Annotated in this window: 48 protein-coding genes; 7 read left to right on the forward strand and 41 right to left on the reverse strand. The window is 68.3% G+C overall.

The features are described from left to right. The coding region (locus tag ROZ37_RS17265) for a transposase (protein ID WP_312661204.1) at nucleotides 1-522 on the reverse strand (522 nt) is incomplete at its 3' end. A gap of 262 nt (nucleotides 523-784) precedes the next feature. Here ROZ37_RS17265 and ROZ37_RS17270 point away from each other — a divergent pair. Beyond that, nucleotides 785-1354 carry a lipocalin family protein gene (locus ROZ37_RS17270; protein ID WP_312661205.1) on the forward strand — a complete coding sequence of 190 codons (570 nt, stop codon included), beginning with the start codon at nucleotides 785-787 and terminating at the stop codon, nucleotides 1352-1354. Nucleotides 1355-1620: 266 nt separating this feature from the next. Here ROZ37_RS17270 and ROZ37_RS17275 read toward each other — a convergent pair whose 3' ends face one another. After that, nucleotides 1621-3324, reverse strand: coding sequence for an APC family permease (locus ROZ37_RS17275; protein ID WP_312661207.1), 1704 nt, complete (start codon nucleotides 3322-3324; stop codon nucleotides 1621-1623). A gap of 870 nt (nucleotides 3325-4194) precedes the next feature. Then, complete coding sequence (locus ROZ37_RS17280; protein ID WP_312661208.1) at nucleotides 4195-5601, reverse strand: PAS domain-containing protein; 1407 nt, start codon at nucleotides 5599-5601, stop codon at nucleotides 4195-4197. Between the two features lie 4 nt (nucleotides 5602-5605). On the opposite strand from ROZ37_RS17280, the gene ROZ37_RS17285 reads away from it, so the two are divergent. Both ROZ37_RS17285 and narL (ROZ37_RS17290) read left to right on the forward strand, forming a co-directional pair. Next, on the forward strand, nucleotides 5606-7207 hold the full coding sequence (locus ROZ37_RS17285) for an ATP-binding protein (protein ID WP_312661209.1): 1602 nt from the start codon (nucleotides 5606-5608) through the stop codon (nucleotides 7205-7207). Continuing rightward, nucleotides 7204-7848 carry a two-component system response regulator NarL gene (narL, locus tag ROZ37_RS17290; protein WP_312661211.1) on the forward strand — a complete coding sequence of 215 codons (645 nt, stop codon included), beginning with the start codon at nucleotides 7204-7206 and terminating at the stop codon, nucleotides 7846-7848. Before ROZ37_RS17285 ends, narL (ROZ37_RS17290) begins: the two co-directional genes overlap by 4 nt. 253 nt (nucleotides 7849-8101) lie before the next feature. Here narL (ROZ37_RS17290) and ROZ37_RS17295 read toward each other — a convergent pair whose 3' ends face one another. The 4 genes from ROZ37_RS17295 to ROZ37_RS17310 all read right to left on the reverse strand — a co-directional run bounded on the left by ROZ37_RS17295 (nucleotide 8102) and on the right by ROZ37_RS17310 (nucleotide 12254). Next, nucleotides 8102-8377, reverse strand: a complete 276-nt coding sequence (locus ROZ37_RS17295; RefSeq protein ID WP_312661215.1) for a hypothetical protein — start codon at nucleotides 8375-8377, stop codon at nucleotides 8102-8104. Nucleotides 8378-8412: 35 nt separating this feature from the next. After that, a complete protein-coding gene (locus tag ROZ37_RS17300; RefSeq protein ID WP_312661217.1) occupies nucleotides 8413-9459 on the reverse strand; it encodes a DMT family transporter in 1047 nt (348 codons plus the stop codon). 325 nt (nucleotides 9460-9784) lie between these two features. Next, nucleotides 9785-10444 (reverse strand): two-component system response regulator NarL, encoded by a 660-nt coding sequence (narL, locus tag ROZ37_RS17305; protein WP_312661219.1) that lies wholly within the window; start codon nucleotides 10442-10444, stop codon nucleotides 9785-9787. A gap of 166 nt (nucleotides 10445-10610) precedes the next feature. Next, complete coding sequence (locus tag ROZ37_RS17310; protein ID WP_312661220.1) at nucleotides 10611-12254, reverse strand: histidine kinase; 1644 nt, start codon at nucleotides 12252-12254, stop codon at nucleotides 10611-10613. Between the two features lie 88 nt (nucleotides 12255-12342). Here ROZ37_RS17310 and ROZ37_RS17315 point away from each other — a divergent pair, with 88 nt between their 5' ends. After that, nucleotides 12343-14586: a PAS domain-containing protein gene (locus ROZ37_RS17315; RefSeq protein ID WP_312661222.1), complete on the forward strand. Its 2244-nt coding sequence runs from the start codon at nucleotides 12343-12345 to the stop codon at nucleotides 14584-14586. A gap of 20 nt (nucleotides 14587-14606) precedes the next feature. Here ROZ37_RS17315 and ROZ37_RS17320 read toward each other — a convergent pair whose 3' ends face one another. The 18 genes from ROZ37_RS17320 to ROZ37_RS17405 all read right to left on the reverse strand — a co-directional run bounded on the left by ROZ37_RS17320 (nucleotide 14607) and on the right by ROZ37_RS17405 (nucleotide 38160). Next, a complete protein-coding gene (locus tag ROZ37_RS17320; RefSeq protein ID WP_312661223.1) occupies nucleotides 14607-15389 on the reverse strand; it encodes a TorF family putative porin in 783 nt (260 codons plus the stop codon). Nucleotides 15390-15435: 46 nt separating this feature from the next. Further along, a complete protein-coding gene (locus ROZ37_RS17325; protein WP_312661225.1) occupies nucleotides 15436-16395 on the reverse strand; it encodes an electron transfer flavoprotein subunit alpha/FixB family protein in 960 nt (319 codons plus the stop codon). After that, the gene (locus tag ROZ37_RS17330; protein WP_312661227.1) at nucleotides 16395-17195 is read right to left on the reverse strand and encodes an electron transfer flavoprotein subunit beta/FixA family protein; all 801 of its coding nucleotides are present in this window, start codon (nucleotides 17193-17195) and stop codon (nucleotides 16395-16397) included. Before ROZ37_RS17330 ends, ROZ37_RS17325 begins: the two co-directional genes overlap by 1 nt. Further along, on the reverse strand, nucleotides 17192-18670 hold the full coding sequence (locus ROZ37_RS17335; protein ID WP_312661229.1) for a hypothetical protein: 1479 nt from the start codon (nucleotides 18668-18670) through the stop codon (nucleotides 17192-17194). Before ROZ37_RS17335 ends, ROZ37_RS17330 begins: the two co-directional genes overlap by 4 nt. Further along, on the reverse strand, nucleotides 18648-20813 hold the full coding sequence (locus ROZ37_RS17340) for a heterodisulfide reductase-related iron-sulfur binding cluster (RefSeq protein ID WP_312661230.1): 2166 nt from the start codon (nucleotides 20811-20813) through the stop codon (nucleotides 18648-18650). Before ROZ37_RS17340 ends, ROZ37_RS17335 begins: the two co-directional genes overlap by 23 nt. Before the next feature lie 78 nt (nucleotides 20814-20891). Further along, nucleotides 20892-23084 (reverse strand): FAD-dependent oxidoreductase, encoded by a 2193-nt coding sequence (locus ROZ37_RS17345; RefSeq protein ID WP_312661232.1) that lies wholly within the window; start codon nucleotides 23082-23084, stop codon nucleotides 20892-20894. Nucleotides 23085-23294: 210 nt separating this feature from the next. Continuing rightward, nucleotides 23295-24110, reverse strand: a complete 816-nt coding sequence (locus ROZ37_RS17350) for a ferredoxin reductase (protein ID WP_312661233.1) — start codon at nucleotides 24108-24110, stop codon at nucleotides 23295-23297. A gap of 146 nt (nucleotides 24111-24256) precedes the next feature. Next, nucleotides 24257-25375 (reverse strand): aminomethyltransferase family protein, encoded by a 1119-nt coding sequence (locus tag ROZ37_RS17355; protein ID WP_312661234.1) that lies wholly within the window; start codon nucleotides 25373-25375, stop codon nucleotides 24257-24259. A 567-nt stretch (nucleotides 25376-25942) separates the two neighbouring features. Then, nucleotides 25943-26980 (reverse strand): NAD(P)-dependent alcohol dehydrogenase, encoded by a 1038-nt coding sequence (locus tag ROZ37_RS17360; RefSeq protein ID WP_312661235.1) that lies wholly within the window; start codon nucleotides 26978-26980, stop codon nucleotides 25943-25945. A gap of 324 nt (nucleotides 26981-27304) precedes the next feature. Beyond that, complete coding sequence (gene fba, locus ROZ37_RS17365) at nucleotides 27305-28345, reverse strand: class II fructose-bisphosphate aldolase (RefSeq protein ID WP_312661236.1); 1041 nt, start codon at nucleotides 28343-28345, stop codon at nucleotides 27305-27307. A gap of 49 nt (nucleotides 28346-28394) precedes the next feature. Then, nucleotides 28395-29639 carry a phosphoglycerate kinase gene (locus ROZ37_RS17370; RefSeq protein ID WP_312661237.1) on the reverse strand — a complete coding sequence of 415 codons (1245 nt, stop codon included), beginning with the start codon at nucleotides 29637-29639 and terminating at the stop codon, nucleotides 28395-28397. A gap of 1 nt (nucleotide 29640) precedes the next feature. Then, complete coding sequence (gap, locus tag ROZ37_RS17375) at nucleotides 29641-30651, reverse strand: type I glyceraldehyde-3-phosphate dehydrogenase (protein ID WP_312661238.1); 1011 nt, start codon at nucleotides 30649-30651, stop codon at nucleotides 29641-29643. A 185-nt stretch (nucleotides 30652-30836) separates the two neighbouring features. Beyond that, nucleotides 30837-32882, reverse strand: coding sequence for a transketolase (tkt, locus tag ROZ37_RS17380; RefSeq protein WP_312661342.1), 2046 nt, complete (start codon nucleotides 32880-32882; stop codon nucleotides 30837-30839). 25 nt (nucleotides 32883-32907) lie between these two features. Then, complete coding sequence (locus tag ROZ37_RS17385) at nucleotides 32908-33783, reverse strand: phosphoribulokinase (RefSeq protein WP_312661239.1); 876 nt, start codon at nucleotides 33781-33783, stop codon at nucleotides 32908-32910. 25 nt (nucleotides 33784-33808) lie between these two features. Continuing rightward, nucleotides 33809-34888 carry a class 1 fructose-bisphosphatase gene (locus tag ROZ37_RS17390; RefSeq protein ID WP_312661240.1) on the reverse strand — a complete coding sequence of 360 codons (1080 nt, stop codon included), beginning with the start codon at nucleotides 34886-34888 and terminating at the stop codon, nucleotides 33809-33811. 72 nt (nucleotides 34889-34960) lie between these two features. Then, nucleotides 34961-36061 carry a CbbX protein gene (gene cbbX / locus ROZ37_RS17395; RefSeq protein WP_312661241.1) on the reverse strand — a complete coding sequence of 367 codons (1101 nt, stop codon included), beginning with the start codon at nucleotides 36059-36061 and terminating at the stop codon, nucleotides 34961-34963. 72 nt (nucleotides 36062-36133) lie between these two features. Beyond that, a complete protein-coding gene (locus ROZ37_RS17400) occupies nucleotides 36134-36559 on the reverse strand; it encodes a ribulose bisphosphate carboxylase small subunit (protein ID WP_312661242.1) in 426 nt (141 codons plus the stop codon). Nucleotides 36560-36693: 134 nt separating this feature from the next. After that, nucleotides 36694-38160 (reverse strand): form I ribulose bisphosphate carboxylase large subunit, encoded by a 1467-nt coding sequence (locus tag ROZ37_RS17405; RefSeq protein WP_312661243.1) that lies wholly within the window; start codon nucleotides 38158-38160, stop codon nucleotides 36694-36696. A 111-nt stretch (nucleotides 38161-38271) separates the two neighbouring features. Here ROZ37_RS17405 and ROZ37_RS17410 point away from each other — a divergent pair, with 111 nt between their 5' ends. After that, nucleotides 38272-39192: a LysR family transcriptional regulator gene (locus ROZ37_RS17410; RefSeq protein WP_312661244.1), complete on the forward strand. Its 921-nt coding sequence runs from the start codon at nucleotides 38272-38274 to the stop codon at nucleotides 39190-39192. 67 nt (nucleotides 39193-39259) lie between these two features. Here ROZ37_RS17410 and folE read toward each other — a convergent pair whose 3' ends face one another. The 9 genes from folE to ROZ37_RS17455 all read right to left on the reverse strand — a co-directional run bounded on the left by folE (nucleotide 39260) and on the right by ROZ37_RS17455 (nucleotide 48974). After that, on the reverse strand, nucleotides 39260-39997 hold the full coding sequence (gene folE, locus ROZ37_RS17415; RefSeq protein ID WP_312661245.1) for a GTP cyclohydrolase I FolE: 738 nt from the start codon (nucleotides 39995-39997) through the stop codon (nucleotides 39260-39262). Continuing rightward, complete coding sequence (locus tag ROZ37_RS17420) at nucleotides 39990-41279, reverse strand: alanine racemase (RefSeq protein WP_312661246.1); 1290 nt, start codon at nucleotides 41277-41279, stop codon at nucleotides 39990-39992. Before ROZ37_RS17420 ends, folE begins: the two co-directional genes overlap by 8 nt. Before the next feature lie 15 nt (nucleotides 41280-41294). Next, nucleotides 41295-41972, reverse strand: a complete 678-nt coding sequence (locus ROZ37_RS17425) for an HAD family phosphatase (RefSeq protein WP_312661248.1) — start codon at nucleotides 41970-41972, stop codon at nucleotides 41295-41297. Further along, entirely contained in the window at nucleotides 41969-43306 is a 1338-nt protein-coding gene (pabB, locus tag ROZ37_RS17430) for an aminodeoxychorismate synthase component I (protein ID WP_312661250.1), read from the reverse strand. Before pabB ends, ROZ37_RS17425 begins: the two co-directional genes overlap by 4 nt. Before the next feature lie 174 nt (nucleotides 43307-43480). Next, complete coding sequence (gene fae / locus ROZ37_RS17435) at nucleotides 43481-44014, reverse strand: formaldehyde-activating enzyme (RefSeq protein ID WP_312661251.1); 534 nt, start codon at nucleotides 44012-44014, stop codon at nucleotides 43481-43483. A 62-nt stretch (nucleotides 44015-44076) separates the two neighbouring features. Then, the gene (locus tag ROZ37_RS17440; RefSeq protein ID WP_312661252.1) at nucleotides 44077-44919 is read right to left on the reverse strand and encodes a formylmethanofuran dehydrogenase subunit C; all 843 of its coding nucleotides are present in this window, start codon (nucleotides 44917-44919) and stop codon (nucleotides 44077-44079) included. Next, the gene (gene fhcD / locus ROZ37_RS17445; protein WP_312661254.1) at nucleotides 44916-45851 is read right to left on the reverse strand and encodes a formylmethanofuran--tetrahydromethanopterin N-formyltransferase; all 936 of its coding nucleotides are present in this window, start codon (nucleotides 45849-45851) and stop codon (nucleotides 44916-44918) included. Before fhcD ends, ROZ37_RS17440 begins: the two co-directional genes overlap by 4 nt. 154 nt (nucleotides 45852-46005) lie before the next feature. Next, nucleotides 46006-47682 (reverse strand): formylmethanofuran dehydrogenase subunit A, encoded by a 1677-nt coding sequence (locus ROZ37_RS17450; protein ID WP_312661255.1) that lies wholly within the window; start codon nucleotides 47680-47682, stop codon nucleotides 46006-46008. Then, on the reverse strand, nucleotides 47679-48974 hold the full coding sequence (locus tag ROZ37_RS17455; protein ID WP_312661256.1) for a formylmethanofuran dehydrogenase: 1296 nt from the start codon (nucleotides 48972-48974) through the stop codon (nucleotides 47679-47681). Before ROZ37_RS17455 ends, ROZ37_RS17450 begins: the two co-directional genes overlap by 4 nt. 676 nt (nucleotides 48975-49650) lie before the next feature. On the opposite strand from ROZ37_RS17455, the gene ROZ37_RS17460 reads away from it, so the two are divergent. Together ROZ37_RS17460 and ROZ37_RS17465 are read left to right on the forward strand one after the other, a co-directional pair. Then, nucleotides 49651-51672, forward strand: coding sequence for a protein kinase domain-containing protein (locus ROZ37_RS17460; RefSeq protein ID WP_312661257.1), 2022 nt, complete (start codon nucleotides 49651-49653; stop codon nucleotides 51670-51672). 270 nt (nucleotides 51673-51942) lie between these two features. Then, a complete protein-coding gene (locus tag ROZ37_RS17465; protein ID WP_312661258.1) occupies nucleotides 51943-52224 on the forward strand; it encodes a hypothetical protein in 282 nt (93 codons plus the stop codon). Between the two features lie 86 nt (nucleotides 52225-52310). On the opposite strand, the gene ROZ37_RS17470 is transcribed toward ROZ37_RS17465, so the two are convergent. The 7 genes from ROZ37_RS17470 to ROZ37_RS17500 all read right to left on the reverse strand — a co-directional run bounded on the left by ROZ37_RS17470 (nucleotide 52311) and on the right by ROZ37_RS17500 (nucleotide 57571). Further along, complete coding sequence (locus ROZ37_RS17470; RefSeq protein WP_312661260.1) at nucleotides 52311-53282, reverse strand: MBL fold metallo-hydrolase; 972 nt, start codon at nucleotides 53280-53282, stop codon at nucleotides 52311-52313. After that, nucleotides 53283-54107 (reverse strand): quinoprotein dehydrogenase-associated SoxYZ-like carrier, encoded by an 825-nt coding sequence (locus ROZ37_RS17475; RefSeq protein WP_312661262.1) that lies wholly within the window; start codon nucleotides 54105-54107, stop codon nucleotides 53283-53285. A 5-nt stretch (nucleotides 54108-54112) separates the two neighbouring features. After that, complete coding sequence (locus tag ROZ37_RS17480) at nucleotides 54113-55078, reverse strand: quinoprotein relay system zinc metallohydrolase 2 (RefSeq protein WP_312661263.1); 966 nt, start codon at nucleotides 55076-55078, stop codon at nucleotides 54113-54115. Further along, on the reverse strand, nucleotides 55075-55428 hold the full coding sequence (locus tag ROZ37_RS17485) for a hypothetical protein (RefSeq protein WP_312661265.1): 354 nt from the start codon (nucleotides 55426-55428) through the stop codon (nucleotides 55075-55077). The genes ROZ37_RS17480 and ROZ37_RS17485 overlap by 4 nt, the downstream gene beginning before the upstream one ends. Nucleotides 55429-55431: 3 nt before the next feature. Next, nucleotides 55432-56166, reverse strand: coding sequence for a hypothetical protein (locus ROZ37_RS17490; RefSeq protein WP_312661266.1), 735 nt, complete (start codon nucleotides 56164-56166; stop codon nucleotides 55432-55434). Between the two features lie 69 nt (nucleotides 56167-56235). Next, a complete protein-coding gene (locus ROZ37_RS17495) occupies nucleotides 56236-57156 on the reverse strand; it encodes a quinoprotein dehydrogenase-associated putative ABC transporter substrate-binding protein (protein WP_312661268.1) in 921 nt (306 codons plus the stop codon). A gap of 4 nt (nucleotides 57157-57160) precedes the next feature. Continuing rightward, nucleotides 57161-57571 carry a cytochrome c gene (locus ROZ37_RS17500; protein WP_312661270.1) on the reverse strand — a complete coding sequence of 137 codons (411 nt, stop codon included), beginning with the start codon at nucleotides 57569-57571 and terminating at the stop codon, nucleotides 57161-57163. Between the last annotated feature and the right edge of the window lie 100 nt (nucleotides 57572-57671).

The following is a 57671-nucleotide window of genomic DNA, read 5'->3' on the forward strand; positions in this document are numbered from 1 at the left end:
GTACATCGGCTCCAACGGGCGCGACTGCCAGGCGGTGACCTCACCCATCACCGCCTCGGTGACCGAGCTGATGAACTCGGGCGAGACCTCGGTGCCGTACTGCTCGGCCAAGAAACCCTGGATCTCGCGGATCGTCATTCCCCGCGCGTACATGGCGACGATCTTGTCGTCGAAGCCGGTAAAGCGCCGCTCGTGCTTCGGGATGAGCACCGGCTCGAAACTGCCGGCGCGGTCGCGTGGCACGTGGATCCGCAACGGCCCGTCTTCGGTCAGCACCGTCTTGCCGGTGGCGCCGTTGGGGTGATTGCTGCTCTCGGCGGGCTTGTCAGCGCCGGGCGGGTAACCCAGGTGGTGGCTGAGCTCGGCGCCGAGCGCGCGTTCGATCAGCGCCTTCTTGAACGCCATCGCGGCGGCATTGACCGCATCGGCGCTCATCGGACCGCTCACGAACTGGTCAATGAGTTCTTTCGGGATGCTGGGCAGCGCCGCTGCCGGCTGCTTCTTGCTCGTCTTGCTTGGCATACATGCTCCTTGCCGACATGTTATGCCTCACACACAAAATTTCTGACAGGCTCGCTTCGCCTTCAGTCCATGTCGCCACCGTCGTTCGCGTCCGCGCGGTGAGTTCGAACTGAGCCGGCCGCTGCGTCTTCCTCTGGACAACCGCGGTACGGGAAAGCACCGTGGGCGACGTCACGAAGGCGCAGGGCGGCGCGTTTACCGGTGAAAATATCCCGTACCTCGCCGAGCCAGCGCAACAACCTGTCTATCGAGAGGCCAAGTCATGAAAAACATTCTGCTTGCAACCCTGCTGGGCCTCAGCGCTCCGGGCGCCTTGGCGAACGACAGCCTTGCAGGAAATGAACCGCCCACCTCGAGTAATGCGTTGAGAACGATTCCTTCCCTGGATGTCCCCCGTTACATGGGTACCTGGTACGAGATCGCCAAATACCCCAACTGGTTTCAGAAAAAATGTATCGGGGGCGCGACGGCGCATTACAGCCTCATGAGTGATGGCCGGGTAAAGGTCATTAACCGTTGCCATATCGCGGGGGGCGCCATGAGTGAGGCGATTGGAGTGGCCAGACAGGTTGGCACCAGCACCTCACCTAAGCTGGAAGTCCGATTCGCACCCGCCTGGCTGTCATTCCTGCCGTTCGTGTGGGGCGACTATTGGGTCATAGAACTCGAGGACAACTACGGGTTGGTCGCGGTAAGCGAACCAAAAAGGGAATACCTCTGGATTCTCTCCCGGACGCCTAAAGTCGACCCCGTCAGCTACAACACGCTCTTGAGCAGGTTGCGGCAGAAGGAATTCGACCTGCATAAACTGGAAGTTACGCAGCAGGACTGACGGATCCGCGGGTTGCCTCGCTTGTGACTTCGCGGCCCCCGTCGAACAGCCTGTCGCGGAGGGGTTCGATCGAATGCCCCTGGGCTCGCCGTGTCAGCCGGCCCTCGGTGCGCTGAGGCTGTAACGAAGCCTCATCCCGCGTTTTCTGTAACGGCGCGATGAACCAAAAAAACCGGCGCGCCACGGAGCGCCCGCGTCTGCAGGCTCCGGGACGTGCCGGACAAGGACAACAACGGGCCCGGCGAAAGGACGCCGGGGTCGAACTTTCAATACACGGCGAGGCTGTGCGCGACGAACACCACGACGACCGCCGCCGCGAGCGTCACGTAGGGCAGGACGCCGGCGCGGTGCCCGCCGCCGGGGAGCTGGTCGTCAAGGTGCATGTCCTGGGTCATGGAGTCCGGGAAACGTCCCTTGTCCTGAACATAGTGGCGATACACGAACACCGGGATGATCAGCGATGCGAACACGAGGCCGGCGGTGAGCGTGCCGGCGCCGTAGATGTCCGCGCCCAGTCCCATCAGCGCGAGGTTGACGAAGCCGAGGACCACGCCGATGCCGAGCACCACGTTGGGGGCGCGGAACGGACGTTGCCAGTTGGGACGGTCGATGCGATGGATCCAACCGGAGTTCAGGTTGAGGAAGTTGAAGATGACGTAGCCGACGTTCGAACACGCGAGCACGAACACGTAGTCCGACATCAGCAGGAGGAGAAGATTGAACCCGAGGTCGGTCCACATCGCGCGGGTCGGCGCACCGTGCTCGTTGACGTGCGAGAGGTAGCGCGGCAGCCAGCCGTCGACCGACGCCTGGTACAGCGTGCGCGACGAGCCGGCCATCGAGGTCATGATCGACAGCAGCACCGCGAGGACGAGCATCACGACCAGTACGTTGGCGACGACCTCGCCGCCGCCGACCATGTGCGACATCGCATTCGCGACGCCCATGCCGCTGTAGATCTCGGGCGCGAGCATGCCGCTATAGACCGCCGGCGCCGTCACGTTGCCTTCGGCGTCGATGACCGGGGGCGTCACGACCTCGCCCAAGCCAAGGTAACCCTGGAAAGCGAGCGGGACCAGCGTGAATACGACGAGGCACAGCAGGCCGGAATACAGAATGGCCTTGAAGGTGTCGCTTTTGGGATCCTTGAATTCGCGCGTGTAGCAGACCGCCGTCTCGAAGCCGTAGGTCGACCACGCGGCGATGAACAGGCCGCCGGCCATCAGCGTGATGCCGGCCATGTTCCACATCCCGTCGACGACGAGCCCCTGGTCGTCATGCGCAAGCGGCACCAGCGGCGAAAAATGCTCGGACGGCAAGCCACCGCCCAGCAGCGGCACCAGCGCGATCAGCGTCAGCGGGATCAGCGCGGTGACGCCGAGCACCATCGTCGTGCGCGCCGATCGCAGAATTCCCCCGTGCTGGACGCCGAAGACCGCCAGCAGAAGGACGGCTCCGACCATGAAAGTGGCGTTGATGCGCAGTTCCAGGCCCGACCGGATCATGCCCAGATCGAGCAGCGTGATCTGCCAGGTGTTGATGGCCGCGTCGGCCGGGAACAGCGCGCCGAGAATGTAGCCCGCCGCAAGCCCCGAGCCGATCGCGAGCACCGGCGACCACGCGAACCAGTTACACCACACGGAGATCGGCGCGATCATCTTGCCGTAGCGCACCCACGCGACCGCCCCATAGACCGAGGCGCCGCCCGATTTGTGCGGAAACAGGCCGGCGATCTCCGCGTAGGTGAACGCCTGCAGGAAGCCGAAGGTGATCGAGACGGCCCACACCATCCAGGACGGCTTGCCGACGGTCGCGGCGATCGCGCCTATCGAGAACAACACCAGCGCGGGAACCCCGCTCGCGACCCAGAACGCGCCGGTCCAGCTGATCGTGCGCTGCAAGGAACCGCTTTCCGCACGGCCGGCGGGAAGTGGCATACCGGGTGCAACAAGTACATCTGCTTCGCTCATTTCAAGTCCCCTCCTTTGTGCGGGCAGACCGCCGAGCCGGCCGCCCGAAATCGTTAGTACTGATTGATTCAAACCAGCTTTTTTGCCTGCGTCGGTGGCCCGGGCGGCGCGACCTTCATCCCTGCCGGCGGGCCGGCAGCCGAAGTCGCCGGGTGCGCGCCGACGGCTGCGGTGTCATTGCGATGTTTCGGGACACGGGCGGACGCCCGGCCTCGGTGGGGCGCGACCGCGTCGTGACCGGTGGATGACGCCGATGGGCGCGACGAGGCCGGACCGCGAAGTCACGGAGAGCCGGGACTTCAGGGACGGTGGTCGCGCGGCGAGGAGCTAGAGGTGCTTCATCCGGGCCAGGTGCAGCACCGGACCGGCGACCGCCACCGCCAGAAACCGGCGGCGACGGCAAGCGGAGCTCGCCCGGAACTTTCGCGGGATATTTCTTGCCCGCTGGGGAGCGGCTCGAAGGGTAGGTCGTACTTCGGATCGCGTGCCATCAGCTCCTCCGGTACGTCCGGGTTGTCCGGATGCGCAGGGGCAGCATCGCTTCGACTAATCCGGACAGCGCGCGCCCATGCTCTAAGCTCACACCGGGTCGCGAAGCACGCGTGGCCCGGCGCAAGAGTGGGACGGATTATCGAAATGGGGGGAAACGGCAGCAATGCGCAGGAGGCATTACTACGTAGGGAGTAGCGGCAGCGGGCGTGTCATCTCGCCGTAATGACGGGCAAATGGTCGCTCGGCCGAATCGCGCGCCGATCAACACTGCCCGTCGATGTGGCGCGTTGACGTGACTGCGGCGAAACCGGGGCAAAAACACCGGCTCGGCGCGCCCTACCCTCTAAGGCGTAACCACCCCGCGTGCGTGCGACCGGGTTACGGGTGCACATTTCGATTGTCACTCTCGGCGAGCATCCCGTGATCCGGTGTGGGGCCGGCCGGACGACCGGTGGCGGTTTCTCCGGCCTCTCCCCATTTGGCGTGCTTGCTCACGTCGGTCGCAAATCCCTCCAGCGCGAGCAATTCGCCATTCGACGAAAACACCCCGCGCCCGTGCTCCCACACCCACCGCTCCCGCCCGGCCGCGTCGATGATGCGATACGAGATCTGGTAAGGGCTGCGCTGCCTGAGACGGGATTGCACGTGCCTCCACACGCTTTCCCGATCGTCCGGGTGGATGAGATGGCCGAACGACACGCGACGGTTATCGACGAGCTCATAGGGCTCGTAGCCGGTCAGTTCGATGCAGCCGTCGCTGACGAACTCCATCGTCCAGTCGGGGTCGTTGCGCCCGCGATAGACCATGCCGGGGACATTGGCGAGCAGCGTGTCGAGATAAAGTCGGGTCGAATTCGGCTCGCCCAGCCGCTTGCGCCGCGTGAGCTCGGACATCGTGCCGACCACGCCCACAAGATCGCCGTCGGGCAACGTACAGGACTGCGCGCGCAGCAGCACCGATACCGCATTGCCCGCGGTGGTGGTCAGCCGCACTTCCATGCTCGCGTGATCGACCTGCCCGCCCGCCACCGCGCGCAAGGTCTTCTCGGTCGCCTCCCGCTCCTCGGGGTGAATCGCGGCCCATAGCAAGCGGCCGAGACTGTCGGCGACGGGTCGGCCGCTCACGCGCTCCCAGGCCCGATTGACATAGGCGATGCGCCCTTTCGCATCGGTCCTGAACAGGACCAACTCGATCTGATCGAGTACCGCCGACAGCGACTCGGCCGAGACCTCGCGCAGCGGCGCGCCGGACTCGTGCGGGCTGAACTGGATGAGGAGGCTTCCGGGCACCGCCGGCAGCGGCGAGATGCTGGCATGGACCGTCACTGTCGCACCGGCCGCGCGCAGCAGCCGGAGCACGCCTTCCGCATCCGACGCGTCCTCGCTGCCGGCGATCGCGAGCAGCGCCGCAAGGCGCCCGTGATCGACGGGATGCAGCAGGGAGGTGAACGGCAGGCCGACGACCTCGTCGTCCCGTCCGCGATAGTCGAGCAACGCGAGGAAGGCCTGGTTGGCGAAGCTGACGACCTGGCCCTGCACGGTGATCGAGGGCGAAGAGATACTGTGGCAGAGTTGTCCCGACCACACGACTTGCTCGGGACCCGCGCCCCGCGCCGCCCCGGGTCCGCTGCGCCAAGGTGCATGTCGCAGCAGCAAAAGGACGAGCAAACCGGTCAAAATCACCGCCACGGTGAGCCTTAACATGGCATCGTTGCCATGCCAGGAACCCACTACGGCAGCGAACAGCAGTGCGAGCGTCCATGCGGAAAAAACATAAAGTGACATAGCCGTGCTCTCCCCCTTCGTCGGCCCGCGCCGCCGCTATCCCTTGTTTGTCGGACTTCTGGCCATCCTGAGCGGCGGTGTCGTCGCGGCTGCACTGAGTTTGTGGGGCAGCCTGGAGATTCAGCGGCAGTTCGATGGCGTCTTCACCGAACTCATCGCTCAGTGCGCCGGCTCGCCACCCGCGGCCGCCGAGCCGATCTGCGCAACGCTCTCCCGGATCGACCGTACCCTTCTGCAGCGCGTCGCCGTCATGCTGATGCTGCAGGGCTTCTGCTTTGCGCTCATCCTCGCCGGCGCCGCCCTGCTCGCCCGCCGCGCTTACGTGCTGCTGGTGCGGCGGACCGATGCAGCGCTCGGTCTGACCGCCGACAACGAGGACGTGCGCGGGCGCGACGAGATCGGTCGCCTGATCGAGAGCCTCGCCGAGCTGAGCGCGCGCCAAGCCGCGCTGGATACGGAAGAACGCTGGCAGCGACGCACGAGCAGCGACCAGCTGAGGCGCAAGAGCCAGGCGCTGCAGGCGCTGCACGAGGCGGGCAGCATGTTCTGCGCGGACGGCGTGTCCGAGTTCAGCCTGGTCCGGGGGCTTGCGCTTTTCGAGACGGCACTGGGCGCGCGCACCGTGGCGCTGGGCCTGAGTGATGCGGGACGGGAGGCTCTGGGTGCCTCGGCGGTGCTGTCGACCCGCGGCGAACCCGCCATCCTGCACGCACTTGCCCACGACGCCGGGGCGCGGGAAACCGCGGTGCGCATCGTCCCGCCGTCCGCAATCTGCGACCGCCCGTCCCTGGTGGTGCCGGTATGCTGCGGCGATGCATTCGTCGGCACGCTGGTGGCGGAATTTTCCGAAACGGCGCGAGTGGAGGATCCGCAGGTCGATCTGGCCCAGAGCTTTTCGCATCTCGTCGCGTTGGCGATTTCGAGCGCCAGCCGCAGCCGCGAGGAAAAGCGCGTCGCGCTGATGGAAGAGCGCGGCGCGATCGCGGCGGAACTGCACGACTCGCTGGCGCAGGCGATCGGCTTCATGAAAATCCAGGTGGCGCGGCTGCAACGCCGGCTCGAAGGCGAGAACGCCCCGCCCGGCGCCGCGCAGATGGCGATCGAGCTCCGCGAGGGACTGTCGGTCGCCTACCGCGACGTGCGCGAGCTGATCACCGCGTTTCGTGCGCGCATGGACACACGCGGCCTGCTCGCCACCCTGGAGGAAGCGATCGAAGAGTTCGGCCAGCGGAGTTGCCTCGACATCGGTCTCGTGCATGACCTGGGCGCCTGTCATCTCCAGGTGAACGAGGAATTCCACGTCATGCAGATCGTGCGCGAGGCCCTGTCGAACGCGGTGCGCCACGCACACGCCAGCCGCATCCGCGTGAACGTCGGGTACGGGCCGGATCACCTCTTCACCCTGACGGTGGATGACGACGGACGCGGCGTCGGCGAACCCGGTGCCGACTTCGATCATTACGGCCTGAGCATCATGCGCGAACGCGCTCATTCGCTCGGCGGACAACTCGAAGTGGCCCAAAGGCCCGGCGGCGGCACGCGCATCGAACTCAGCTTCGCTCCGGAGCGCTTGCCGATCGACACTCTGGAGGAGACATCCCGATGACGATACGGATATTGCTGATCGACGATCACCCCCTGTTCCGCAAGGGCGTAGCGCAGCTCGTGCGCGACGACGAGGAACTCGAACTGGCCGGAGAAGCCAGCGACGGCGAAACCGCGGTTGCGATGGCCGACGCGGTCGACGCCGATCTCATCCTGATCGACCTTCACATGCGGGCGATGAACGGCATCGAAACGCTGCGGGCGCTGAAGGCGCTCGGGGTGCGGGGGCGCTGCGTCATGCTCACGATGTCCGATAACGAGCTCGACGTCCTCGAGGCGATGCGCGCCGGGGCGGACGGCTATCTGCTCAAGCAGCTGGAGCCGGAGGAGCTGTGTCAGCGGATCAAGCAGTCGGTGCGCGGCGCCGTGGTGCTGGAGGACAAGGTCGCGGGACTCCTGGCGCACGCCCTCAATGCCCCGCCCGCGATCCAGCACGCCGGTTTCACCGAGCGCGAGCGGGAGATCCTGTGCGTGCTCGCCGACGGCCACAGCAACAAGCAGATCGCGCGACTCCTCGGCATTTCGGATGCGACCGTCAAGGTGCACATCAAGCATCTGCTGCGCAAACTCAATGTGAGCAGCCGGCTGGAAGCGGCGGTGTGGGCGCTGCAGAACCCGCGTTTCCGGCAAACGCAGTCCTGACCGACGAGCTGTCATTTCGAAAAGACGAGGCACGCCCACCGGCGGCGCGATGAATCGCAAAAAGGCCGACCCGGGGGTCGGCCTTTTTCGTTCCGTGCCCCGCGCGGCGGCTAGATCTTGGTGACGAAGGTTCGCGCGTTGTACAGCGCGAACAGGCTGAGAGCCGAAATCATGATCAGCGCGAGAACGTCCGCCCCCGGATAGCCCCAGAAATCCGACATGGTGATCCTCCTTCAGTTTGTGGAGAAGAAGCTCAGAGCAGGCCGGTGTCGGCCATCCGCTGGCGTCCGAAGTCGCTCAGCCCGAAACGGAATCGCATCTTGTCGCCGTAGGCGTCGAATCGTTCCTCGAGACTCGTGATCAGTCCGCCCGAATACAGGTCGCTCAGCGTCACGCGCACCGCGCCCTGCCAGTAAGGTCCGGGCCTGCCGTATTCCTCGCACACCGACGCGGCGATCTCGTTCTCCCACATGCCGTCGGTCTGCGCGATGAGTTGCAGGATGAAGCCCTTGATGTGGATCTTTGCCATTTCCCCTCTCCTTGATTTCGCAACGGCACGGCCGGTCACAGCGCGCGCACGACCTCGAGCACGTCGCTCTTTTCCGTGTACATGAGGAACGCGCCGCCGACGACCAGCGCAAGACCGACCACGAAGTTCCACGCCGGGAACTGCAGCGTGAAGGCCGCGAGGAAGACCACGGCGAAGGCGCCGTAGAGCGCGGCGATCGCCTGCCCGCGGCCGACGCCGATCAGCGGGAAGGATTTGTACCAGGAGACGTAGCAGAAGCCGAAAGTGATGCCTGCGAGCAGCAGCAAGGTGATTGCCTTGAAATTCAGGGCATCGAGCAGCAAGTGGATGACGTCGATGTCGCCGAACAGCGCGAGTGCCGGCATGACGAGGCACAGCCAGTAGATGACCTCGGCGGTGAAGCGCACCGTGATGCCGCAGTCGGGGTCGGTGACGTCGAGCGCACGCCCGGCGAGCGCACCCTCGACCCCCCAGCCGAGCGCGGCCATCGCGCCCCCGAGATAGCCGATCCACGAAGACTGGCTCGCGGAAGCGCTAGACAATTCGCCGAGAATTCCCGGCGCGTAGATCGCGACGCCGCCACCGATGATCACGAGAATCCCGAGGGCCGCCCGCATCGTGATCTTCTCGTTGTACCAGAGGCGTGCGATCGTCGCGCCGACGATCGGATACAGCAACCCGGCGATCGCCGCGAACACCGCGCCGACGTAGCCCATCGCGAGAAACGAGCCGAAGATAGCCATCGGTCCGCCGAAAATCGCGGCGGCGAAATACCATTTCGAAATTCGCCGCAACTGAACCACCGTCCGGCCGAAGTCGCGGAATTTCTCCAGCACGATCAGCCACAGGAACAGGAACAGCAATACCGAAAATGCATTGAGCGTCGTGATCACGGCCGCGGCGGTCAGGAACTGGCGCGGATCGTCCATGTTCATCGCGACGAAGGGTTGCTCCTGCCAGATCGCGGCGCCCGGGACATACCACGCGCCCCACAGCACTGCACACCAGAGCGCCCAGATGAAGCCCCAACGGATACTGCGGGCACGAAACGCTGCTTTCGCCTGCATTGCGGTTGTCATCATTCCTCCTGTTTTTGTGCGTGCCATCGCGTGGCGTCGCTGTCTCCATCCTCGCCCGTCCCTGCCAGCTAGGGCACAACGGGTGAATGGATTATTGGAGCCGTCGGAGGACGCGACAATATTCCAGAGGAACATACCCACAAGGGGGCACGGCCGAAGCGTTCTTGTGGTGGAAAACGGTGCGCCGCAAGTCGCCGGCATCCGTGCGTCGTCCTGTGGACGGGCGTGGGATCGCGCGCGACGACGCTCGCGCCGCCGACGGCACGATCAGGGGCGGGGGAAGCTGCGGTGCGGGCGTGACGTCGGCCGCGCCGCCGTCACGATACGCTCAGGAAGGCGTGCGTTCCGCGGCCGTTTCGCGCTGGTGGTGCCACACGACGGCTTCCAGGCGGGAGTGGAGGTTGAGCTTGTGGAGGACGTGCTTGACGTGGACCTTGACGGTGCCGACGCTGATGCCGAGTTCGCGAGCGATGGTCTTGTTGCACATGCCTTCGGCGATGTAGTTGAGCACTTCCGACTCTCGCGCGGTGAGGCTGCTTTCGACTGCGGGGACGTGCTGGTTGGTCGCGACGGCCTGGATCAGGGTGCCAGTGATCGCCTCGCTCAGCACCGAGACGCCCTTCATCGCCCTCTTCAGGTTCTCCCACAGGTCTTCGGGCTCCATGTCCTTCAGCAGGTAGCCGTGGGCGCCGGACCGCAGTGCGGTGACGACGTCGCGCTGGTTGTCGGACACGGTGAGGACGATCAGGCGCGCGCCGACATTGCGCTCGCGCAGCAGGGTCAGCGTCTCGATGCCGTTCATGCTGGGCATGTTGAGGTCGAGAAGAATGAGGTCGGGCTGCAGGCGTTCGGCCATCTCCACCCCTGCGGGTCCGGATGCCGCTTCGCCGACCACGCGGAAATCCGTGTCCATGTCGATCAACTGGACCATGCCTCTGCGAAAGAGCGCGTGATCGTCGATGATCAGTACGGTATGGTGTGTCTCCACCTTGCGTTGTCTCCGTCTTGTTTTATGACGAACGTCCGATCCTGCAAGCGTCCGTCGGGATCGTCGCCTGTGCCGGCGACTTCGCGTTACCAATCGTGATGCTACACGCCTTCGCCCCGCGCGACCCGCAACAACATCTTGCTACACTTCCGCGCGCTTTCCCGTCCTACTCCTCCGCTGCGGTCGATTTGAAGCTGGCGGTGACACGGCATCCGCCCTGCGGTCGGCGCTCGATCGACAAGGCGCCGCCGAGGCTCAATGCACGCTCGCGCATGATCGTCGCACCGTGGTGGTTCCAATGGTCGGGCGCCGGATCGAATCCCTGCCCATTGTCCTCGATCGTCACCGCCGTCCAGCCGTCCTCCCGCAGCGACAGCCTGACGGTCGCGTGGCTCGCGCCCGCGTGACGCACGACGTTGGAGAGTGCTTCGCGCACGATCTGTACGACGTGAAACTCCTCGTTGGCGCTGAGCTGGCAGCTGCCCAGGCGGTTGTCGAGCGTCATCGCGACGCTGCTGCGGTCGCCGTACTCTTCCAGCGCCTCGTCCAGCGCCGCCGCCAACCCGCCGGCATTGATCTGCGTGCGGAACGTGTTCAGCAGTTCGCGCAGCTTGCGGTAGGCGCCGTTCAGCCCGTCCCGCAGCTCCTCCGCCGCGGCCGCGACCTCTTCGTGCGGACGGCCGCGTTGCAGCAGGGTCTGCACGCGGGCCACCTGGATCTTCATGAAGGACAGCGACTGCGCCAGCGAGTCGTGGAGTTCGCGCGCCATCGACGTGCGCTCTTCGATCAGCGCCAGACGCCGGCCTTCGCGGGTCCGCCGCGAATGGCCGATCGCCATCGCCACGTGCTTGCTCACGAGCTCCATGATCTGGATGCGGGTCGTCGGCTGCTCGCTGCACCCCTGCCCCACCGCGAACAGGTGCCCGTACCACGTGCTGCCGTCGCTGACCGGTACCGCCACCCCGTGCCACGCCTCGTCGTCGCGCCCGCTCGACGAGGCGAGTTCGAAGGCCTGGTATCGTCCCGCGACCGACAGCAGGCGCAGTTGTTCGACCTGTGCCCATCCGAGTTCGCCCGCGTGGATGACGGGCGGCAGCTGCATCGAGTCCCGGATGTCCTCGCTCAGGCAGATACCACAGACGCGCGCATCGAGCGCTTCGCCGAGCCGCTCCGAAAGTTTCTTCAGCGCCTGGCGGCCGGGTGCCGGTCCTGCCAGCTCGGCGATCACGCGGTCGAGCAGGTCGAGCCAGCGGTCCGGCGGAGGCGCGATCGCGACCTCGTGCGCGGCCGATTCGCGCGCGAGCCGCTCGGCGTCGCGTCGCAGATGGAAGCCGATCCACGCGCCGCCCGCGGCGACGAGCAACAATGCGATCCTGACCGCGATATCGACTCGCAGGTGCCGCTGCAGCGCTTCGGCCACCGCCAGCGTTCCCGTCTCGAGCACCGGCATCGCCGTATCCAACGACTCGAAGGTCTCGGGTGGCGCCGCCGACGGAAGCTCGATCCGGAACGGCAACGCGCCGAGCAGGACGCGGGCCTCGTCTAGCCATTCGCGCGTCGCCGCGGCGGGTTCGGCTTCACGGCCGAGCGCGATCGCCCGCTCCTGCAGTTGCGCGGCGCGCGCAATGAACCGCACCGCATCGCTGGTCCATGCCGCGGTGAGGATCGGCTGCGCCAGCAGCACGACCGCGGCGCACGCCGCCACGGCCACGACCACGAGCCACGGGCGGTCCCGCAGCCGTTGTCCCGCCCTCGAAAGCCAGTATGATGGCCGGGCTCCGCCGGTAGTCGTCGTTCGATTGGAAGTCATATCTTCATCTGCGGCTTTCCGCGTTCGGCCGGCCGACGTATCGTCCCCTGCTCGCCCACTGCCGTCCATCAATCGTGGAGGGAAAGATGTGCTGACGGTATATCTCTTTCTGATCGGCGCCGCCACGGCAGGCGTGTACGCGATAGGCGCCGGCCTCGGATGGATGCCTGCAACGCCCGTCGTCGCCGTCGCCTGCCTCGGCGTCGCCTCGTTGTTCCTCGTCTCCGCTCAATTTTCCGCCCGCCGCGGCCGCCTGCAACCCGCCGCCCACCCGCCCCCGTCGATACCGCACGAGACTCCCGTCGGGCATGACGACCACACGCTGGTCGATGGCATTTGCGACATCGTATTCCAGGCCGACCGCGACGCCACCCTGACTTTTCTCAATCGCGCCTGGAAGACGGTCACCGCGCTCGATGCGCGCGACTGCGTGGGCACCTCGTTTTTCCAGTACGTGCATCCGGACGACCAGGCACAAAACCGCGAGCGCTTCCTGCAGATCCTGCAGCCCGGCAACGACGCCATCCGCTTCGAAACCCGGCTGATCTGCCGGGACAGCCGCCAGTGCTGGGTGGAAGTCCGGCTGACGCGGCGGCTCGGACGGCATGGGCAGATCAACGGCGCCACCGGTGTGATGACTGACATCAACTCGCGCAAACGCGCCGAGGACGCGTTGCGGGCGCGCGATCGCAGTCTCTCGACGCTGCTGGATCACCTCCCGGGGATGGCCTTTCGCGGCCGCAACGACCGGCACTGGACGATGGAATTCGTCAGCGAAGGCTGCTTCGAGCTGACCGGGTACGAAGCGGTCGACCTGCTCGACCAGCCGTCTTACGTTCAGCTGATCCACCCCGACGACCGTGATTACGTGTGGGACTACGTGCAGACCCAGTTGGCGCAGCAAAAGGCCTTTCATCTGCGCTATCGCATCCGCACGCGCGAAGGCCAGGAGAAATGGGTCGAGGAGCGCAGCGGCGGCGTTTTCGCCGTTGACGGCGCGCTGCTCGCGATCGAAGGCTTCATCTCCGATGTCAGCGGGCAGAAGCGGGACGAAGAGCGGATCGTCGGCGAATCGCTGCGGGACACGCTGACCGGCCTGAAAAGCCCCGCGCTGCTCCTCGATCGCCTGACGGCTGCGATCAAGGACGATGCCGTGACGCCTCGGCCGTTTGCACTCCTGCGGCTGGACATCGACAACCTCAAGCGTGTCAACGAACGGCACGGCCGCGCGACCGGCGACGCCTTGCTCGCGCAGTTCGGCCAGCGCCTCGGCGCGCTCTCGCGCGCCGGGGTCGCGGTGGGGAGGCACGGCAGCGACGAGTTCGACATCCTCGTTCATTACGACACCGCGCTGCCCGACGGGCAGTTGCCGCAGTTGGCCGATCTGGCGCGCCTCGCCGGCGCCGCGGTCGGCGACGACGACACGGCGGCGGTCGTCTGCACCGCCGCGTGGCTGGACGTGATCGCCGGCCTGCTCGAGGCGCCCTTCGAGATCGACGGCGTCGCGATATCGATCAGCGTCCGCATCGGCATTGCGCTGAGCGCGGATCCCCATTCCGACGCCCGGTCGATGGTGCGCGATGCGGTGCAGGCCAGCTGTTCGCCACAGTGCCAACGTGCCGGCAGCGCGGTGCGGTTCGCCTTCGCGAGCCGGCGCGCGCAGCAATCCGCGTCGAGATGGCGCCATGCGGCGGGCGAATTCGAACGCGCGTTCAGTGCCGACGGCCTCTCGGTCCGCCTCCTTCCGAACGCGGATGGGGAGGCCGGGGCCGGAGTGATCGAGGGCTCCGCTTTCTGGCACAGCCCGCGGATGGGCAACATGCCGCCGGCGCAGATGTTCCTGCACGCTTACCAGCGGGGCATCCTCGATGCAGTGCTTGCGAGATATGTCGAGGTCGTTTGCGCACAAGGACTCCCGTCGCTGAGGCGCGAGCAGCGCCTCGCGATCCGCCTCGATGGCCTCCCGCCGACCGCTTCGCTGCTCGTTACCGCCGCAGGCGTATTGAAGTCGCTCCCGCGTGATGCCGCGCGCCGCGTCGATCTCCTGCTCGCACTGCCCGCGGTGCGCCCGAATGCGCCGCGGCTGCGCGCGCTGCAATCCTTGCGCGAGGCGGGCGTCCGCATCGGTTTCGACGTCACGGGCATGGCACGCGACGAGGACGCCGAGTTGTCGGGCTGGCTGCTGTTCACCGATTTCTGGCGCATCGACCTCGACGCCGCCGACTCGGCGTCCGACAGTCGGCTTTCCCGGTTTGGCGAGCTTGCTGCCCGCCGGGGCATCGCGATCGTCGCGGCCGCGGGATCCACGACGACGGCGATCGCGAAAGAATAGCTGCCGCCCCGGCAGGGATTTCAGAAGGATCGCGTGAGGCTCGCGATCCAGTGTCCTTCCCCGAGCTTCTCGTCGTCCGCGACCCACAGGTCGTCGTCGGCGTTGGTGTCGGTATACGCGATTGCCACCGTCCAGCCCGCCCCGAAGGCCTTGCTCAACGCGACCCGCCAGTCCGTGTAGTCGAAGTCGCCGTAGTTGTGCACCCGCTGCCGTCCGACGTGCAGTCCCAGCGTAAAGTCGGCGCCGACCGGCACCTTCGCGTTCAGTTCGAGATAGCCGCTGCCTTTCGAATCGCCGCGCCCGGCGCCCATCGAGTCGCTGCTGAAGCCGAAGAAATCGGTCAGCGTGTGCGAATACTTCAGCGTCAGCATCTGCCAGCCGACCGACGCGTAGGCTTCCAGCGTGTCGTACTTTTCCCGCGTTCCGGGAAGCTTCGGGCGTTCGGGATAATAGAACTGCAGCAGTCCGACGTCGTAGCTCCAGTCACCGACTGCCCCGGCATAACCGCCGTAAAAATCGATCTCCAGACTAGCGTCGTGGATCGCCTCGTTGCTGACGTTCGTGCCCCACACGCCTGCATACAACCCGCTCGCGTGCGCATAATCGAAGCCGCCCTGCAGCGCAGGCCGGTTCTGCGTGTAGGTCATGCCGCGAAACACGTAGTTGCTGAAGAAGCCGACGTTGCTGGTGACCGAATGGGGGCTGGCCGCCTCCTGTGCCAGGACGCCGCCGCTCAACGCGAAGCCCGCGCTGCCGGCGGCGATGCAGGCGAGCGCATGCATTCCGCAATGCCGTGATGACATTTTCGATCTCTCCCTGCGAAAAGGGGGCCTGCGGCCCCCGGGGATGTCAGAGATGGTTGCGCAGTTCCTGGCCGATTTCGAAGATGTCGCCGACGACGCCGTAACGGGCGATCGTGAAGATCGACGCCTCCGGGTCGGTATTGACCGCGACGATCGTATCGACGTGCTTCATCCCGGCCATGTGCTGCACCGAGCCCGAAATGCCCATCGCGATGTAGAGCTTGCAGCTCGCCGCCGTCTTGCCGGACTGGCCGACCTGCCGCGCCTTCGGCAGCCAGCCCGAGTCGGCGATCGGGCGCGAGCAACCGAGCGTCGCTCCGGCCGCGTCCGCCAACTCCTTGAACTGCTCGACATTGTCCTCTTCGCCGACGCCGCGGCCGATCGAAAGGATGAACTCCGAGCCCGGGATGTCGACGTCGTCGCTGCCGGCCGGCTCCTCGAAGCCGAGGTGCTGGCTGCGCGGCGTGACGGTCGGGGCCGCAATCGCGGCAACGCTCGGCGCGCCGGCATTCTCGACCGGCTTGTAGGCGCCGGGACGGACCGTCAGGACGACCGTTTCGCGACCCGGGAAGTCCACCTCGACGTTGACTTTCTGCCCATACCCGGCACGCGTCGCGACCCAGCCGTCGGCGTCGCGGGCGATGCCGAACACGTCGGTCGCAAACCCGTGCCCGTCGCCGGCGACGAGCGGCGCGGCATACCCGAGCGTGTCGATCGTGTGCGGCAGCAGCACCAGCGACGGCTCGCGCGCGGCGATCAGCGCCCGCACCGACGCTTCGTAGATTTCCGGGTCGAATGCGTCGACGACGGCCTGCACGGTGAGGATCTCATCGACCCCTTCGAGCTTCAGCGCCTCCGCGTAGCGCTCCGGCGCCTCGCCGATCACCGCGACGCGCACCGGCTCGCCGGTCGCGGCCTTCAGCGCCACCGCGGCCCCGATCAATTCGCCGGTGACCGGCCGCAGTTCGCCCTTGCGATGTTCGCCGACTACGAGAATTCCGCTCATTACGCTTCCCCCCTGAATTCCTTGATGATTTGCGCCAGCCGCGCGGCCTGTTCGGCGGGAGTTCCCGCGATCATCTGCGCGCGGCCCTTCTCCGGCACGTACATCCGTCGCACGCGCGACAGCGATCCCGCCGCGCCGATCTCGTCGGACGGCATTCCGAGCGACGCCGGATCGAGCAACTCGATCGGCCGTTGCGCCGCCTGCTTGATGCCGCGCAGTGACGCGTAGCGCGGCGTATTGATGCCGAGCTGCAGCGTCAGCACCGCGGGGCAGTCGATGCGCACCGACGCATAGGTACCGCCTTCGAGCTCGCGCCGCACCATCGCAGTCTTGCCGCCCGGCTCGTACTCGAGCGCCGCGACGACCGCCGCATGCGGTAGCCCGAGCAAGCCCGCCATCGCCATGCCGGTCGCGCCGAAGGCGTGGTCCGACGCCTGCACGCCGGCGAAGATGAGATCCGGCGCCTCCTTGCGCGCGAGCGCGGCGAGCACTCGCGAAACGCCGATCGCGTCGCACTCCTCGAGCTCGTCGCTCCACACGCGGATCGCGCGGTCCGCGCCTTTCGCTAGGCACTTGCGCAGCTCCTCGTCGGTGCTGTCGGGACCGACCGTCGCGACGACGACCTCGATGCCGTCGCCTCCCGGGCCCTCCTTCAACCGCATCGCCTCCTCGAGGCTGTAGTTGTCCCACTCGTTGAGGTCGTGGAGGAGGAAGTCGGGATCGACGTCGCGACCGTCCTCGCGGATCTCGAAGTCCTCGTCGAGTGAGGACACCTGCTTGATCGTCACCAGTATTTTCATATCGTCTCCATCTTCTCCTGGGCTGGGTGCGGGTGATGCTCGTGCTGCATGGCGTCGGCGGGGACCGGGTCCGCGGCCGCTCCGAGTCGCCACGCGAAATGGTGGAAGACGCGATACCGGACCTGGACATCCGGGTCTTCGCGCATGCGCCAGCGGTCGGCGTCGGTGAGATTCGGATGGTCGACCGCGAGCGCCCGGTGCAGCGGATACGGGTCCTGGCGCAGGACTCGCAGGATCGCGCGCGGCGTCTGCCGGTTCAGGATCACGGCGCGGCGCACGTCGGCACATTCGTGCACCGCGAGGCGCGCGAGCCGCGACGTCGACGTCATCGGGTTGCGGCCGACGCCGGCGAGGACGTCGACGTCGGTGCTGCGCGCGAGCCGCCGCAGGACCACAAGCGGAAGGTCGTCGCGGTAGGCGACGGCGGCTTGCACCCAGGTCGCCGCGTCGCGACTGAGGCGATCGAGCAGCGACGCCGGACACGCGGGATGGCGCGCAACCGAGCGGCGCACCTCGAGCACGGGGTCCGCGGACGCGCGTTCGAGCAGATAGGTCGGACACGCAGGGTTGCGCGCCAAGACGCGGCGCACCCAGTCGTCGACATCGTCCGCGAGGCACGCGGCGAGCGTCACGGACAGATCGCGCCGGGCGGCGACGGTGCGTCGCACCGCTTCGTCGGTATCGAAGCAGCTCGCGACGACCGCGGCGATCGGCGTCGCGGGGTTGGCGGTCGCCGCTCGCCGCACCGCGACGTCCGCGTCGCCCGCGAGCCGGGCGAGGAGCGCGGCCGGCGTGCGAGCGTGCCGCGCGAGGCAGCGCCGTTCGAGCGGCGACGCCGGCAGCGTCTGCAGCAGCGTGTCGGGGCAGTGATCGTGCAGCAGGATCTGCGCGCGCACAGCTTCCTCGTCGGTGGCCCGCCATAGCGCCATCAGCGTCGCGCCATCCGTCGCGAGGTTCACGGCGAGCAGGCGCTGGAGCACCGGGATGCGTCGCTGCTCGACCGTCGCGAGGACGTCGGAGCTGCTGCCGGTGTTCTCGCACAGCGCGCATAGCGTATCGAGGTCGGCGGCGGCTTCGCCGAGTTCGGCGAGGATCGCCCGCGGCGTGTTCGGGTGGCGGGCGAGCAGCGGCGCCAGGCTCGTCCGCGCGCCGTCGCACCACAACCGGGTCAGCGCCTCGGCGGGCGCCGCCGGGTTGCGGGCGATGCGTGTGCGCTGCGTCGCATCGTCGACGAGGCACGCGAGCCGCTCCAGCACCGCAGGCGCGACGAACGCGGCCGACGCGAGGAGCAGGCGATCGCGGCGCGCACCGAAGAGCCGCGGTTCGAGACAGCGCCGCTGCTGCTCGCTGGCGTGCGGATACAGCGCGGCGGCGCTGAACGGCTCGTCGCTCGCTCGCGCGCGCCGCAGCAACTCCAGCCAGTGCCGCTGCGACGCTGCCACCGAGCGCGGGCTAGACGACGGCGACCGCGTCACGGCTGGCCTCCTCGACATCGGTCGCGGGCTTCGGATCGCCGAGCGCTTCGGTGATCAGCTCGATCAACTCGCGCACGACGAAGCGCCCTTCGAAGCCGCAGGTCTTGCGCGCATCCTCGAACATCGTGAGGTCCTTCGGACAGCACACGACGAACACTTCCAGCCCTTCGATCTCGCCGGCTTCGCGCATGCGGAGTTGCGACGGTTTCTCGGTGCCGACCGCATCCGGAATCCAGATGCGCCCCCCGCCAGCACCGCAGCAGAAGGAGTTGTCGCCGTGGCGCGGCATTTCGACGAGTTCGCAGCCGAGCGCCCGCAGCAGCGCGCGCGGCGCGCCGTACCCCTTGTTGTAGCGGCCGAGATGGCAGGGGTCGTGCAGCGTGACGCGGTAGCCGAGCGGGCGCTTGAATCGCAGCCGTCCCTCCTCGACCATGCGCTGCACGTAGCTCGTGTAGTGCTCGATCTCGTAGCGCCCGCCGAAGTCGGGGTACTCGTTGCGGATCGTGTTGTACGAATGCGGATCGGTCGTGACGATGCGCTTGAAGCTCGCACCGTTGAGCGTCGCGATGTTGTTCTCCGCGAGCAGCTCGTACAGCCCCTCCTCGCCGACGCGGCGCACGTCGTTGCCGGCGTTCGATTCGCCCTCGAAGAGCAGGCCGAAGTCGATGTCGTTGTCGTGCAGCAGGGTCGCGAAAGCCTGGCTGACCTTCTGGTTGCGCGGATCGAAGGACGCGTAGTCGCCGACGAACCACAGCACCTCGACCTCTTCCTTGCGCGCATCCTTGACCGGGAACGGCAGCGATTTCGTCCAGGCGGCGCGCTTCCTCTTCGACTCGCCGAACGAGTTGCCGGTCTTGTGGATGGTCTGCAGCGTCTTTTGCAGCAGGGGCTCCATCGCGCCGTCCTCGACGAGCTTGCGCCGCATCTGCACGATGATCGGCACGTGCTCGACCGCGACCGGACAGATCTCGACGCAGGCCATGCAGGTGCGGCACGACCACAGCGTCTCCATGAACACCTGGCCGACGTCCTTGCCGTGCACGTCGAGCTTCACCTCGTCGGGCAGCGTGTTCTTCTGCAACGCCTCGTTCGCGAACTCGCGCAGCGACAGGATCACGTCGCGCGGCGACAGCGGCGCGCCGGACGCCCGCGCGGGACAGGCCTCGTGGCAGCGGCCGCACTTGGTGCAGGCGTCGAGGTTGAGGAGATGCTTCCACGTGAAGTCGGTGATCGTCGAATAGCCGACGCGCTCGCTGTCGGCCGGCTGGCGTGGCAGGCGCTGCGCCGCGAGCGGGTTGCGCATCATCAGCGAGCCCGACGCGGTGAAGATGTGCTTCACCTTCGTGAAGGGGATCAGCGCGATCAGCGTCAGCGCGAGCACGCCGTGGAACCACCACAATCCGGAGCGCAGCGCGCCCGCCCCGGCCGCGCCGAGCCCGGCCGCGCTCATCACCTCGGCGACCAGCGCACCGAACGGCGACCACCAGCGCAGCTCCCACACCTCCGGCCGCTCCGCGAGCCACACCAGACGCGAGGCCTCGAGCACGTAGCCGGTAATGCCGATCACGATCAGCGTCCACAGGAAGGCCCAGTCCTCGCGGCGGTAGGCGCTGCGGTCGTAGTCCGGGTCGCCGGGCTGGCGGTCGGGACGGGCGTAGTCGAGCTTCGGCGGCTTGATCCAGCCGCGCCGAGCCATCATGTAGATCAGGCCCGAAATCAGGCAGACGCCGGCGACGTCGAGCACGAGCGAGAACCACAGGTAGAAGTCGCCGTGCCAGAAGCGCAGGCCCGTGAGCGGCTCGAGAACGTCGTATTCGAGCGTGATCGTCGCGGTGCCGAAGAAGAGCAGCACGAAGCCGAAGAAAATCAGCCGGTGCGCGCGGCCGGCCGCGGGGTCGCGGCGCACGATCGCGCGATGGCTGAGCACGGTGCGAACCATGTCGAGGAAGCGCGGGCCGAGCGCGAGCGCGGACTCCAGCGGGCGGCCGCGGCGGTACTTGCGAATCTGCACCCAGGTGCCGTAGCCGAAGACCCCGATGGCGCCGAAGCCGAGCAGGTAGAACAGGACAATCGCGGGGGACGAGAATCCCTCGAACAGGACGCGCGTGACCTGCAGCGGATCGAATGTGTCTGTCGCGAGCATGGAGGCTTTCCGTCTGGTTTTCAGGGGAAGCGGCGGGTGCGGCGCAGGACGCGTCGCACCCGCAGCGCGGAGGGCGCCTTACACCTTGTACTGGATCTCGAAGCTGCCACCCGGCATGTGCGGCGTGCCCCACACCGCAACTTCACGGCGATACGGCAACGGCAGCTGCGGGTTCTTCTCCTCGATCTCGCGCCCAACGCGGTGGCCGCTGAAGGTCGCGTCGGCGATCAGCCGCGGAGCCTCCGCGTCGCCGATCAGGTAGATGCCCTTGATGCCGTTGCTTTCCCACTGATCCTCGGCCGCCTTCAGCTCGCGGAACAGGCCGTCGTTCGAGCGGCGCCCGGTGACGAGCACCAGCGAATCGAACTCGATCCAGCGGTGGGTCGTGTTGGCGTCGCGCGGCAACTCGCCGGCGCCGCGGTAGGTGCGGCGCGAACCGTCGCCCCATATGTTGTACACCTCGATCGCCCCCGGGCGGATCTGGCTCGCGAAGTGGTCACCCATCTCCTTGATGCCAAGCTCGTGCAGCCGCCGCATCATGTTCGGGTACTCGAGCGTGAAGTGCATGTAGTTCGCCAGATGCACGCCGCTGACGATCGTCACCTCGTGGCCCGCGACTGCCAGCTTCTCGGCGAGGCTCGGCGCCATGAAGTAGGTGTCCGAGTTGAGGATCACGACGCGCTTGCCGATCGGCTTCTTGCCGTCGATGACCTGCTCGGGCGTGAGCTGGTCGTCGCGCGACGCGTCGGCGCCGGGGATCGGATCGTGCGTGAGGCAGTTCGTGCCGTCGCCGACCCAGTGCGCGCCCGTCGCGATGACGACCTTCTCGGCGCCGTACGACAGGATGTCGGCGGCGGTCATCGCCTTCTGGCCGAGCGCGAGCTGGTTCTGCTTGTTCTTCTTCAGCAGCTTCGTGATCTGCGTCTCGCGGTAGTCGCGGTGATAGCCCCACTCGCCGAGGCCCGGCAGCGTGACGATCCGGTTCAGGTGGCCACCGATCTTCTCGGCCTGGTCCACCAGGTGCACCGTGTGGCCGCGCTCCATCAGCACCCGCGCGCACTCCGCGCCCGACGGACCGGCGCCGACGACGAGCACCGCATCATCCGATTTGGCCTTGGCGAATTTCTCCGGGTGCCAGCCGCGGCGGTATTCCTCGCCGGCGGTCGCGTTCTGCGTGCAGATCATCGGCGGCCCGCCGATCTCCCAGCGCGAGATGCAGACGTTGCAGCCGATGCACACGCGGATGTCGTCGATGCGCCCTTCCTCGACCTTCTTCGGCAGGAAGGGGTCGGCGATCGACGGGCGCGCGGCGCCGATGATGTCCGCGATGCCCTTGGTGACGATCTCGGTCATCTTCTCCGGATCGGTGAAACGGCCGACGCCGAGCACGGGCTTTCTCGATACCTGCTTGATGAAGCGCGTCCAGGGCACCTGGTGCCCCTGCAGATTGAAGCGCGACGGGCCCGCGTCTTCGCCCCACTCGGCGATGTCGCCGACATGGACGTCCCACAGATCCACCAGCGAGTCGGCCATCTCGACGAAGGCCATGCCGTCGCGCTCGACCTCGATTCCGCCCTTGCCATACAGCGAATCGATCGCGAAACGGGTCGCGATCGCGCAGTCGTCGCCGACCGCGCGGCGCACCTTTTCGAGCGTCTCGAGCCAGAAGCGGGCGCGGTTCTGCACCGAGCCGCCGTACTTGTCGGTGCGCTTGTTGTAGTACGGCGACAGGAACTGCAGCGGCAGGTAGGAGTGCGCGCCGTACACATAGACGATGTCGAAGCCGGCGTCGCGGGCGCGCAGCGCGGCCTCGACGTAGTACTGCTGCACCTGGGCGATGTCGTCGAGATCCATCTCCTTGCAGTAGGTCAGGGTCTCGAATTCCGATGCGATCTGGCTCGGGCCGCGCGGCGTCGCCCGGCTTTCCATGCAAGGCGCGTGGGCGCCGCCGTACCACATCTCGATGCCGGCGAGCGCGCCGTACTTGTGCACTTCGTCGGTCATCGCGCGCAGGTTGCGCACGTCGCCTTCGTCCCAGATGCGCGCCGACAGCCGGTGCGTGTCATCGGACTCCGGGTGGATCGAACAGTATTCGGTGTTCATCGCGGCCCAGCCGCCTTCGGCCTTCATCGAGCGATGCGCGGCCTGGAAACCCGGCAGCGTCGAGCCGGCGCCGATGCAGTGCGGCACCTGGTAGAAGCGGTTGCGCAAGGTTTTCGGGCCGATCTGGATCGGTTCGAAAAGAATGTCGTAACGAGGATCGCGAGCCATCTTGTTGTCTCCAGCCGGGTTGTGGGATTGCGCCCTGTGCGCGTCAGTCGTCAGGGCGTGGGCTTGCAGCGCGGCACCGGCCGACATCCGGCGCCGCACGGGGTCATTCGGGCGAGGTGCCCGAGGGAAACGGGAACAGCGCGGGCGCGATGGCGTCTGCGCGCCTGATGTTGTTGTCGTGAAACTTCTGGCGACTTCCAGCGGCGGGTTTCATGTCGCCTCCTGGACGGCGAGTTCGCCACGACGGTCGCGCGGCAGGCGCGCAGTGCCGCCCTCGCCCGCTTCGCACAGGTCGCCCGCGCTGGAAACGTTTTCCGTGGAGAGGACTTCCGGCGGCACGCCTGCGGGAGACGCGAACTGCTCCGCGTGCACCCTGCCCTCGTGCCAGCCGGCGGCGCGGGCCGCGGCGATGGTCGCGGCGACCATCCGCTCGGGACCGCAGACGTACACCTCGGTGCCCTGCGGCTGCCTAGCCAGCAAGGCGTCGAAGTCGATCGACTGCCCGTCGTCCGAGACATACAGGTGCAGGTCGTCGCCGATCATCAGCCGCAGCTCGTCGACGAAGCCCGCATGTTCGGCGTTGCGCACCGCGTAATGCAGCTCGTGCGGAAGCCCCATCGCGCGCAGCTCCGCGAGGTGCGCGAAGAATGGCGTCACGCCCACCCCGCCGGCGATCAGCACATGCTTGCCGCGCGTGCGGATCAGCGGAAACAGATTGACCGGCTCGGAGATGCGCAGCATCGAACCGAGGCGGACCTTTTCATGCATGTAGCGCGAACCGCCGCGGGCGTTCTCGCTGCGTCGCACGGCGATCCGGTAAGGGCCGGTCTCCCAGGGCGAACCCATCAGCGAGTAAGGACTGCGATGAACCGAGTCGTCGTCCGTCATCTCGACGACGATGTGGCTCCCGGCGCCGAATGTGGGGAGCGCGTCCCCGTCCGCGGCTTCAAGCGTGAAGCGCTTGATGAGCGGAGTCAGCTGCTCGATCTCGGTCACACGCACGTCGATGAGACGATCCATGCTCATGAGGGCCTCCGGTGAAATCGGATCGGATGCTTCGGCCTTTGCCGACTCGCCAGGGCAGGCGGTGGCAATCGGCAGACGACGATCACGGGCGGCGAACAGCGGGTCCGCCCGGCGATGCCCGTCGCCCGCTTCGCGGACTGCGCTCGTCAGCCCGCCCCTACGCGGCCGCGCAGCCGCTGCGGATCGTAGAAGGGGGTTCGGACGACGACGCCGGCGTGGGTGCCGCGGCTGTCCCGGATCTCGACGCGCGTGCCGAGCGCCTTGTATTCGGGCTTCAGGTGCACCAGCGCCAGCGACTGCATCAGGTAGCGGCTGAAGGTGGCGCTCGTCACGACGCCCGCTTCCTTGCCATCGACGAGGATGCGTGCGCCCCCCTCGACCGCGACCTCGTCGCGCACCGCGACGCCGGCCTGGACGACCCGCTCCTTTCCGCGCGCCGCGAGCAGCGCCGCCTTGCCGATGTAGTCGCCGGCCTTGTCCGCGTCCACCGCCCAGCCGAGGTTCACCTCCCACGGCGTCGTGTCGCCTTCAGGCATGTCGAACGGGAAGAACAGCAGGCCCGCTTCGATGCGCGCGACATCGAGCGAGTCCCAGGAGCACGGGATCAGGCCGAGGGGTTTTCCGACCTCGAGCAGCGCGTCCCACAGCGCCACCGCGTCTGCCGACGCGCATGCGAGCTCGAAGCCCTCCTCGCCCGAATACCCGCCGCGCGACACCGTCACCTTCAGTCCGCACAGCGTCGTTTCGCGATGTTCGAAGTACGGCAGCGACGCGAGGTCGATGCCGATGTGCGGCGCGAGGATCGACGCGGCGCGGGGCCCCTGCAGCGACAGCATATGCACGTCGAAATCCTGCTCCCAGCTCACGTCGCGGCCGGCGCAAAGCGCCGCCAGTTGCTGCTGCGTCGCGCCGCTGCCATGCGACAGGCGGAACGCGTTCTCGCCGTCGCGGATCACCATCAGATCGTCGCTGATCGCGCCGTTCTCGTTGACCAGCGCGGCCAGTCGCGCCGTGCCCGGGCGCAAGCGCCGGACGTCGATCGGAACCAGGCGGTCGATCACGTCCGCCGCATCCTTTCCGCTGACGCGGACGATGTTCAGCGCGCTGATGTCGTAGAGACCGGCGGCGGTGCGGACCGAGACCACCTCGTCCTGCGAATCGCGTCCGTAGTGCCAGGGAATCTGCATTCCGTTCCAGGTGTCGCCGTCGAGCTTGGAGCCGAGTTCGCGGTGCCGTACGTTGAGAACCGATTGCCGTGATGTCATCGAAATGTCTCCGTGTGCGTCGTTGTTCTGGCGCCCAGTATCGGCAGATCGACAAAGCGCTGAAATTTCCCGTTGGCACTACCCCGCGGGTAGTAGCGGGCGCTACCGCGGCGGGCCAAACGGACTGCCACCGGGGGCGGTCGACCGCAAGCGAGGCAGGCCATTTATTGAGTTGGACTTGCGATTGGAATAAGACGGGGGGGGAATGTCGGGTCGGGGTATCGGGTCGGGGTATCGGGTCGGGGTATCGGCCGGGGTATCGACCCGGGGTATCGGGTCGGGGGAGCGACCCGGGGTGTTGCGCCAGGCGTGAGGTCAGGCGTCGGCGCGGGTATCCCCGCAGGTACCGCGCTGCGCGCGCGGTCCGGGGATCGATGCGGCTATCCGGTCGCGGATCAGGCCGACGATGGCGACGACAAGAGGTCCGGTTTCAAGCGTCTAGTGACCGACGCCGACCATGAGCATGATCGGCGCCCTGACCCGCAGCGCTTCGGCGCCCTCGGAACGGTCCTGACGATCCGCGCGGTGTCGCCCGGTCCGCCCCCCGTGCCGCGGGCGCCGGATTCGTCAGGCTGCCTTTCCCGACGCCATCGAATAGTCGATGCCGATCTTGCCGAAATGCCCACCCGCCTGTTGCAGGCGGAAGGCGTCGGCGAGGTCGTCCAACGCGAAGCTGCGGTCGATGACCGGGCGCAGGCCGGTGGTTTCGACAGCGCGCACCAGGTCGAGCTGGTGCTCGCGGCTGCCCACGCCGATGCCGGTGACGCGCTGCTGGCGCAGCATCAGCTCGGCGGTCGGCACCATATCGGCGAAGCCCGTGAGCGCGCCGATCAGCGCGATATGCCCGCCCACTCGCGCCGAGCGCATCGACTGTGGGAGCGTGCCAGGGCCACCGACCTCGACGACGTGATCGACGCCGCGCCCGCCGGTAAGCGCCAGCACCTCTTTCGACCATTCGGGATGCTGGCGGTAGTTGATGCCGTGATCGGCGCCCAGCGCGGCGGCGCGGGCGAGCTTGTCATCGGAAGACGAGGTTGCGATCACCGTCGCGCCGGCCGCCTTGGCCAGTTGCAGCGCGAAGACCGACACCCCGCCGGTGCCCAGCGTCAGCACGGTATCGCCGGTCTTCAGGCCGCCAGCGACCACGAGCGCGCGCCAGGCGGTCAGGCCGGCAGTGGTCAGCGTGGCCGCCTCCAGGTGGCTCCAACCGCGCGGCGCATGGGTGAAAGCGGTGGCCGGGCGCACGGCTACTTCGCAGGCATAACCGTCGATACCGTCGCCGGGGGTGGTGGCAAAGCCGGCCGCAAGCGGCCCCGGGCCGCCCGCGAGCCATCTCGGGAAGAAGGTGGAGACGACGTGGTCGCCGACCGCGAATTCCTGCACGCCCGCGCCCACGGCCTCGACAACGCCCGCGCCGTCGGACAGCGGGATGCGGTTGTCCTCGACCGGCAGTTGCCCCAGCACCACGGCCAGGTCATGGGCGTTGAGCGAGCTTGCGTGCAGGCGCACACGGATCTCGCCGGCACCGGGCGCGCCCGGATCGGCGATGTCGACGTGCTCGAAACGCTCCTGTCCGAAGGGCCGGCGCAAGCGGATGGCTTTCATGGTGATCACTCCTGTTTACAGCGCCGCCAGCAACGGCGCATGAATCGACGAAAGACAGAACGGGAACATAGTGCGGTTCATCCTCTCCGGGAAGTACGCGCTACTGATGGCACCGTTGTCTCCCGATCTCCCACGACAACCGACTGCTGCGCACCGTCGCGGCGGAATATGGTGAACTCGCATAAGCGATGATAGTCCGACTCTATCGACATTGGCCTCGTCCAATGAATTGCGATACTCGAGTTATCGTGAAACAAAAAGGCCGCCTTGCGGGCGGCCTGGGCGATTCCTGGCGTCCGCTGGCGGACGCCGGATTCGTACGCGTCAGCGCGAGTAACGCTTCTCCATCGCCGACAGCGGGATCGGCGTGATGCGGCTCGCCTTTCCGGCCGTGCCGAAGGCTTCGAAACGGGCGGCGCAAATGCCCGCGGCAGCGTCCTTCGCGACCTTGAAGAACTTGCGCGGATCGAACTCGCCCGGCGCCTGCACCGCGAGGCGGCGGATCGCGCCGCTCATCGCCAGGCGCAGGTCGGTGTCGATATTGACCTTGCGCACACCGTTGCGGATGCCTTCGACGATCGCCTCGACCGGCACGCCGTAGGTCTCGCCGATCTCGCCGCCGAACTCGCGGATGATCGCGAGCCATTCCTGCGGCACGCTCGACGACCCGTGCATCACGAGATGGGTATCGGGGACGCGGCGGTGAATCTCGGCGATGCGCTCGATCGCGAGGATGTCGCCGGTCGGCGGGCGGGTGAACTTGTAGGCGCCGTGGCTGGTGCCTATCGCGACTGCGAGTGCATCCACGCCGGTCGCGGCGACGAACTCGGCCGCCTCGGCCGGGTCAGTCAGCATCTGCGCGTGGTCGAGCGTGCCCTCGGCGCCGACGCCGTCTTCCTCGCCGGCCTGCCCGGTTTCGAGCGACCCGAGGCAGCCGAGTTCCCCTTCGACCGACACGCCGACCGCGTGCGCGATCTCGACAACGCGGCGCGTGACCTCGACGTTGTACTCGTAGCTCGCCGGCGTCTTCATGTCCTCGCGCAAGGAGCCATCCATCATCACGCTCGTGAAGCCGGAGCGGATCGACTGCACGCAGACCGCGGCGCTCGCGCCGTGGTCCTGATGCATGCAGATCGGAATGTCGGGCCACTGCTCCACCGCGGCCTCGACCATCTTGCGCAGGAAGGCTTCGCCCGCGTAGCCGCGCGCGCCGGCCGACGCCTGCAGGATCACCGGACTGTCGGTCCGTTCGGCCGCGGCCATGATGGCCTGGATCTGTTCCATGTTGTTGATGTTGAAAGCGGGCACGCCGTAGCCGTGTTCGGCGGCGTGGTCGAGAAGTTGACGCAGCGAGATCATTGCCATTGCTTGCTCTCCTGGAATGAGTCGGGTTCTGGTGAGTTCGGCGGGCGCATCAGCCCGGCTCCGGCTCGTGCTCGTATTCGCGCACCGGCGCGACCCGGCGGCTGTAGAGCTGTCTGCGGATCCGCAGCGCCGCGACCGCCGGCAGCTCGCGCCCTTCGAGGAACTCGAGGAAGGCACCGCCCCCGGTGGAGATGTAGTCGATGCGCTCGCCGACACCGAACGCGGCGATTGCCGCGAGCGTGTCGCCACCGCCGGCGATCGAGTACGCGCGACTGCCCGCGATCGCGTCGGCGAGCGCACGCGTGCCGGCCGCGAACGGCGCGAACTCGAACACGCCGACCGGCCCGTTCCACACGATCGTGCCGGCGCGCGCGAGCTCGGCCGCGAGGCTCGCCTGCGCACGCGGCCCGATGTCGAGGATCATCTCGTCGGGCTGGACATCCGCTGCCCCACGCACCGTGGCCCGCGCGTCGGATGCGAAGCGGTCCGCAACGACGACGTCCTCGGGCAGCCACAGCCGCGCGCCGCGCGCCGCGAGCCGGCGTTCGACCAGACGGGCGGCGTCGAGCAGGTCGGGTTCGAACAGCGACTTCCCGACCGCGTGGCCGCGCGCGGCGAGAAAGGTGTTCGCGATGCCGCCGCCGACGACGAGCGCGTCGACCTTGTCGGCGAGACTCTGGAGGATCGTCAGCTTCGTCGACACTTTCGATCCGCCGACGATCGCGACCAGCGGGCGCGCCGGCTGCGCCAGCGCGCGACCGAGCGCGTCGAGCTCGGCGGCGAGCAGCGGTCCGGCGCAGGCGACCGGGGCGGCGAGCGCGAGCGCATGCAAGGTGCATTCCCTGCGGTGCGCGGTGCCGAACGCTTCGTTCACATAGACGTCGATCCAGCCCGCGATGCGCGCCGCGAGCTCGGGCGCGTCGGCCTTCTCGCCGCGGTTGCCGCGGCAGTTCTCGAGCAGGACGAGCTCGCCGGCGCGGACGGCGAAACGCCCGTTGACCCAGTCGGCGATGAGCGGCACCGGGCGGCCGAGGAGCCGCGCGAGGCAGTCGGCGACGGGCGCGAGCGAGTCGGCGCGGCCGAGCGCCCCTTCCTTCGGCCGCCCCAGATGCGAGGTCACGACAACCGCGGCCCCGGCGTCGAGGCAGCGGCGAATGCCGGGCAGCGTCGCGCAGATCCGGCTGTCGTCGGCGACCTGTCCGTCGTCGGTCAACGGGACGTTGAAGTCTGCGCGGATGAACACACGACGGCCGGCGAGCGGCACATCGTCGAGACGCAAGAATCGATCGGACATGTCAGTCGGCCTCCATCATCGCGACGACGGTATCGAGCATGCGGTTCGAAAACCCCCATTCGTTGTCGTACCACGCCGTCACCGTGACGAGCTCGTGGTCGGCCCGCGTGAGCGTCGCGTCGAAGATGCTCGAATGCGGGTTGTGGCGAAAATCGCACGACACCAGCGGCAGGTCGTTCACCGTCAGGACGCCCTTCAGCGCGCCGTGCGCCGCTTCGCGGACGATGTCGTTCACCTCGTCCTTCGTCGTCACCCGCGAGGCGATGAACGTGAAGTCCGTGAAGGACACGTTCGGCGTCGGCACGCGGATCGCGTAGCCGTCGAGCCGGCCGGCGAGCTCGGGCAGCACGAGACCGACCGCGGCGGCGGCTCCGGTCTTCGTCGGGATCATCGACTGCGTCGCGCTGCGCGCGCGGCGCGGATCCTCGTGGAAGACGTCGAGCAGCACCTGGTCGTTGGTGTAGGAATGCACCGTCGTCATCTTTCCGCGCACGATGCCTAGCGGCCGGTGCAGCGCTGCGACGACGGGCGCGAGGCAGTTCGTCGTGCAGCTCGCGTTCGACACGACGCGATGATCTCGGCGCAGCGAACGGTGATTGACGCCGTAGACGATCGTCGCGTCGACGTCCTTGCCGGGCGCCGAGATCAGCACCTTGCCGGCGCCAGCGTCGAGGTGCGGCGCCGCGCCCTCCTTCGACCGGAAACGGCCGGTGCATTCGAGCACGACGTCGACGCCGAGCTCGCGCCACGGCAGCCGGAACGGATCGCGCTCGGACACGACCCGGATGCGGTCGTCGCCGATGATCCAGTCGCCGCCGTCCACGTCGATCGAATGCGGGAACGTTCCCTGGATGCTGTCGTAGCGCGTCAGGTGCGCGTTGGCCTCGACGCTGCCGCGCGGGGCGTTGACCGCGACGATGCTGATCGGATTCCGCCGCCCCCCTTCGTAATGGGCGCGCAGCACATTGCGCCCGATGCGGCCGTAGCCGTTGATTGCAACTCGGATGGTCACTGGAGTCTCCTCGATGGTGTTGCGAATTCATGGGTGGGACGCACGAGGCAGGCTTTCCCAGGGCGGAAGTTGAAGTCGCAGCAGCACCCTCGCGCGGACGAGCCGAAGGCCTTATCCGCCGCGTGGTCCGGCGGATAACGCGAGGGTCGGCGGAAGGCGCTTCGCTTTTTCCGCCCTGCGCCGATTCACCCCCTGATCAGGCGTCGTGCGGCGTCTGCGACCCGCTCGGGCGTCAGGCCGAAGAAGGCCGCGAGTTCGCCCGCGGGGGCCGACTCGCCGAAGCGGTCGATGCCGACGACGTCGCCGCGCGTGCCGTCCGGCCCGCTGACGTATTTCCACCAGCCGTCCGAGCGCGCGGCTTCGACCGCGACGCGCGGAACCCCGGGCGGCAGGACGGCCGCGCGCCAGCTCCTGTCCTGCGCGTCGAAGCGGCTCGTGCAGGGCATCGACACGACGCGTGCGCCGATCCCGTCGGCAGCGAGCCGTTCGCGCGCGGCCATCGCGAGCGGGACTTCGGAACCGGTCGCGATCAGCACGACCGCCGGCCTGCCGACCGCAGCCTCCGCGAGCACGTAGCCGCCGCGCGCGATCGCCGCGAGCTGCTCCGCGCTGCGCGCCTGGTTAGGCAGGTTCTGGCGCGACAGCGCGAGCAGGCTCGGCCCGTCCGCGCGCATCACCGCGGCATTCCACGCGGCCTGCGTCTCCGTCGCATCGCACGGACGCCAGACGTCGAGGTCCGGGATCAGGCGCAGCGACGGGACATGCTCGATCGGCTGGTGCGTCGGGCCGTCCTCGCCCAGCCCGATCGAGTCGTGCGTCATCACGTGGATCACGCGCTGCTTCATCAGCGCGCTCATCCGGATCGCGTTGCGGGCGTAGTCCGAGAACACCAGGAAGGTGGCGCCGAACGGCACGAAACCGCCGTGCAGCGCGATGCCGTTGAGCGCCGCCGTCATGCCGAATTCGCGCACGCCCCAGTTGATGTGGCGCCCGCCCGCATCCGCGCGCACCGCGCCGCAGTCCGGCCAGTCGGTCAGGTTGGAGTGCGTGAGGTCCGCCGAGCCGCCGAGGAGTTCCGGCAGCGCGCGCGCGAGGCGGCCGATCGCCTGCTGGCTCGCCTTGCGCGTCGCAACCTCCGGGCCTTCGGTCTGCACACCCTGCAGCATCGCCTCCGCGAGTGCGGCGAAACCGGCCGGCAGTTCGCCTCCGACGCGTCGCGCGAACTCCGCCGCAGCCTCCGGCCACTGTGCTCGGTACGCGGCAAGCCGCTCGTTCCAATTCGCACGCGTCGCAGCACCCGTCCCGCGCGCGTCGAACGCGGCGCGCACGTCGGCCGCCACTTCGAACGGCGGATGCGGCCAGTCGAGCGCGGCGCGCGTCGCGGCGATCTCGTCCTTGCCGAGCGGAGCGCCGTGCGCCGCCGCGGTGCCCGCGCGCGCCGGGCTGCCGCGGCCGATCGTCGTGCGGCAGCAGATCAGCGTCGGGCCGACGTCGTTGTCGGCGTTCGCGAGCGCCTCGCGGATCGCGCGATCCACCGCCTCGACGTCGTGGCCGTCGACGCGCTCGATGACGTTCCAGCCGTACGCGTGAAAGCGGGCCGGCGTGTCGTCGCCGAACCAGCCGCCGACGTCGCCGTCGATCGAGATGCGGTTGTCGTCCCAGAACGCGACGAGCTTCGACAGCCGCTGCACACCCGCGAAGGACGCCGCCTCGTGGCTGACGCCCTCCATCAGGCAGCCGTCGCCGAGGAACACCCAGGTGCGGTGGTCGACGATGTCGTGGCCGGGGCGGTTGAATTCGCGCGCCAGCAGCTTCTCGGCGAGCGCCATGCCGACCGCGTTGGTGATCCCCTGCCCGAGCGGCCCGGTCGTGGTCTCGACGCCCGGCGTGAGACCGTGCTCCGGGTGGCCGGGTGTTTTCGCATGCAGTTGGCGGAAGCGCTTCAGCTCGTCGAGCGGCAGGTCGTAGCCGGTCAGATGCAGCAGCGCATAGAGCAGCATCGAGCCGTGGCCGTTCGACAGCACGAAGCGGTCGCGGTCGGGCCAGCGCGGGTCGGCCGGGTCGTGCCGCAGGTGGCGCGTCCATAACGCGACAGCGATCTCCGCCATGCCCATCGGCATGCCGGGGTGGCCCGAATTCGCCTGTTCGACCGCGTCGATCGCAAGAAAGCGCAGCGCGTTCGCGCACTTCACGTCCAGCAGCGCGGATCCGGCGGTCCGGGTCTCGAGCATCGAGGTTTCAATCGGCTTGTTCATCTCAGAGCACCTTTTTGCGCCGTTCCATCAGGCGCCAGATGAAGGGGGTGAAGATCAGCTGCATCGCCAGTTCCATCTTTCCGCCCGGAACGACGATGGTGTTCGCACGGCTCATGAAGCTGCCGTGGATCATGTTCTGCAGATACGGAAAATCAATGCCCTTGGGATCGGCGAAGCGGATCACGACCATGCTCTCGTCGGCGGTCGGCACCGCGCGCGCGATGAACGGGTTCGACGTGTCCACCATCGGCACGCGCTGGAAATTGACGTGCGTGCGCGCGAACTGCGGGACGATGTAATGCACGTAGTCGTGCATGCGGCGCAGGATCGTGTCGGTGACCGCCTCGGTCGAGTAGCCGCGCATGTTCTTGTCGCGATGAAGCTTCTGGATCCATTCGAGGTTGATCACCGGCACGACGCCGATCAGCAGATCCGGAAATCGCGCGACGTCGACCTTGTCGGTGATGGTTGCGCCGTGCAGGCCCTCGTAGAACAGCAGGTCGCTGCCGGCGGGGATCTCTTCCCAATCGGTGAAGGTGCCGGCCGGCAGGCCGTAGGGTTCGGCCTCGTCGGCGCTGTGCAGGTACTTGCGCCGCAGGCCGCGGCCCGATTCGGAGTAGCTGCGGAACAGCTGTTCGAGCTCGGCAAAGAGGTTGGCTTCCTCGCCGAAGTGGCTGAAGTGGTTGTTCGGCACGCCTTCGAGCTCGGCGAGGCGCTTGCGCATCTCGAGGCGATCGAAGGCATGGAAGCTGTCGCCTTCGATGATCGCGGCGCTGACCTTCTCGCGCCGGAAGATCTCCTCGAAGGTGCGCTGGACGGTGCTGGTGCCGGCGCCGGACGAGCCGGTGATGGCGACGATGGGATGGCGTTCGGACATGGCGTCCCCCTGTGGCGATGAGAAATCAGTTCTGCCGGAACAGGCTGCGCGCGTGGAACAGCGGCAGGTCGCTGTCCTCCTGCGGTCTCGGCGCCGGTTCGGCGTGATAGCGCTCGATCCGCTCGACCTCGTCGCGCGAGCCGAAGACGAAGCCGATGCGCTGATGCAGGCTCTCGGGCACGACATCGAGCACGCGCCGTTCGCCGGTCGAGGCGCGCCCGCCAGCCTGCTCGACGATCATGCCGATCGGGTTGCACTCGTACAGCAGGCGCAGCCGGCCCGGCTTGGCCGGGTCCTTGCGGTCGCGTGGGTACAGGAACACGCCGCCGCGCATCAGGATGCGGTGCGTCTCGGCGACCAGCGACGCGATCCAGCGCATGTTGAAGTCGGCGTCGCGCGGACCGCTGCGGCCGGCGAGGCACTCGTCCACATAGCGGCGCACCGGCGGCTCCCAGAAGCGCGTGTTCGACGCGTTGATCGCGAACTCGCGCGTCGTCTCGGGAATCCGCAGCGCCGGGTGGGTCAGGAAGAAGTCGCCGAGCACCGGATCGAACGTGAAGCCGGCGACGCCGTCGCCGACGGTCAGCACGAGCATCGTCGACGGCCCGTAGATCGCGTAGCCGGCGGCGACCTGGCGCGTGCCCGGCTGCAGGAAGTCCTCGGCCCGCGCATCCTCGCCCGGCGTCTGCGCGCGCAGGATCGAGAAGATCGAGCCAACCGACACGTTGACGTCGATGTTCGACGAACCGTCGAGCGGATCGAACGCCAGCAGGTACTTGCCGCGCGTGCCGCCCTCGGGTAGCGCGATCGGCTCGTCGTTCTCTTCCGACACCATCCCCGCGAGATCGCCGCCCCAGTGCGTCGCACGCAGGAAGATCCGGTCGGCAAGCACGTCGAGCGTCTTCTGCGTCTCGCCCTGCACGTTCTCGGTGTCGAGCGAACCGAGCACGCCGGCGAACGCGCCCTGCGCGACCGCGCGCGAGATCGCCTTGCAGGCTTGCGCGACCTGCAGGATCAGCGCGTTGAATTCGCCGGTCGCGCCCGGGTGGCTGCGCCGTTGTGCGATCAGGTATTCGGTGAGCGTCGTGCGTTCAATGTCGAACATGGCTGCAGCTCCGCGGAGGTCGTTAATCGGTTAGGCATCGGCGTTCAGTTCCTGGAGCGGATGAGCGAAGTGCTATCCGCCGCGTTTCGGGGCCGATGCGCTCGGCGGATCTCCGGCCGGACGCATTCGGTGAATTTCCGGCTCGGGCGCACCAGGCGTATTTCCGGGTCGGACGCATGCGGCGGATGACGCGCTTCGTGGCTCATCCGCCCTCGGGTTTTCGCTCCCGACGAGTGCGGATTCGCGCGCGTCGGACGGATGAAAGTGGCGGCTGCTGCGCACGTCGGCCTCGGTCAGCGTCGTGAGCCGCTCGGCATCGACGGTCTCGCCGGCCTCGAAGAGCCGCAGCGCCTGGCGCAGCCGCATGCGATCGAGCGCGTTCCGGACGCTCCGCGCGTTCGCAAAATGGGGCTGGCGGCGACGCAGCACGATGTACTCGTCGAAAGCGCGGCGCGCACCCTCGTCGAAGCGGTAGTTCCACTGCGCGAGCATCTTCCCGGCGATGTCGCCGAGCTCGCCGTCGGCGTAGTCGGGAAAATCGATGTGGTGCGCGATGCGCGACTTCAGCCCCGGGTTCGATTCGAAGAAGCGCTCCATGCGGTCACCGTAGCCGGCGAGCACGACGACGAGGTCGTCGCGCTGGTTCTCCATCACCTGAAGCAGGATCTCGATCGCCTCCTGGCCGTAGTCCTTTTCGTTTTCGGGCCGGTACAGGTAGTAGGCCTCGTCGATGAAGAGCACTCCGCCCATCGCGCGCTTGAGCACGTCCTTGGTTTTCGGTGCGGTGTGGCCGATGTACTGGCCGACGAGGTCGTCGCGCGTCACCGCGACAACGTGGCCGCGGCGCACGTAGCCGAGCCGCTGCAGGATCTGCGCGATGCGCAGCGCGACCGTGGTCTTGCCGGTGCCGGGGTTGCCGGTGAAGCTCATGTGCAGCGACGGCGGCTCGGTGGCGAGCCCGATCTTGCGCCGCGCGCGATCGACGAGCAGCAGCGCCGCGATCTCGCGCACCCGCCGCTTCACCGGCACGAGGCCGACCAGCTCGCGGTCGAGGCCGTCGAGCACTTCGCCGACGCCGGCCTCGCGGTATTCGGCGGCGAGGTCGACGGTGGCGGGCGGTGTGTCGGACGATGCGGGGGACAGGCCCGCGGCCTGCAGGTCGACGGCGTTCATCGTGTGTCTCCTCGTGATCCGGGCTGGGGTTGGGGCGCGGCGCGTCGCCGCAGCGGCGCGTTCCTGCGCGGATCAGCTGGCGTAGCGCTGGCCTTCGGGCGCCCGCGCGACCGCATAGCTTTCGAGCGTGTAGCGCACGACGCGGCCCTCGCTTTCCTGACGGACCAGGCGGAATCCCGGCTCGTCCGCCGGCCGACTGACGAGGAAGGACATGCGCATCGTCTCCCAGCCGTGCATCGAGTCGAACGCGTTGATGCGGATGTAATGGTCCGGATACGCCGAACGGCATTCGGTCAGCTCGCCCATCACGCCCGCGGGATCGGCGAGGTCGAACATCGGATGGCCCCACATCGACCAGAAGGTGTTGCGCGGGTGCGGATCGTCGGTGTACTCGATGCTGACCGCCCAGCCCTGCGCGAGGCAGTACTCGACCTGCTTCGAGATCTGCGCGTCGGTGAGGTCGGGCAGGAACGAAAAGGCGCCTTGGGTGATTCTCATGTCATGTCTCCTATTGATGCGGCAAGCAATTACCGTTCGGGCTGAGCCTGTCGAAGCCCTGCCACCGCCCTTCGGCAGCATCAGGGCGAACGGTTGTGGCTGCCATCGGTTCAACCATTTCTCGGGGGCGGGCATCACGCTGCGGTCGGCGTCGCGACGAAATCCGACGTGTCGGTCGAGGTGTAGTTGAAGGTCACCTCACCCCAGGTATCGAGTGCGGCGCGCAGCGGCGTGCAGTGGCGAGCGGCGTCCTTCAGGATCTCGGGGCCCTCGTCCGCGATGTCGCGCCCTTCGTTACGCGCGAGCACCATCGCCTCGAGCGCGACGCGGTTCGCGGTCGCACCGGCCTGGATGCCCATCGGATGGCCGATCGTGCCGCCGCCGAACTGCAGCACGACGTCGTCGCCGAACAGGTCGATCAGCTGGTGCATCTGCCCGGCGTGGATCCCGCCGGAGGCGACCGGCATTACGCGGCGGATGCTCGCCCAGTCCTGCTCGAAGAACAGCCCGCGCGGCAGATCGATCTCGTTCTTCATCTCGCGGCAGACGTTGTAGAAGCCCTGCACCGTCATCGGGTCCCCTTCGAGCTTGCCGACCGCGGTGCCGGTGTGCAGGTGATCGACGCCGGCCAGCCGCAGCCACTTCGAGATCACGCGGAACGAGATGCCGTGGTTCTTCTGACGCGTGTAGGTACCGTGGCCCGCGCGGTGCATGTGCAGGATCATGTCGTTCGCGCGCGCCCAGTTGCTCATCGACTGGATCGCGGTCCAGCCGACGATGAGGTCGATCATGATGATCGTCGACCCGAGCGACTTCGCGAATTCGGCGCGCTCGTACATCGCCTCCATCGTGCCGGCGGTCACGTTGAGGTAATGGCCCTTGATCTCGCCGGTGCCGGCGGCCGCGCGCTGAACGCCTTCCATCACGTACAGGAAGCGGTCGCGCCAGTGCATGAAGGGCTGCGAGTTGATGTTCTCGTCGTCCTTCGTGAAGTCGAGGCCGCCGAGCAACGCCTCATAGACGACGCGGCCGTAGTTCTTGCCCGACAGGCCGAGCTTCGGCTTCGTCGTCGCGCCGAGCAGCGGGCGGCCGAAGCAGTTGAGCCGTTCGCGCTCAACGACGATGCCGGTCGGGGGGCCGCGGAAAGTCTTCACATATGCGACCGGCAGCCGCATGTCTTCGAGGCGCGCGGCCTTGATCGGTTTGAAGCTGAAGACGTTGCCGATGATCGACGCGGTCAGGTTCGCGATCGAGCCTTCCTCGAAGAGATCGAGCTCGTAGGCGACGTAGCAGAAGTACTGGCCCGGCTGCCCCGGCACCGGATCGACGCGGTAGGCCTTCGCGCGGTAGCGGTCGCACGCGGTCAGGCGGTCGGTCCAGACGACGGTCCAGGTCGCGGTCGAGGACTCGCCGGCGACGGCGGCGGCCGCCTCGATCGCATCGACGCCTTCCTGCGGCGTGATGCGGAACACCGCCAGCACGTCGGTTTCCTTCGGCTGATAGTCACCGTCCCAGTAACCCATCTGCGCGTACTTCAGCACGCCGGCCCGGTAGCGCTTCTTCGGGTCGATGATCTGCTCGGTAGCTTCGGGTGCGCCCATGTCCAGTCCTCCTTGTCGGTTCGCTTGTCCGTTGTCCGTGGGATAGACATTAAGGATCTTTCTAAATAAGCTCCAATCGAATCTAGTCCGACATTGAGATAAGGAATCGTGATGCGTCTTGCCCAGCGCCTGACCCTCCGCCAGCTGCGCGCCCTCGTCGCCGTCGCCGATTCGGGCAGCTTCACCGCGGCTGCCCACCTGCTGCACATCACGCAGCCGGCGGTGTCGATGCAGTTGAAGGAACTCGAGGAAATCGTCGGCGAAGTGCTCGTCGATGGGCGCCGGCAGATCCACCTGACTTCGGCCGGCGAGATCCTCGTGCGGCAGGCGCGGATCGCGCTCGACGCGCTCGAATTCGCCGAGCTGCAGCTGAAGGCGCAGCGCGACGTGCCGGCCGGCACGATCGAGGTCGCGGCGATCACGACGTCCGAATATTTCGTGCCCTACCTGCTCGCGGAGTTCGGCCGGCGCTACCCGGACGTCAGCTTCCGGCTGACCGTCGGCAACCGCGAAGTGGTTCACAAGATGCTGCGCGAGCAACACGCCGACATCGCGATCACCGGCGAACCGCCGAGCGGCCTGCCGCTGCGTCGCATTCCGTTCGCGCCGCATCCGCTGTCGTTCGTCGCCGCACCCGATCACCCGCTCGCCGGGCGCGAGCGGATCGCACCGACCGCGCTCGCGGGCGAGCGCCTGCTGCTGCGCGAACAGGGCTCGGGCACGCGTGCACACCTCGAACGCTTCCTGCGCGCACACAGCGTCAAGGCGGTGCGCGCGGACGAGATGGGCAGCAACGAGACGCTCAAGCAGGCCGCGATGGCCGGCATGGGGATCGCATTCCTGTCGCATCAGGCTTTGGCGATGGAGCTTTCCGCCGGGCGGCTCCTGCGGCTCAACGTGGTCGACACGCCGGTGATGCGCGAGTGGAACGTGCTGGTGCACGAGGGTCGGCCGCCGACCCCGGCGCTCGTCGCGCTGCTCGATTACTTCCAGGAGGAAGGCGCCGAGCGCTTGCGGGCGCTGGCTGCCTGAGCGGGCGTCGCGTCCGAGAACGTCGAGCATTTCGGGCGCCCCGCCACGTACGGTGACTTCTCGCCGCTCAGCCGGCGATCGACGGATGCGAGCCGTTGCCGCCGACGAGCGCGAAAAACTCCCGCCGCGTGTTGGCGTCGTCGCGGAACGCACCCAGCATCCGGCTGGTGATCATCGCGACGCCGGGCTTGTGCACGCCGCGCGTCGTCATGCATTGATGCGCCGCCTCTATGACGACCGCGACGCCTTTCGGCTGCAGCACGTCGTGCAGCGTGTCGGCGATCTGCACCGTCAGCTTTTCCTGGATCTGCAGGCGCTTTGCGTAGGCGTCGACGAGCCGCGCGAGCTTCGAGATGCCGACGACGCGCCGGCGCGGCAGATACGCGACGTGGACGCGACCGATGATCGGCACCATGTGATGCTCGCAATAGCTCTCCACGCGCACGTCGCGCAGCACGATCATTTCGTCGTACCCCTCGACCTCCTCGAAGGTGCGCGCGAGCAGCGCAGCCGGGTCCATGGCGTAACCGGCGAAGAATTCCTCGTACGCGCGCGCGACCCGCGCCGGCGTGTCGCGCAGGCCTTCCCGCGCGGGGTCGTCCCCTGCCCAGCGCAGCAGCGTCCGCACCGCCGCCTCGGCCTCCTTGCGCGTCGGCCGGTCCGCGGTCGCAGCGGACTTGCGCCGGGTGGTCGCCGGTTTCGACCCTTTCGACGACCTGACTGTGCGGGGCGCCGGCGAGCCGCGAGCCTCGTCGATGGGAGTGGTCGGCGTCCAGACGCCGTCGGCGTTGCGCTCTTCAAGCATGTTCGGTCTCCTGCTGCCGATTGGGGGACGTTGCGATGCGCGCATCGGCGGGTTGCCGCGCAGGCCATTCGACGAGGCGCGCGAGTGCGGCGGGTTTGCCGAGAAAAGCCTGTGGGCTCGCGCTCGCGCCATAGGCGCCGGACTGGAACACGGCGACGAGGTCGCCCGGGACGGCGACGGGCAGCACGATGTCCTCGGCCCAGGTGTCGTGCGGCGCGCACAGCGGACCGCACAGCGTCACGCGCTCGACGGGTCGCCCTTCGGCGCCGACGACCGCGAGCGGAAAATGCAGGTGGCGCCGCCCTTCGAGCGCGCCGGTCGCGTGCCAGTGGTGGTTCGCGCCGCCATCGACGATCAGGAATGTGCGGCCGCGGGATTCCTTGCGGTCGACGACGCGGGTCAGGTAAACGCCGGCCTCGGCGACGAGGTAGCGCCCGAGTTCGAGCGCGAGGCGCACGCCGGGCAGCCGCCGCCGGGCGTCGGCAGCAAGCGCGCGCAGGCTCGCGCCCAGCGTCGCGAGCGCGAGCGGCGCGTCGCCGGCGAAGCACGGCACGCCGAAACCGCCACCGAGATTGAGCACGCGCACCGGCGCCGGCGCGAACGGAGCCAGTTCGCAGGCGAGTTCGAGCGTCTGCTGTTGCACGTCGGCGATCGCCCGCGCATCGAGGCAGCCGGAGCCCGCGAAGACGTGGAAGCCTTCGAAGGCCAGCGGCAAGCGGCCGATCCCGGCGAGCACTTGCGGAGCCTGTTCGCTGTCGATGCCGAACCGCCGCGGCCCGCCACCCATGCGCGCGTCGGCCGCGAGGGTGAACGGCGGATTGATCCGCAGCGCGACCCGAGGACGAATGCCGCCGGCCGCGAAGGCAGCCAGGCGCCGCGCCTCGTTCGGCGACTCGACGACGACCAGCGCGTTCGCGGCAACGGCGGCCGCGAGTTCGGCATCCGATTTTCCGGGGCCGGCGACGCTCAGCGCCTCGCCTGCGGCACCGGCCTGCAGCGCGACCGCGATTTCAGCCGCGGACGTGACGTCGCAGCCGTCGACGATCGGCACGACGCAGCCGACGACCGCAGGATCGGGGTTGGCCTTGACGGCGTACAGCAGCGTGAGATCGTCCGGAAATTCGGTGCGCAGCGCGGCCACGCGGGAGGCGATGAGCGGCCGCGAGTAAACGTAGAGCGGTGTGCCGTCGCGTTGCGCTAAGCGCTCCAGCATCGAGCCGCCCCGTGCAGCCGCGCCGTCGAGCTGCCACCGTCGCAGCGCAGCGTCGAGAACCGCGTTCATCGCCCGCGCCTTGCATCAGCTCGCATCGTCGATGTCCTCGACGATCCGCCAGCCACGGATTTGCGCCTCGTTGCGCAGCGCCGGATCCGGGCGCACCGCGACCGCCTCGACAACACGGCTCAGCAGAGGGAGATCGCTGATCGAGTCCGAGTAGAAGGTCGTGTGCGCAAACCGGTCCCAGCCGAGCCCCTGCTCTGCGAGCCAGGCCTCGACGCGGGCGACCTTCGTCGCGCCATGACAGAGCTCACCGACGATCTCGCCGGTGAAGCGGTCGCCGCTCACCTCCGCTCGGCTCGACAGCAGCTGGTCGACGTCGAGCGCGGCCGCGAACGGCGCCGCGACGAAGTCGTTCGTCGTCGTCACCAGCACGCACAGCGCCCCTTTCGCGCGGTGCGAGGCGACGAGCGCTCGGGCTCCGGCGGGAATCTCGTCGGCAAGGCCGGCGGCGAAGTCCTGCCGCAGCGCGTCGAGCTGCTCGCGCGGAAACCGCGCCAGCGGCGCCATTGCGACGCGATGCAGCTCCCGCACCGACAGCGCTCCGCGCACGTACTCGCGACAGCGCTCCAGGTAAAGCTCGGCGGCGTCCCTTTCCAGCAGGCCGCGCCCGATCAGGAAGCGCAGCCAGGCCATCCCGCTGTCGTAGGGGATGAGTGTCAGGTCGAGATCGAAGAGGGCGAGGCGGCGTTCGCTCACGAGCCGCCCGCGATCGTTGCTTCGGCCGTGCTTTGCTGGTCGCGGCCGCGCTGCATCCTGCGGGCTCGTCGTTCCGTCCCGGCGTGCGGCTCGACCGCGCCGTCGCTCACGAGACCGGTGAGGAAGCGCGCCTTCAACGCGCACTCCGCGAATTCCTCGGCGGCCGTGCTGTCGCTGACGATCCCCGCGCCGACGCCCATCCGTCCGCGCCGCAGCGTCCCGGTAGTCGCACCATCGAGCGTCAGCGTGCGGATCGCGACCGACAGGCAGAAGTCGCCGCATGCGGCCTCCCCGCGCGGCGCGTCGATCCAGCCGATGCTTCCCGTGTAAAGCCCGCGCGGTGTGCTCTCGAGCCCGCCGATCAGCTGCATCGTGCAGCGCTTCGGCGCGCCGGTGATCGAGCCGCAGGGGAAGAGCGCGCGCAGGATCGCCGGAAAATCGACGTCGTCGGGCAGTTCCGCCTCGACGGTCGAGGTCATCTGGAACACCGTCGCGTAGGGTTCGATCGAGAACAGCGCCGGCACGCGCACGCTGCCGAGCTTCGCAATACGGCCGAGGTCGTTCCGAAGCAGATCCACGATCATCAGGTTTTCGGCGCGATTCTTCTCGTCCGCTTCGAGCAGCCGCGCGAGCTCGCTGTCGCCCTCGACCACCGGCGCACGGCGCGACGTGCCCTTCATCGGGCGCGTGACGAGTCGGCCCGCGTCGTGCCGGAGGAAGAGCTCCGGCGAACACGACAGCACGTGGCTCGCGCCCGGCCCGGCCGGCAGCGCGATGAACGCGCCGTACGCAACCGGCTGACGTGCGCGCAGCTGGCGGTACAGCGACGCGGGCGAGCCGAATACGTCGAAGTCGAGCCGGTAGGTGTAATTGACCTGGTAGGTCTCGCCTTCGCCGATCGCGTGATGGATGCGCGCGATCGCGGCATCGAAGGCTTCGCGGTCGACGCTCGCACGCGGCGCGAGGACAGTTGCCGGCGCGCGATGTTCGCCGTCGTACGGATAGCCCACGCGCTCGTCGGCGTCCTGCGCGGCGAGCCAGTCCTCGACCTCTTCGGCCGCGAGCTGCGCGAGCCGCTCGAAGATCAGCACGCGCAACGCCCCGCCATCCTCGGGCGCTCTCGTATCGACGCCATTCAGGCGCGCGCCCCATTCGTAATCGGCGAGCACGACAGCGTGGCCGCCGGCCGCGAGGTCGCGCTCGACCCCGCGCCAGACCGCATCGAGCCGGCCGGGATCGATGCAGCGGTGCTCCCGCACAAAGCCGGTGTAGAGCCGGCTAGTCGGATTGGTCGAGGTCGCATTGCAGTCGTCGAGCAGCGCAAAGCAGGCCATGCGTTCCTCCTGGGAGGGATCGTCGATGCGGTAATCGACCGCTTCCGTTCGTCGCGAGCCCTGCGCACGGATGTGCCGAAGACGGCGGCAGGGCCTCGACCGCCGAGCGGCGGCCGATGGCGAAAGGTTCAGTCCGAAGGGGACCGGCTGGAAGTTCGGCGACGCGCGTCGGCGTCAGCTCCAGTCGTCCATGTCGTGCCGAATGCTGTGGCGGTTCGCGATCAGCTCGTCGACGCTGGGCTCGTTCGCCAGCGCGCGGTGGATCGCCAGCTTCGTCGCCTCGTAATTCGTGCGGTACATGTCCTTCTTGTCGAGCTCGGCGTGCGTCGCGCAGCGCGGATCGATCCACACGAGGCTGATGATGCACAGATCGTTTGCGTGCTCCCTGGGGATCACGCCTTCGATGAGGCAGTCGACGACCGCGTCGGCCGTCGCGGACTGCACGACGCCGCCGAACAGCTCGATGTTCGCGCTGTCGCGCAAAGTGACCTTCGGCACGAGGATCGTCGGCGGCCGCACCATCTGGTTGCAGGCGCGGATCGCGAACATCGCCGTGTGGCCCTTGCTCTGCGCCATCATGTTTGCGAAGGCCTGTCCGACCGGGCCGTCGCTGCGGCCGATCAGGATTTCGGGCATCGCGTCGGTGTATTGGCCTTCGGCTGCGAAGACGGTGGCTTCGCCGGCGTGGAAAATGAAGTTGCTGTTCATCGGAATGCTCCTGTCGGGGTTTCGGGGTAGTGACCCGCGCGGCGGGTCGCGTCGATCGGAATTCAGGCGGGCAGCAGCCACTCCCCCTTGCCGTCTGCGGCGAGGTCGCCGACGAGACGGCGCGGACGGCTGACGGCGAGCCCGGCGAACGGCCCGCCGTGCTTCGCGAGACTGCGCGCGAGCAGCGCCCAGATCACGCCGATGTCGTGGCCGGTCGGCGCGAAGGTCGATGGCGGTTCGGGCTGCGGTCCGGCGAAGATCAGCGTTCCGCGGCGCATGCCGTAGCCGCAGTGCGCGCCGGCCTCGCCGGCGACGGCGATCGTGCCGGCGACCATCCGCGACGCGAGGAAGTCGCCCGTGCCGCCGAACACCAGCGCGGTGCCGCGGCGCATGCGGTCGCCGAAGCGCGCGCCGGCGTCGCCGCGAACGATGAAGAGGCCGCCGCGCATGCCGTCCATGTCGCCCGGCAGCGCGCTCGCGGCGTAGTCGCCGACGTCGCCCGCGACTTCCAGCCTGCCGCCGGACATCTCGCACGCGGCGAGCATCCCGGCGCTGCCGGCGACGACGATCTCACCGTCCCGCATGCCGGCGCCGACGTAATCACCGGCATCGCCTTCGACGCGGATGCATCCGCCGTCGAGCTCCCGGCCGATACCGTCGCAGCGCGACAGATCGCCTTCGAAAACGAGCGTTGCATCGTTGCCGGCAATCGCTTCGACATCGAACCATTCACCGAGCGGCATCGCCTCGTTGCCGTGCCATACCGGCCGCCGTGCGACATCGGCCGCGCTCTGGCCGGCGACCGACAAGGGCGTGAGTCCGGCGAGTTCGAGGCGCAGCGTCGGCGGCGTGCGCAGCCGCAAGCGGAACGAGGCGGCGGCGCCGAAGCTGTTTTGCGTCGTCATGCGCCCTCCCCGGCGAGCACCTTGTGCAGTGGATAGAGAAACGGGCCGAGCTTGCCGCCGTAGTTGCCGGCGGAGATCCGCCGCACGCCGGCCGCCGCGCCGCGCGCGAGGATCGCCTCCATGCCGACCCGCATCGCCGCGGCGACGTCCTCGGCGGTCAGCCCGTCGATGACGACTTCCATCACGCAGCCGATGTCCGCGCCCAGTTCGGTCTTCTTCACCAGCGGCGCGAGCGACGGGCAGAACGCGTCGTTGGTCGACGCCGGCAGTGACGCGTACTTGCTGCCGATCTTCGAGCCCGAGCGTACGACGCCGCCGGGAAACGGCATGATCACGCCGGTGAGCGCGCACATCGCCGCGACCGCCGCCTCCGCGGCGCCGAGCGCGGCTTCGGTGTCGCGCGCGAGGATCAGCAGATTGCCACCGCCGACCGCCTTCACGACCGGCGTCGTTTCCTCGGCGACGAACTCACCGTCCATCACCGGCACGCGCCAGTAGCGCGCGCCATCGATCATCTTCGAGATCTGTCCGCCGTCACCGAAGAAGCGCAGGTTCTTGCCGAGCGCGATCCGCTCCGCGGCCGCGTCGTCGAGGCCGGCGTAGATCGCGGTCGTCGGGCAGGTCAGCACGCACTGGCCGACGCGCCGCTCGAGCTGCTTCGCGAGCTCCTTGCCCGACATCGAGAACAGCAGCACCGCGACGCCGGGACGCCCGTCCGGCGTCTCGTCCGGCGGGACGGTGCGCTCGATGCCGGCCTCGCAACCGCAGGCGATCACCGAGGTCGCGAAGCCGGTCATCGCTACCGCCGCGTGCCGCGCCCAGGTCGCATTGTGGGCGGTGATCACGACCCGCGTCGCCTTCATCGGAAAGGCTTCGGCGAAGGTGTCGTCGACGACGACGCCGTTGATTTCGACAGCGGCGCCTGTGCTCACCGAACTGCCCTCCATGGGTTTGACACCGCCGAACGTAGGGCGGAGAAGCGAAGCACCTTGCGCCGGACGGTCAGCGGTTCCGGCGCGGGGGTGCATGCGGCGGACAGCACCGCTGCGCGGTTCAGCCGTCCTGCGACGGCGACAATGGCCGAGCTCATGTCCGCCCTCCCCGGCCGTGAAGTCGGCACGGCAGCAGCCGGCCGCCATTCGCGCACGAGCACAGTTCGTCGCGCCCGATTTCGGCGTGACGCCAGCTCGTCGACAGGTGCTCCGCGCTGTAGCGTGCGAGTTCGCGCTCGATGCCGCGGTCGTATTCGGGCTCGAGGAAGTGCGTGCCGCCGACCGGCGTCGCCTCGATGCGGCCACGCCGCGCGACCAGCTCGCCGTCCTTGAACACGTACTCGGGGGCGGTGAACATCGTTTCGCGGTCGGCGTCGTCGCGATAGACGGCGATGTCCGCGGCCGCACCGATGCCGAGCTGGCCGCGGTCGGCAAGACCGAGGAGCTGCGCCGGCGCTGCGCGCGTCATGATCGCGATGTCGTACAAGGACAGCTCGCGCCGGATCTCGCGCAATTCCGCGGTCGCCGCGACGTCGGGATGCAGCTTCGCGAGCTGCTCGTCGCGGAAGCTCTTGTCCATCAGCAGGCGGATCAGGTGCGGGTAGCTCGTGAACGGGCCGCCGTTCGGATGGTCCGTCGTCAGCACGACGCGCCACGGATCGTCCATCAGCAGGAAGAGTTCGAGGCCGATCGCCCACTGCAGCGCATTCACGTAGCTCTGCTCGCGGTAGCGGAACGGCACGACGCCGCAGCCGGCGTCGCACTCGATGTCCGCACCGATCCACTTGCGCGGGCTGCCGAGGTCCGCGTTCGCGTGCTGGCGCATCGTGTCGCCGGATGCGGTGACGGTCTGGCCGAAGATGATCTGGCCGACGTCGATGCTGACGTTCGGATGCGCCTTTACCACCTCGGCGAGCTGCCGCGCCGCCGACGAAAACTTGCGCGCGCCTTCGTTGCCGTAGCTGTGGAACTGCACGTGGGTGAGATGGCCGGGCAGCCCGTCGAGCGCGGCGATCGTCGCCAGCGTCGATTCGATGTTTCCCGGCACGCCGAGGTTGCTGGCGTGGATGTGCAGCGGCTGTGGCACCCCGAGCTCATGCACCGCGCGGGCGAGCACCTGCACGACCTCCCGCGGCGTCACGCGCCAGTGCGCGTGATCCTCGTCGACGTCGAGCTTGCGCTGATTGAACTTGAACGCCGAGATGCCGCCCGGATTCACGACCTTGACGCCCATCGCGCGCGTCGCCTTGATCGTCCAGCCGACGTAGTCGCGGATGCGCTGGAAGTCCTGCCGCTCGGCGAGCATTTGCAGGAACAGCTCGTCGTTGCCGAGCATCACGTACGCGCCGTGGTCGAGGATAGGCGTGTCGCCCATCTCCATGTGCGCGTGGCGCGCGTTCGATATCGCCATCGCGGGCTCGAACGCCGCGGTGTAGCCCATCTCGGCGTAGCGGTAGCCGGTCGCAAGCGTGCCGGGCGTGCAGCAGCCGCTGGATGCGAGCTCGAGCGGGTTTTCCGGCGCACGGTTCGCGCGGTGGTCTTCGGGCAGCAGCATGCGCGCGAGGTTCACCTTGCCGCCGCCGATGTGCGTATGCATGTCGATGCCGCCCGCCATCACGACCCTGCCCGACACGTCGTAGTCGCGGTCGACGCGCTCGGCCGGATGCAGATCGACGATGCGCCCGTCGCGCATGCCGATGTCGCGCACCTCGCCGTCGACGCCGTTGGCCGGGTCATAAACGCGGCCGCCGCGCAGTCGGATCGTGCTCATCGCGCGCCTCCTTGTTCGGTTCTCCGACGCTCGGCGAGCGCGCGACCGATGTCGTCGGCGACCTGCGCGACCGTCGGCAGCGTGTCGGCGTAGATCGGCGTCAGCGGCACGACGATGCCGCCGTCGGCGCGGAAGAGATGGCCGGCGGAGCCGATGCCGGGCGTCGACACCGGGATGAAGATCGTGTCGGGCCGGTCGTCGAGCGCGGCCTGCAGATCGGGATGGCCGAGCAGCACGAGCGGCAGGTCGCTCGTGGGCGGCACGAGATCGGGCCCGAAGCTCGACACCCACAGCAGCGCGTCGACCGCCCGGTCGGCGACGAGGCGGTCGGCGGCGTAGCGTTGCGGCTCGTGCACCAGCCCCCGCGCATGGACGCCGGTGCGCAGCGGCAGGCCGGACAGCCAGGTCGTGACCTGGTTCGCGGTATAGCCGCCGTCCCCGCCGCCGAGGCAGAACGCGGCGGCGCGCGTCGTGCGATTCAGCGTATTGACGATGCGCTGGATCGTCTCCGCGACGAGCGCGCCGTGCTCCGGCAGGCTGCCGGACTCCCACACGATCACGGTATAGCGCGCCGCTTGCATGCGCGCGGCAAGCGCGTCGAGCGCGGGATCGGACATCGCCGTGCCACGCCCCGCGACGCGCGCGGCAAGGAGCGCAGCGGTATCGAACACGTCGCCGACGAACGGGATCTCCTGCGTCGTGCAACCGTCGAGGCCGGGCGTCGCGCGGTCGGCCGCCGCGCCGACGAAGACCACTTGTCGCGCGGGTGCGCCGGCCGCGGGCGCGGTGCGCCGGAAGAATTCCGGGTAATGATCAACCGCGTTCGTACCGAGGCAGACGACGAGGTCGGCGCGGTTGCGGATCTCGGCGAGCGTCGTGTAGAAGACGCCGCGATCCTGCAGCGCCCGCGTCGAATGCATCAGCGCGCCGCCGTTCGCGTGGTCGAGGATCGCGCCGCTCGCATCGGCGAGGCGATACAGCGCGCGCATCCCGGCGACGTCGGTCGCGAGCCCGCCGAAGATCGGCTGGCGGCTCCCGGCGAGGATCGCCGCAGCGGCCGCGATCGCGCTGGCGTGGTCCGCTGGTCGCCCGTCGTGTCGGGGCATCGCCGACGACGCAGAGGCGCCGAAGTGCGAAAGCGCGGCCGCGGCGCGCGGACAGTCGCTGTCGACGAGCGCGGGGCCCTCACCCGCCGAGATGCGATAACCGTCGCACGACAGCGGGCAGAACGGACACGTCCAGGGCTGGCCCGTCGGCGCGGTCGAGGAATCGGGAACAGTGATGGCAGTCATGGCCGTCATCAGGCAAGCGCTATGCCAACGGGCAGCGCCCAGTCTTCGCCGCGATTCGCCGTCCTTCTCGCCGCCCGGCTCAACAGTGTGTCAGGGCCGCACAGGGCAGCGCCGGGACACACTGTCACGACGCCGAGCGGATCGATTCCGCCGATCCACCCCAACGTCCGCGCCCCGGCGCGCCGTCGCCGATTGAAGGAAATTCGCCGCCACCGTCACGATCGACGACCTCCGCGAACGATGAAAATCCCATCGGCAGTTCGTCGCCAGCTACTATTTGCGTGGCATATGAAGCGCATCACCACGCCGCGGGCAACGCCGACCGCCGATCCTTCGGACAGCTTGCGTTGCCGCCGAGTTTTTTCATTCTTATCGGGTATTTAACGCGAAATCCGCCGTCCGGATCCCCCCGGAATTTGTGAAAAAAGATTAGAAAACCCCCGATTTCGGGTGAGCCGCGTACCCTTGCTGCACCGCGGCAAGCAATCTTCGCGGTCCGCCGACGAATAGGTTCGTGGCGGCGACGCTCAAACCGACGTTGGAGCGCATCGCCGCGAACGCCCCCTTTCTCGCCGTTTGCCCGATGAACCCAGCCCCTCCTTCCCAACTCCCCCCAAACAGCGGTCCCGGTGCGACGGAACCGACGCGCCACCCGATCGGGCCGAGCCACGACGCCTTGCCGCGAGGCACGCGGTTCGCCGAGTACGAGCTCCTGTCCGTCCTCGGCGAAGGGCGATCGGGGATCGTCTATCTCGCGACGGACCACGGCCTCGAACGTCAGATCGCGATCAAGGAATACCTGCCTGCGGCGCTGGCGTCGCGGGGCAAGGGAACGGAGATCGTGCTGCGCTCGCACGGGCACGCAGCGACCTTCGCCCTCGGCCTCGAGTCCTTCGTCAACCGGGCTCGTCTGCTGGCGCGCTTCGACCACCCGGCGCTGATGCGCGTCTATCGCTTCTGGGAAGCCAACGGCACCGCCTACATGGCGATGCCCTACTACGAAGGGGTCACGGTCGAGCTCGCACGCGGGGCGATGACGCATCCGCCGGACGAAGCCTGGCTGCGCGATCTGCTGTTGCCGCTGCTCGACGCGCTCGACGTTCTGCACGGCGCCGCCTGTCATCACGGGAACATCTCGCCGCAGAACATCCTGCTGCAAGCCCACGGCCGGCCGGTGCTGCTGGATTCCGGGGCCGCGCGCCACCTCGTCGCGGATCGCACCGACGCCGCCACCGTCATCCTCAACCCCGGCTTTGCGCCGATCGAGCAGTACGCGGAATCGACACAGTTGCGGCAGGGTCCGTGGACCGATCTCTACGCGCTCGCTGCGGTCGCCTACTACTGCGTCAGCGGCGAGCCGCCGATGGCCTCCACCGTCCGGGCGGTCGACGATCAGATGGAGCCGCTGTTCCAGGTGGTGGACCGCATCGGCCGCAGCTTCCCGGACCTGAACTACAGCGTCGCCTTCGTCTCCGCGATCGAACGCGCGCTCAATGTAAGACCCCAGGAGCGCCCCCAAAGCGTCGCCGAATTCCGACGCGCGCTGCTCGGCGGCCGGGGCGCCGCGGACTCGCTCGGCGTGCCGTCCGTCATCGAGAAAGCGAAGCGCCGCGCAACGTCGCCCCCGCCGGAGTCTCCGTCCGAAGAGACTGCGCCGTTCATGGTTTCCCTGAAAGCCGCGGCGGTCGAGAACGTCGAGGACACGGCCCGCAAGCGCGCGGAACCGTGGCTGCGGGAAACGGCACCGAACTCGCAAACGACTCCGGAGCGGGACCCGCGATCGCGGCTCGCGTCGTCCGGCACGCAAACTCCCGCAACAGGCGCCGACGATGGCGATGACGCCGCCTGGCGGGCCGCACTCGATGCCGCATTGAGCCCGGATGGGCCGGAGTTCGGGGAATTTTCGGCATCCGAGGGCGATACGAATCCGCAGGACGCGCGCGGGTCTCAGCGGCCCCGGCGCGATGCGAAAGCGCGCGGCGGGCGCCGCGCACTGTTCATCGGTGCGGCTGCAGCGCTGCTCGTCGTCCTCGGGGCGGGCGGCTGGATGATGTGGTCGGACTACCGCGGCGCGAAGGCCGAACTGCGCTCGCTGGCGCTTGGCCCGGAATCGGACGGGCAGCCCGCGTCCCTCCTCCCTCCCATGCCGCCGGCGACCGTTCCCCCCGAGCCGACGGCTCACCGGCCCGAGCCCGCGGCGAGCGTGGAGCCGGATCGCCCGGCGACGGTCCCGCCCGAGGAACGGCCGGAGAACTTTGCGACGGCGCTGTCAGCCCGAGCGGCGGCCGAACCGCCGTTGCGGTCGTCCTCGAACACGGCGACGGACGACACCGCTACCGAGCCAGTCCTCGACCAAGACCGGAGCCTCGCCGAAGCACTACCGGAGCGGGCACGCCCGAACTCTCCCACCGCCCCGGCGGAAGCGGCCCCGAGCGAGCCGGCCGGGGACAAACAGACGCCCGTCGCGGAACCGCCGCCCAGGCGGGCGCCTCGGAAATCTCCCGCCGTCGCAAAGGAAGCCCCGCCGCAGGCCAGGCTCGTCGAGGAAGAATCGAACAATCCGCGGGTGCTGTGCGGATCACGCACGCAGTTCTCCCTCTATCGCTGCATGAAAGCGGCGTGCGATCGGGAGAAGTACTTCGACCACCCCGAATGCAAGTACCTGCGCGTAACGGATGCGGTGAGGGCCTCCCCCTAAGCGGGAAGAACCGGAAATTCGACCGCGCGCCGGCGACAACACCGCCACCCCCGGCCGCTGTAGGTCATCGCGCACCGTCACTACGCCGTCCGCGCAATGCGAAGGCGATGCCGATGCGAGTTCTGGTGGCGCAGGTCACGGACACGACTTGCTGCACTGCACCATTTGCGGGTAATATACGCGGCGATTCGATACCGCGGATAACAAGTGCGCTGCACCACAGCACACCGCAACCCCGGTGAGCCTTCTCAGACCTGAAAGGAGCCCACCATGAAACTCACTTCCACAATCGCCGCCGTCACCGCCGTTCTTTTGGCCGCGAGCTTCGGCGCGCGGGCCGAAACGCCAAACGACGACGCCCCCTACGGCAAGCATCTGACTTCGATCGATGCGGTCGCCAAATCGCGCGCCGGTTCGTTCGACGTCTACATCGATCAGCCGACCGGATTCGCGTTCGTGAACACGCCTGCGGGCTGGAAGTTCACGCGCCAGGTGCCGGATCAGTCGCCGGTCGCCGATGCGTCCGCGCCCGCCCCGGTCGCGAAGTTCTGAAGACCGCCTCAGTTTCACCGCGTTGACGCAAGGGCCGCAGTTGCGGCCCTTTTTCATGGCCGCCTCGCCTGCGCCTCGGTTCTTGCTCACTTACCCGTCGGCGCGGGCGCAGTCCCTTCCAGCTCGGCCTGTTCGAGCGCGCGGTAGAGGTGGAGAACGTTCTGCCGGTGCACCTCGGGGTATCCGACCCAGGTCGCGTAATCCGGCAGCGCGGCCTCGTCGAGCGTGGCGGACAGCGCGGCACCGGACGCGTACCGACGCCGCACCTCGGCGTCGAGCGCGACGAGATAGGCGCGCAGCGCCGCGACGGTTTCGACGGCGACGACCGGGCCGTGCCCGGGCACGATGCGCGTCGCCGGCAGTGTGGCAATACGATCGAGCGCGGCGATCCAGGCCGCGACGTCCGCGTCCCGCGCAACGGGCACGCGCCCGACGACGACGAGGCCGCCGGCGAACAGGAGCCCATTCTCGCGGTCGAGCACCGCGACGTTGCCGGGCGTGCTCGCCGGGCCGAAGTCGAGGACCTCGACGCGGCGCCCGCCGAGATCGACCGCGTAGTCTCCTTCAGCGAGCCGGTCCGCCCGCGGTACGCGGGTCTCCGCCATCGCGTCGGCGCCGTAGGCTTCGATGGAGCGCCGCAGACAGATTGCACAACGTTGGGCGATGAGCTCGGCGGTGCGCGGATGCGTGACGATCGGGACGCCGGCGTCCTGCAACGCGCCGGCGCCGAACAGGAATTCCGGCTGGCGATGGGAAATCAGCGCCGAGCGCACGGGCCGGTCGGTGGCCCGGCGGGCTGCGGCGAGGACTTCGCGTCCCTGGCGGGCCGAAGCGCCGGTGTCGACCAGCAGCGCCGCGTCGCTCCCGACCAGCAGGCCGACGTTCCCCGCCTCTTCGTGCGGCGCGGCGGACGCGGCGAGCGCTGGCCCGGTTAGCACGAAGGCGCCGGGTGCGATCGAGTCGAACTCCGCCGCACGAGCGCTCGCGGTCGCGCTCAGGGCGGCCGCAATCACTGCGGCCGCGGCGAGCAAGGCACGGCCGGGCGCGGTCGCACGCATTCACGCGCCCTCGCCGGTCGAACCGACCGGAATGCGACTCTCGAAAGTCCGGCCGTCGGTATCGACGACCTCGGCCGCGAGGTCCCCGCCGTCGTCGCTGCGGAACAGGAAGCGGAAGCTCGGGTTCTCGCTGATCGAGAAATCGACATCGGCGATCAGCACCGGCTTGTCGCGGTATCGCACCGTGACCTGGCGCACGAAACGGGCCGTCGGATACAGCCGCGTGATCTGGTCCATCGCGAGGCCCGACGTGTTCGGATGGCTCACCATCAGCTGCGCGCGGCGCGGCTCCCCGGTGTCGTCGACCTTCAGCTTCATGCGACCGAGGTTGGCAGCGGCAGCCGCGGGGTCTTTCGCGGCCGGCGCCGAACAGCCGCCCGACGCCTTGACGAAGCGCGTCGCCATGTGGAGCGAGCCGTCGTCGAGTTCGGCGATCGCGCGCATGAAGGTGTACTGCTCGACGCGCACGCGCGTCTCGAGGTCGGCGCGGCCACTCTCCGGCGTGAAATGGAAGGTCCCCGCAAGCGGTGACGGGTTGCCGTCGATGACGAGCCATGCGGTCCTGACGTAGCGCGCCTGCGACTGCTCGATGCGGCTGCGCAGCGCGATCGGCACGATCGCCGCGTCCTCGGCACGGTATGGCGCTTCGAGGGTCAGCACGTCGGGGGTCGCGACCGCGATCGGCCGCGAGCCGAACAGCGCGGCGCGCACCTGCTGCCATTGCGGACTCGCATCCGGGTCGTCGGCCGGATCGGCCCCCGGTGCGGAGCCGGCGCGACAGGCGAGAAACACGCCGAGCGCAATCAGAACGAGCTGTCTCGCCATCGTCACTACTCCCATTCGAGTTCGGCATAGGCCGCGGTGAGATTGCGCCGGTGATAGCCCTCGGCAAGCCGCCACGCGCTCGCGTCGGCCGCGTCGCTCGCTTCCACCGTCTGCTGCAGTGTGAGGCCCCGGGCGAGCGCATCGCGCACGCGGGCAACGACCTGTTCGAGGTAGCGCGTCTGCGTGTCGAGCGTCGCCGGCCACGGCGGCGCGATCCTGCCATGGCCGGGGATGACCTGCCGCGCCGGCAGTTCGCGCAAGCGGGCCGAGACCTCGAGCCAGCCCTTGATGCTTCCGTCGATGGACGGAATGCGCTGGTCGAACAGCAGATCCCCGAGCCACAGCGTGCCGGTCGTCTCGTCGAACACCGTCAAATCGTTGTCGGTGTGAGCCGTCGGCCAGCGCTGCAGCGACAGCACGCGACCGCCGAGGTCGAGCCGCAGCGGCGCGTCGACGAGCAGGTCGGGCGGGACGAGGCGGAGGCTGTCCGAACTCGTGCCGAGGGCCGCCGCCAGCGCCGCGCGATAGTGCTCGTCGCGCGCCGCGAGCGCCTGCGGCAGCTGCACGCTGCCGACGAACCGCGGCCGGGGCGCCGCGTCGAGGAAGGCCGCATTGCCGAACACGTGGTCCGGGTGCATGTGGGTGTTGATCACGTAGCACACCGGAAGACTCGTCCTGCTGCGCACGGCGGCGGCGAGCGCACGACCGACCGCGGGACTGCCGCCGCTGTCGATCACGGCGACGCATTTTTCGCCGACGATGAAGCCGATGTTCGCGATATCGCCCAGATTGTCGGAAGTCGTCTCTTCGTGGACGCCCGCGTGGACGAAGACGCCGGCCGCGGATTCGGTGACTTCCAGTGGCGCGACGTCGCTTCCTCGCGCGGGCGACAGCGCGGCAAGAGACCCCGCCGTGCACAGAACGGCAAACAGGGCGCGGAGCGATAGGCTCCCGGCCCCGGAGCGCGTCATTGCATCAGGCACGCCTTGCGCGCCTCGGCCTGCACCGCGCGATACTTCCCGGCCATCTCCTTGCCGCCGGCGTAGGCGCGCATCATCTCGCCGCGCTCGCCACCGATGCCGAAGGCATTGGCGGCGGTGGAATATTCGACGTACTCGTCGTGCGTCAGGCGCTGCGCGACCGCGTCGATGACGCAGCTGCACTTGTACAGCTTCTCCAGCTCCGGACCCTTTGCGTCGCGCGCACAGCCGAGCACGTACTCCACGCGGGCGAGCGTCGGGAAATCGTTGGCCCCCTCGGCCGCGACCGCCGGGCTGCCCGGCAAAAGGCCGATCACGCACAGCACGAGCAGCTTCTTCATTCGCTATTCCCCTTTTGTGATGTAACCCGGTGCGGGCGCGTTCGGCGGCGTGCCGTCGGACGCCTCGTCGCGCAGCGTGAGGATCTCTTCGAGCAGCGGCTCCTCCCTCGACGCGACGGCGGCAACGCGGCTGCGCAGTTCGTACACCCCGCCCGGAACCTGCGGCGACAGCGTGAACAGGTAGACCTTGTCCGCCATTCCGCGGAACCGTTCCGCGAGCGTGTCATTCGCGTACGGGTGAATCTCGACGCGCGTGCCCTGCAGGACCTGGCCGCGATAGCGCACGGCGACGGTGCTCACATGCGCGCCCTCGGCGAGCGCAAGACGGATGCGGCGTCTGAAGTAATTTTCCTGTCCGCCGAGACGTCGGTGCATGTCGCGCACGTCGGACTCGAGGAAATACAGGATCAGCGGGTTGCTGGTCGCGTTATCGACCTCGGGCAGCGCGAGATGGCGGTCGCCGTGCAGGTAATCGACCTGCACCGCCCTGCCCGGCCGGCCTTCCTCGCGCCGGGCGGTAACGACGACCTCGTCGTCCACGGCCGCCTGGCCCGCCTCGTTCTTGCGATAGCGGTAGCGCAGGGTCGCGGAGTCGGGCAGATTTTCGAGGTGGGGCGCGGCGAAGACCTGCTGCTCGGCCGACGAGAAGTCCGTGCCGTCCTGCGGTGCGACCTCCGCGTGAACGGCGCCGCCCAGGAACAGCGCCGCCAGCGCGGATGACATAATCCACCGTCGCATCGATCGACTTCTCCTCATCGGCGCCGTCCGGTGGCGAACGTCCAGGTGATGCATTCGAGCCCGCCCCGGTCAGCGCGCGGCCTGCGCCGCCGGCACCGTCGCGGCGAGCGGTGTCGCGGACGCGACGGCGGCGGACGCCTGTGCAGGAAGCAGCGGCACGCCGTACTCGTGCAGGATCGCGTCGATGCGGTCCTGATTGCGTTCGATCAGCGTCTCGATCTGCGCCTTCCACGCCTTCTCGCCGAAACGCACCCCCATCGCGATCGAGTAGTCGAACTGGACGCCCGGCTCCGACGCCAGCGGGACGATCCGCAGCGCGCTGTCCTTCGCTTCGCGCACGAGGTAGCTGCCGATCGGCCCCCACACGACCGCGGCGTCGATCGCACCCGACGCCAGGTCACGCGCGACGACGTCCGCGGGGACCTCGTCCGGGTTCGGGCTCATCACGCGGTATGGCACGCCGGAGTCCACGAGCTGGTGACGGTCGAGCCACGCCGAGCCGGGCGAGCGGTCGAAGACGCCGATCCTGAGGCCCGCGAGCGTCGGCCGCGGCAGCGCGAGGAAGTCGTCGGCGCTGTCGACGTTGGCGAGCGCTTTCGCGGCCGGAAAGACGAGGACGTAGGTCGAGCGGTAATACGGCCGCGTCGGCAAGAGCTGGCCGAAGTCGGCCGGCACACCCATGACGATGTCGCAGGGGTAGTCCTTTCCGGGCAGCTTGTAGCGCAGCGTGTTGCGGACGAAGGCCAGGCGCTGCGGAAAGGTGTAGGTCTCGACCGGCAGCCCGAGCTCGGCGGCGAACAGCGCCGCGATCTTGTCCTCGAAGCCCTCGCCGCTGGCGTTGGTGAAGGGCATGTTGTTGGGATCCTTGCAGACGCGGAACGCTTCGCGCCGCGGCGCGTCGTCGGCGACTGCGGAGGCTGCTGTGCCGCCGAGGGCAAGGGCGACGAGCAGCGGCAACCAGGGGCGAAGCGGCGCTGAAAGGCGGGCCATCGCGCTACTCCTCGAGCTCGACGACCTTGGCGCGGGTGATCGCGCCGTCGGAACGCCCCTTGAGATACGCATAAAGCTCGTCGATATGCTCGCTCACCTTCGCGTTGCCGCTGAAGCTGGGCATTCCCTTGTCCATGCGTCCCTCGAGCACCGTGATCCTGAACTCTTCGGGTGTGAGCACCTTCAGGCGCTCGATCAGCGAAGGTCCGACCATGCCTTCCTGGTTCGGGCCGTGGCAGCGGTCGCACGCGGCGGAGCGCCAGGTGCGAAAGCCCTGCATCGTGTCCTGGTCGACCTTGTAGCCGTCGACGACCTTGTAAAGCGGGTCGCCGGCCTTGTTGTCGCTGAGCGCGGTCGCGGGGACCGCGATGCACGTCAGCAGGACGGCCGTGGAAATGACGAATGCAGCTTTCATCGGTTTGTCTCCTCAATTTCGAGGTTTTGCGCCCGCCCCGATCGCAGTGGTGCGACCGGTCGGGCGTCTGCTTGTGTGAGCTTCGATCGGGGCTGGGAGG

Source organism: Aromatoleum sp. (assembly GCF_032027225.1).
In the GTDB taxonomy this organism is placed as follows: domain Bacteria; phylum Pseudomonadota; class Gammaproteobacteria; order Burkholderiales; family Rhodocyclaceae; genus Aromatoleum.

Bases quoted from the DNA above. Each gene is read 5' to 3' on its own strand.
- ROZ37_RS17270 (WP_312661205.1), top strand. From the start codon at position 785: ATGAAAAACATTCTGCTTGCAACCCTGCTGGGCCTCAGCGCTCCGGGC.
- ROZ37_RS17275 (WP_312661207.1), bottom strand. From the start codon at position 3,324: ATGAGCGAAGCAGATGTACTTGTTGCACCCGGTATGCCACTTCCCGCC.
- ROZ37_RS17280 (WP_312661208.1), bottom strand. From the start codon at position 5,601: ATGTCACTTTATGTTTTTTCCGCATGGACGCTCGCACTGCTGTTCGCT.
- narL (WP_312661211.1), top strand. From the start codon at position 7,204: ATGACGATACGGATATTGCTGATCGACGATCACCCCCTGTTCCGCAAG.
- ROZ37_RS17295 (WP_312661215.1), bottom strand. From the start codon at position 8,377: ATGGCAAAGATCCACATCAAGGGCTTCATCCTGCAACTCATCGCGCAG.
- ROZ37_RS17300 (WP_312661217.1), bottom strand. From the start codon at position 9,459: ATGATGACAACCGCAATGCAGGCGAAAGCAGCGTTTCGTGCCCGCAGT.
- ROZ37_RS17310 (WP_312661220.1), bottom strand. From the start codon at position 12,254: ATGACTTCCAATCGAACGACGACTACCGGCGGAGCCCGGCCATCATAC.
- ROZ37_RS17320 (WP_312661223.1), bottom strand. From the start codon at position 15,389: ATGTCATCACGGCATTGCGGAATGCATGCGCTCGCCTGCATCGCCGCC.
- ROZ37_RS17325 (WP_312661225.1), bottom strand. From the start codon at position 16,395: ATGAGCGGAATTCTCGTAGTCGGCGAACATCGCAAGGGCGAACTGCGG.
- ROZ37_RS17330 (WP_312661227.1), bottom strand. From the start codon at position 17,195: ATGAAAATACTGGTGACGATCAAGCAGGTGTCCTCACTCGACGAGGAC.
- ROZ37_RS17340 (WP_312661230.1), bottom strand. From the start codon at position 20,813: ATGCTCGCGACAGACACATTCGATCCGCTGCAGGTCACGCGCGTCCTG.
- ROZ37_RS17345 (WP_312661232.1), bottom strand. From the start codon at position 23,084: ATGGCTCGCGATCCTCGTTACGACATTCTTTTCGAACCGATCCAGATC.
- ROZ37_RS17350 (WP_312661233.1), bottom strand. From the start codon at position 24,110: ATGAGCATGGATCGTCTCATCGACGTGCGTGTGACCGAGATCGAGCAG.
- ROZ37_RS17355 (WP_312661234.1), bottom strand. From the start codon at position 25,375: ATGACATCACGGCAATCGGTTCTCAACGTACGGCACCGCGAACTCGGC.
- ROZ37_RS17360 (WP_312661235.1), bottom strand. From the start codon at position 26,980: ATGAAAGCCATCCGCTTGCGCCGGCCCTTCGGACAGGAGCGTTTCGAG.
- fba (WP_312661236.1), bottom strand. From the start codon at position 28,345: ATGGCAATGATCTCGCTGCGTCAACTTCTCGACCACGCCGCCGAACAC.
- ROZ37_RS17370 (WP_312661237.1), bottom strand. From the start codon at position 29,639: ATGTCCGATCGATTCTTGCGTCTCGACGATGTGCCGCTCGCCGGCCGT.
- tkt (WP_312661342.1), bottom strand. From the start codon at position 32,882: ATGCTCGAGACCCGGACCGCCGGATCCGCGCTGCTGGACGTGAAGTGC.
- ROZ37_RS17385 (WP_312661239.1), bottom strand. From the start codon at position 33,783: ATGTCCGAACGCCATCCCATCGTCGCCATCACCGGCTCGTCCGGCGCC.
- ROZ37_RS17390 (WP_312661240.1), bottom strand. From the start codon at position 34,888: ATGTTCGACATTGAACGCACGACGCTCACCGAATACCTGATCGCACAA.
- cbbX (WP_312661241.1), bottom strand. From the start codon at position 36,061: ATGAACGCCGTCGACCTGCAGGCCGCGGGCCTGTCCCCCGCATCGTCC.
- ROZ37_RS17400 (WP_312661242.1), bottom strand. From the start codon at position 36,559: ATGAGAATCACCCAAGGCGCCTTTTCGTTCCTGCCCGACCTCACCGAC.
- ROZ37_RS17405 (WP_312661243.1), bottom strand. From the start codon at position 38,160: ATGGGCGCACCCGAAGCTACCGAGCAGATCATCGACCCGAAGAAGCGC.
- ROZ37_RS17410 (WP_312661244.1), top strand. From the start codon at position 38,272: ATGCGTCTTGCCCAGCGCCTGACCCTCCGCCAGCTGCGCGCCCTCGTC.
- folE (WP_312661245.1), bottom strand. From the start codon at position 39,997: ATGCTTGAAGAGCGCAACGCCGACGGCGTCTGGACGCCGACCACTCCC.
- ROZ37_RS17420 (WP_312661246.1), bottom strand. From the start codon at position 41,279: ATGAACGCGGTTCTCGACGCTGCGCTGCGACGGTGGCAGCTCGACGGC.
- pabB (WP_312661250.1), bottom strand. From the start codon at position 43,306: ATGGCCTGCTTTGCGCTGCTCGACGACTGCAATGCGACCTCGACCAAT.
- fae (WP_312661251.1), bottom strand. From the start codon at position 44,014: ATGAACAGCAACTTCATTTTCCACGCCGGCGAAGCCACCGTCTTCGCA.
- ROZ37_RS17440 (WP_312661252.1), bottom strand. From the start codon at position 44,919: ATGACGACGCAAAACAGCTTCGGCGCCGCCGCCTCGTTCCGCTTGCGG.
- ROZ37_RS17450 (WP_312661255.1), bottom strand. From the start codon at position 47,682: ATGAGCACGATCCGACTGCGCGGCGGCCGCGTTTATGACCCGGCCAAC.
- ROZ37_RS17455 (WP_312661256.1), bottom strand. From the start codon at position 48,974: ATGACTGCCATCACTGTTCCCGATTCCTCGACCGCGCCGACGGGCCAG.
- ROZ37_RS17465 (WP_312661258.1), top strand. From the start codon at position 51,943: ATGAAACTCACTTCCACAATCGCCGCCGTCACCGCCGTTCTTTTGGCC.
- ROZ37_RS17470 (WP_312661260.1), bottom strand. From the start codon at position 53,282: ATGCGTGCGACCGCGCCCGGCCGTGCCTTGCTCGCCGCGGCCGCAGTG.
- ROZ37_RS17475 (WP_312661262.1), bottom strand. From the start codon at position 54,107: ATGGCGAGACAGCTCGTTCTGATTGCGCTCGGCGTGTTTCTCGCCTGT.
- ROZ37_RS17480 (WP_312661263.1), bottom strand. From the start codon at position 55,078: ATGACGCGCTCCGGGGCCGGGAGCCTATCGCTCCGCGCCCTGTTTGCC.
- ROZ37_RS17485 (WP_312661265.1), bottom strand. From the start codon at position 55,428: ATGAAGAAGCTGCTCGTGCTGTGCGTGATCGGCCTTTTGCCGGGCAGC.
- ROZ37_RS17490 (WP_312661266.1), bottom strand. From the start codon at position 56,166: ATGCGACGGTGGATTATGTCATCCGCGCTGGCGGCGCTGTTCCTGGGC.
- ROZ37_RS17495 (WP_312661268.1), bottom strand. From the start codon at position 57,156: ATGGCCCGCCTTTCAGCGCCGCTTCGCCCCTGGTTGCCGCTGCTCGTC.
- ROZ37_RS17500 (WP_312661270.1), bottom strand. From the start codon at position 57,571: ATGAAAGCTGCATTCGTCATTTCCACGGCCGTCCTGCTGACGTGCATC.